The organism is Streptomyces sp. B21-105 (genome assembly GCF_036898465.1).
In the GTDB taxonomy this organism is placed as follows: domain Bacteria; phylum Actinomycetota; class Actinomycetes; order Streptomycetales; family Streptomycetaceae; genus Streptomyces.
Window position 1 is genome coordinate 8192536 of sequence record NZ_JARUMJ010000001.1, and the last position, 57671, is coordinate 8250206.

Annotated in this window: 42 protein-coding genes and 1 pseudogene (1 of these 43 running past the window's edge); 19 read left to right on the top strand and 24 right to left on the bottom strand. The window is 73.6% G+C overall.

Features of this window, described 5'->3' with window-relative positions:
• Positions 1-95 precede the first annotated feature (95 nt).
• From QA802_RS36690 to QA802_RS36700, 3 genes are all read left to right on the top strand, one after another.
• The gene (locus tag QA802_RS36690) at positions 96-668 is read left to right on the top strand and encodes a TetR/AcrR family transcriptional regulator (protein ID WP_319170722.1); all 573 of its coding nucleotides are present in this window, start codon (positions 96-98) and stop codon (positions 666-668) included.
• Positions 669-852: 184 nt separating this feature from the next.
• Complete coding sequence (locus tag QA802_RS36695; protein ID WP_334532112.1) at positions 853-2031, top strand: acyl-CoA dehydrogenase family protein; 1179 nt, start codon at positions 853-855, stop codon at positions 2029-2031.
• A 2-nt stretch (positions 2032-2033) separates the two neighbouring features.
• Positions 2034-2792: an SDR family NAD(P)-dependent oxidoreductase gene (locus tag QA802_RS36700; RefSeq protein WP_334535108.1), complete on the top strand. Its 759-nt coding sequence runs from the start codon at positions 2034-2036 to the stop codon at positions 2790-2792.
• A 90-nt stretch (positions 2793-2882) separates the two neighbouring features.
• Here QA802_RS36700 and QA802_RS36705 read toward each other — a convergent pair whose 3' ends face one another.
• On the bottom strand, positions 2883-3614 hold the full coding sequence (locus QA802_RS36705) for a GntR family transcriptional regulator (protein ID WP_443042316.1): 732 nt from the start codon (positions 3612-3614) through the stop codon (positions 2883-2885).
• Positions 3615-4125: 511 nt separating this feature from the next.
• Here QA802_RS36705 and QA802_RS36710 point away from each other — a divergent pair.
• From QA802_RS36710 to QA802_RS36725, 4 genes are all read left to right on the top strand, one after another.
• The gene (locus QA802_RS36710) at positions 4126-5145 is read left to right on the top strand and encodes a sugar ABC transporter substrate-binding protein (RefSeq protein WP_334532118.1); all 1020 of its coding nucleotides are present in this window, start codon (positions 4126-4128) and stop codon (positions 5143-5145) included.
• Positions 5145-6221, top strand: coding sequence for an ABC transporter permease (locus QA802_RS36715; protein ID WP_334532121.1), 1077 nt, complete (start codon positions 5145-5147; stop codon positions 6219-6221). Before QA802_RS36710 ends, QA802_RS36715 begins: the two co-directional genes overlap by 1 nt.
• Positions 6222-6229: 8 nt before the next feature.
• A complete protein-coding gene (locus QA802_RS36720) occupies positions 6230-7195 on the top strand; it encodes an ATP-binding cassette domain-containing protein (RefSeq protein WP_334532124.1) in 966 nt (321 codons plus the stop codon).
• Positions 7196-7402: 207 nt separating this feature from the next.
• The gene (locus QA802_RS36725; protein ID WP_416070954.1) at positions 7403-7654 is read left to right on the top strand and encodes a hypothetical protein; all 252 of its coding nucleotides are present in this window, start codon (positions 7403-7405) and stop codon (positions 7652-7654) included.
• A 79-nt stretch (positions 7655-7733) separates the two neighbouring features.
• Here the strand turns inward: QA802_RS36725 and QA802_RS36730 are convergent, their stop codons facing one another.
• The 3 genes from QA802_RS36730 to QA802_RS36740 form a co-directional block, all read right to left on the bottom strand.
• Positions 7734-8738, bottom strand: a complete 1005-nt coding sequence (locus QA802_RS36730; protein WP_334532127.1) for a Gfo/Idh/MocA family protein — start codon at positions 8736-8738, stop codon at positions 7734-7736.
• Between the two features lie 86 nt (positions 8739-8824).
• Positions 8825-9601 carry an SDR family oxidoreductase gene (locus tag QA802_RS36735; protein WP_334532130.1) on the bottom strand — a complete coding sequence of 259 codons (777 nt, stop codon included), beginning with the start codon at positions 9599-9601 and terminating at the stop codon, positions 8825-8827.
• Positions 9602-9649: 48 nt separating this feature from the next.
• Entirely contained in the window at positions 9650-10930 is a 1281-nt protein-coding gene (locus tag QA802_RS36740) for a phytanoyl-CoA dioxygenase family protein (RefSeq protein ID WP_334532133.1), read from the bottom strand.
• Between the two features lie 117 nt (positions 10931-11047).
• Here QA802_RS36740 and QA802_RS36745 point away from each other — a divergent pair, with 117 nt between their 5' ends.
• Entirely contained in the window at positions 11048-12082 is a 1035-nt protein-coding gene (locus QA802_RS36745; protein ID WP_334532136.1) for a LacI family DNA-binding transcriptional regulator, read from the top strand.
• Between the two features lie 80 nt (positions 12083-12162).
• Here QA802_RS36745 and QA802_RS36750 read toward each other — a convergent pair whose 3' ends face one another.
• Together QA802_RS36750 and QA802_RS36755 are read right to left on the bottom strand one after the other, a co-directional pair.
• Positions 12163-12831 (bottom strand): hypothetical protein, encoded by a 669-nt coding sequence (locus QA802_RS36750; protein ID WP_334532139.1) that lies wholly within the window; start codon positions 12829-12831, stop codon positions 12163-12165.
• 151 nt (positions 12832-12982) lie between these two features.
• Positions 12983-14140: a Gfo/Idh/MocA family protein gene (locus QA802_RS36755; protein ID WP_334532142.1), complete on the bottom strand. Its 1158-nt coding sequence runs from the start codon at positions 14138-14140 to the stop codon at positions 12983-12985.
• Between the two features lie 225 nt (positions 14141-14365).
• On the opposite strand from QA802_RS36755, the gene QA802_RS36760 reads away from it, so the two are divergent.
• Together QA802_RS36760 and QA802_RS36765 are read left to right on the top strand one after the other, a co-directional pair.
• Positions 14366-15433 carry a LacI family DNA-binding transcriptional regulator gene (locus tag QA802_RS36760; protein WP_334532145.1) on the top strand — a complete coding sequence of 356 codons (1068 nt, stop codon included), beginning with the start codon at positions 14366-14368 and terminating at the stop codon, positions 15431-15433.
• A 112-nt stretch (positions 15434-15545) separates the two neighbouring features.
• Positions 15546-16334: an alpha/beta fold hydrolase gene (locus tag QA802_RS36765; RefSeq protein ID WP_334532148.1), complete on the top strand. Its 789-nt coding sequence runs from the start codon at positions 15546-15548 to the stop codon at positions 16332-16334.
• Between the two features lie 155 nt (positions 16335-16489).
• Here QA802_RS36765 and QA802_RS36770 read toward each other — a convergent pair whose 3' ends face one another.
• The 7 genes and pseudogenes from QA802_RS36770 to QA802_RS36800 all read right to left on the bottom strand — a co-directional run bounded on the left by QA802_RS36770 (position 16490) and on the right by QA802_RS36800 (position 32233).
• Positions 16490-16642, bottom strand: a complete 153-nt coding sequence (locus tag QA802_RS36770) for a hypothetical protein (RefSeq protein WP_334532151.1) — start codon at positions 16640-16642, stop codon at positions 16490-16492.
• Positions 16643-16791: 149 nt separating this feature from the next.
• Positions 16792-17828 (bottom strand): annotated as a pseudogene (locus QA802_RS36775) (class I SAM-dependent methyltransferase).
• Positions 17829-17926: 98 nt separating this feature from the next.
• On the bottom strand, positions 17927-19165 hold the full coding sequence (locus QA802_RS36780) for a glycosyltransferase (protein ID WP_334532154.1): 1239 nt from the start codon (positions 19163-19165) through the stop codon (positions 17927-17929).
• Positions 19162-19977, bottom strand: a complete 816-nt coding sequence (locus QA802_RS36785) for an alpha/beta fold hydrolase (protein ID WP_334532157.1) — start codon at positions 19975-19977, stop codon at positions 19162-19164. The genes QA802_RS36780 and QA802_RS36785 overlap by 4 nt, the downstream gene beginning before the upstream one ends.
• A 3-nt stretch (positions 19978-19980) precedes the next feature.
• Positions 19981-20355 carry an acyl carrier protein gene (locus QA802_RS36790; RefSeq protein ID WP_443042228.1) on the bottom strand — a complete coding sequence of 125 codons (375 nt, stop codon included), beginning with the start codon at positions 20353-20355 and terminating at the stop codon, positions 19981-19983.
• Entirely contained in the window at positions 20352-25097 is a 4746-nt protein-coding gene (locus QA802_RS36795) for a beta-ketoacyl synthase N-terminal-like domain-containing protein (RefSeq protein ID WP_334532160.1), read from the bottom strand. The genes QA802_RS36790 and QA802_RS36795 overlap by 4 nt, the downstream gene beginning before the upstream one ends.
• Before the next feature lie 62 nt (positions 25098-25159).
• A complete protein-coding gene (locus tag QA802_RS36800) occupies positions 25160-32233 on the bottom strand; it encodes an SDR family oxidoreductase (protein ID WP_334532163.1) in 7074 nt (2357 codons plus the stop codon).
• 841 nt (positions 32234-33074) lie between these two features.
• Here QA802_RS36800 and QA802_RS36805 point away from each other — a divergent pair.
• Entirely contained in the window at positions 33075-34283 is a 1209-nt protein-coding gene (locus QA802_RS36805) for a serine hydrolase domain-containing protein (protein WP_334532166.1), read from the top strand.
• A gap of 63 nt (positions 34284-34346) precedes the next feature.
• Here the strand turns inward: QA802_RS36805 and QA802_RS36810 are convergent, their stop codons facing one another.
• Positions 34347-34703 (bottom strand): hypothetical protein, encoded by a 357-nt coding sequence (locus QA802_RS36810; RefSeq protein ID WP_443042229.1) that lies wholly within the window; start codon positions 34701-34703, stop codon positions 34347-34349.
• Between the two features lie 163 nt (positions 34704-34866).
• Positions 34867-35517, bottom strand: coding sequence for a TetR/AcrR family transcriptional regulator (locus QA802_RS36815; RefSeq protein ID WP_334532169.1), 651 nt, complete (start codon positions 35515-35517; stop codon positions 34867-34869).
• 58 nt (positions 35518-35575) lie between these two features.
• Here QA802_RS36815 and QA802_RS36820 point away from each other — a divergent pair, with 58 nt between their 5' ends.
• Positions 35576-36262 (top strand): class II aldolase/adducin family protein, encoded by a 687-nt coding sequence (locus QA802_RS36820; protein WP_334532172.1) that lies wholly within the window; start codon positions 35576-35578, stop codon positions 36260-36262.
• Positions 36259-37188, top strand: a complete 930-nt coding sequence (locus tag QA802_RS36825) for a carbohydrate kinase family protein (RefSeq protein WP_334532175.1) — start codon at positions 36259-36261, stop codon at positions 37186-37188. Before QA802_RS36820 ends, QA802_RS36825 begins: the two co-directional genes overlap by 4 nt.
• A 105-nt stretch (positions 37189-37293) precedes the next feature.
• Here the strand turns inward: QA802_RS36825 and QA802_RS36830 are convergent, their stop codons facing one another.
• Positions 37294-39927, bottom strand: coding sequence for a CHAT domain-containing protein (locus QA802_RS36830; RefSeq protein ID WP_334532178.1), 2634 nt, complete (start codon positions 39925-39927; stop codon positions 37294-37296).
• Between the two features lie 226 nt (positions 39928-40153).
• Between QA802_RS36830 and QA802_RS36835 the strand changes: the two genes are divergently transcribed.
• From QA802_RS36835 to QA802_RS36845, 3 genes are read left to right on the top strand one after another with little or no spacing between them, the layout of a single operon-like run.
• A complete protein-coding gene (locus QA802_RS36835; protein WP_334532181.1) occupies positions 40154-41575 on the top strand; it encodes a S8/S53 family peptidase in 1422 nt (473 codons plus the stop codon).
• A 7-nt stretch (positions 41576-41582) separates the two neighbouring features.
• The gene (locus QA802_RS36840; RefSeq protein ID WP_319170749.1) at positions 41583-42221 is read left to right on the top strand and encodes an RNA polymerase sigma factor; all 639 of its coding nucleotides are present in this window, start codon (positions 41583-41585) and stop codon (positions 42219-42221) included.
• Between the two features lie 14 nt (positions 42222-42235).
• A complete protein-coding gene (locus tag QA802_RS36845; RefSeq protein ID WP_334535114.1) occupies positions 42236-42754 on the top strand; it encodes a hypothetical protein in 519 nt (172 codons plus the stop codon).
• 105 nt (positions 42755-42859) lie between these two features.
• Here QA802_RS36845 and QA802_RS36850 read toward each other — a convergent pair whose 3' ends face one another.
• Positions 42860-43657 carry an N-formylglutamate amidohydrolase gene (locus tag QA802_RS36850; protein WP_334532185.1) on the bottom strand — a complete coding sequence of 266 codons (798 nt, stop codon included), beginning with the start codon at positions 43655-43657 and terminating at the stop codon, positions 42860-42862.
• Between the two features lie 87 nt (positions 43658-43744).
• Between QA802_RS36850 and QA802_RS36855 the strand changes: the two genes are divergently transcribed.
• Positions 43745-44086 carry a DUF5713 family protein gene (locus QA802_RS36855; RefSeq protein ID WP_334532188.1) on the top strand — a complete coding sequence of 114 codons (342 nt, stop codon included), beginning with the start codon at positions 43745-43747 and terminating at the stop codon, positions 44084-44086.
• Positions 44087-44263: 177 nt separating this feature from the next.
• Here the strand turns inward: QA802_RS36855 and QA802_RS36860 are convergent, their stop codons facing one another.
• On the bottom strand, positions 44264-46483 hold the full coding sequence (locus QA802_RS36860) for an NADP-dependent isocitrate dehydrogenase (protein WP_334532191.1): 2220 nt from the start codon (positions 46481-46483) through the stop codon (positions 44264-44266).
• Between the two features lie 226 nt (positions 46484-46709).
• Here QA802_RS36860 and QA802_RS36865 point away from each other — a divergent pair, with 226 nt between their 5' ends.
• Positions 46710-48257, top strand: coding sequence for a M1 family metallopeptidase (locus QA802_RS36865; protein ID WP_443042230.1), 1548 nt, complete (start codon positions 46710-46712; stop codon positions 48255-48257).
• A gap of 14 nt (positions 48258-48271) precedes the next feature.
• On the opposite strand, the gene QA802_RS36870 is transcribed toward QA802_RS36865, so the two are convergent.
• Both QA802_RS36870 and QA802_RS36875 read right to left on the bottom strand, forming a co-directional pair.
• Complete coding sequence (locus QA802_RS36870; protein ID WP_334532197.1) at positions 48272-49369, bottom strand: mechanosensitive ion channel family protein; 1098 nt, start codon at positions 49367-49369, stop codon at positions 48272-48274.
• 502 nt (positions 49370-49871) lie between these two features.
• Positions 49872-50912 carry a lysylphosphatidylglycerol synthase transmembrane domain-containing protein gene (locus QA802_RS36875; protein ID WP_334532200.1) on the bottom strand — a complete coding sequence of 347 codons (1041 nt, stop codon included), beginning with the start codon at positions 50910-50912 and terminating at the stop codon, positions 49872-49874.
• A gap of 186 nt (positions 50913-51098) precedes the next feature.
• Between QA802_RS36875 and QA802_RS36880 the strand changes: the two genes are divergently transcribed.
• Positions 51099-52979 (top strand): ABC transporter ATP-binding protein, encoded by a 1881-nt coding sequence (locus QA802_RS36880; RefSeq protein ID WP_443042317.1) that lies wholly within the window; start codon positions 51099-51101, stop codon positions 52977-52979.
• Between the two features lie 353 nt (positions 52980-53332).
• Here the strand turns inward: QA802_RS36880 and QA802_RS36885 are convergent, their stop codons facing one another.
• The 4 genes from QA802_RS36885 to QA802_RS36900 all read right to left on the bottom strand — a co-directional run.
• Positions 53333-54070, bottom strand: a complete 738-nt coding sequence (locus QA802_RS36885) for a gamma-glutamyl-gamma-aminobutyrate hydrolase family protein (protein ID WP_334535116.1) — start codon at positions 54068-54070, stop codon at positions 53333-53335.
• Positions 54071-54132: 62 nt separating this feature from the next.
• The gene (locus QA802_RS36890; protein ID WP_334532206.1) at positions 54133-55623 is read right to left on the bottom strand and encodes an aldehyde dehydrogenase; all 1491 of its coding nucleotides are present in this window, start codon (positions 55621-55623) and stop codon (positions 54133-54135) included.
• A gap of 176 nt (positions 55624-55799) precedes the next feature.
• Positions 55800-57257, bottom strand: a complete 1458-nt coding sequence (locus QA802_RS36895; protein ID WP_334532209.1) for an APC family permease — start codon at positions 57255-57257, stop codon at positions 55800-55802.
• Between the two features lie 357 nt (positions 57258-57614).
• A protein-coding gene (locus tag QA802_RS36900; RefSeq protein ID WP_334532212.1) for a TetR/AcrR family transcriptional regulator crosses the window boundary here: on the bottom strand, positions 57615-57671 show its 3' end. 645 nt of this gene lie beyond the right edge of the window; 57 of the gene's 702 nt are visible here — the last part of the coding sequence; its start codon lies beyond the right edge, outside the window; the stop codon is at positions 57615-57617.

A 57671-nucleotide genomic window follows, 5' to 3' on the forward strand; every position in this document is an offset into this window, starting at 1 on the left:
GTGCGTCGGCGGGATCGGGTGCGTTGAAGAGACGCGGTGACGGGCACTGACCGGGGAGTAACCAGGGAGTAACCAGGGAGGCTACGCTGGGGATCATGCCGTCCTCCCGCCGCACCGCCAGACAGGCCGACCTGCTGGAACGACTCGTCGCACTGGTGACGGCGGAGGGGTTCGCCCATCTCACGCTCGACGATCTCGCCGAGCGGCTGCGCTGCTCCAAGACGACGCTGTACCAGCTCGCGCGCAGCAAGCAGGGGCTGGTCGTCGAGGCGGTCAAGCACTACTTCCGCGGGGCGACCGAGGCCGTCGAGAAGCGGGTGGCGCTGACGGCCGAGCCCTCGGACCGCGTGCGGGCCTACCTGACCGCCGTGGCCGAGCAGCTGCGCCCGCTCTCCCGCCGCTTCCTCGACGACGTGGCGGACTTCCCGCCCGCCCGCGAGGTGTACGAGGCCAACACGCGGATGGCCGCCGAGCGGGTGCGCCGGCTGATCGCGGAAGGCGTGTCGGACGGCGCCTTCCGCGAGGTGCACACCGCGTTCGTCGGCGAGGTCGCCGCCGCCACCATGCGGCAGATCCAGACGGGCGAGCTGCAGGCGCGCACGGGACTGACCGACGCGCAGGCCTACGAACAGCTCGCCTCACTGATCGTGCACGCCGTCTCCTCCTGACCCGCGCGCCCGGTATCCCGCCGCCGAACCGCTCGAGCGGCTCTCCGGCCTGGCCGTGCCCCGCCTCGATGGCGTACTGTGAATGATACGTTCGTACGCACGTCAGTATCATTCGCAGTACTCCGTACTTGCCGGCACTTGCCGGCACGTGCCGCACTTTCCGCACTTCTCCGTGGAGGTCACCATGCCTGCCACCCGCGCCCTGCCGACCGAGGAAGCCGTCGAGCTCATCCAGCTCACGCGTACCCTCGCCGCCAAGGAACTCGCACCCCGGGTCGCCGACGCGGAGGCGGACGGGGCGTTCCCCCGGGACGTCTTCCGCACCCTCGGCCGCAGCGGCCTGCTCGGGCTGCCCTTCGCCGAGGAGGACGGCGGGGCGGACCAGCCCTACGGCGTCTACCTCCAGGTCCTCGAGGAGGTCGCCGCGGTCTGGTCGAGCGTCGCCGTGGGGATCTCCGTGCACGCCCTGTCCTGCTTCCCGCTGGCCCGGTTCGGCAGCGCGGAGCAGCGGCGCAGGTGGCTGCCGGACATGCTGGCCGGTGACATGCTCGGCGCGTACTGCCTGTCCGAGCCGCACGCCGGCTCCGATCCGGCGGCCATGCTCACCCGCGCGGTCCGCGACGGCGACGCCTATGTGCTGAACGGCACCAAGGCGTGGACCACGCACGGCGGCTACGCCGACTTCTACACGGTCATGGCCCGCACCTCCGACGACCGGACGCACGGCATCTCCTGCTTCCTCGTCCCGGCCGACGCCCCCGGGCTCAGCGCCGACCCGCCGGAGCGCAAGATGGGCCTGACGGGCTCGGCGACCGCGACCATGCGGTTCGAGGACGTCCGGGTGCCCGTCGAACGCCGGATCGGGGAGGAGGGGCAGGGGCTGAAGATCGCGCTCGCCTCCCTCGACTGCGGCCGCCTGGGCATCGCCGCCGTCGCCACCGGTCTCGCCCAGGGCGCCTTGGACCACGCGGTGCGCTACGCGCGCGAACGGGAGACCTTCGGCAAGCCGATCATCGAGCACCAGGGCCTGGCCTTCGTGCTCGCCGACATGGGCGCCGCCATCGAGTCGGCGCGGGCCACCGCGCTGGCCGCCGCCCGGCTGAAGGACCTCGGCCTGCCCTTCACGCGGGAGGCGTCCATCGCCAAACTCGTGGCCACGGACAACGCCATGAAGGTGACCACGGACGCCGTGCAGGTCCTCGGGGGGTACGGATACACCCGTGACTTCCCGGTGGAGCGTTTCATGCGCGAGGCCAAGGTCATGCAGATCTTCGAAGGAACCAACCAGATCCAGCGCATGATCATCTCCCGTGCGCTGGACCGCGACGAGGGCGGTGTGCTCACCGTCCTCGGCAAGGAGTGATGATGCAGCTCGAGAACACCGCCGCCCTCGTCACCGGCGGTGCGTCCGGCCTCGGCGCGGCCACCGCGCAGGCCCTCGCCGGGCGCGGCGCGCGGGTCTTCGCCCTCGACCTCAAGGACGGCGTCGACAAGGCGCCCGAGGTCGACGGCGTCACCTATGTGCCCGCCGACGTCACCGACCCCGAGCAGGTCCGGGCCGCCGTCGCGACCGCGGCCGGGTCGGGCGTGCCGTTGCGGACGGTCGTCAACTGCGCCGGCATCGGCCCGTCGGCGCGGATCCTCGGCAAGAAGGGCGTCCACGACCTCGGCCTGTACGCCAAGGTGATCCAGATCAACCTGATCGGCACGTTCAACGTGCTCGCGCTCGCCTCGGAGGCCATCGCCGGGACGGAGGCCGACGAGGACGGCCAGCGGGGTGTCATCGTCAACACCGCCTCGATCGCCGCGTACGACGGCCAGATCGGCCAGGCCGCGTACGCGTCCTCCAAGGGCGGGGTCGTCGGGCTGACCCTGCCGGCCGCCCGCGACCTGGCCCAGTACGGCATCCGGGTGTGCACCATCGCGCCGGGGGTCGTGGAGACGCCGATGCTGGCGACCGTGTCGGAGGAGTTCCGCGCCTCGCTCGCGGCCGGCGTGCCCTTCCCGCGCCGGCTGGCCCGCCCCGAGGAGTACGCCCGGCTCGCGCTGACGATCGTCGATCACGACTACCTCAACGGCGAGACCATCAGGATGGACGGCGCCCTGCGGATGGCACCCCGCTGAGTCGGCCGGGGCGGCTGGGTCCGTCGAGTCCGTCGAGTCCGCTGGGCCGGCTGGGTCGGCTGGGCCCTCGTCGTGCCGGGGCGCACGGCCTCACGGTCTGACCAGCAGCTGGAAGTCGAACGCGTACCGGGACGCGCGGTAGATGTGCGTCCCGTACTCGACCGCCCGGCCGCTGTCGTCGTACGCGGTACGCCGCATGGTCAGCAGGGCCGCCCCCTCCGTCTCGTCGAGGAGGGCGGCCTCCTCGGCGGTGGCGGCGCGCGCGCCCACCGTCTGGCGGGCGCTGTGCAGGGTGACGCCCGCGGTGCGCAGCAGCCGGTACAGGCCCGTCGACTCCAGGCGCCCGGTGCCGAAGTCGGGCAGCGCCGAAGGCAGGTAGTTGGACAGGAACGCCACCGGCTGCCCGTGCGTGGCGCGCAGCCGCTCCAGGAGCGTGACCTCGCTGCCCTCCGCGACGGCCAGCGCGGCGGCGACGTCCGCGGTCGCCGGCACCCGCTCGTTGCGCACGACGCGCGTCGTCGGTCCCTGGCCGGCCGCCTCCAGGTCGTCGTACAGGCTGCTGAGCTCCAGCGGCCGCTTCACCTGGCTGTGCACCACCTGCGTGCCGACGCCGCGCCGGCGCACCAGCAGCCCCTTGTCGACGAGCGACTGGATCCCCTGGCGGACCGTCGGGCGGGACAGCCCGAGCCGGGTCGACAGGTCGATCTCGTTGCCCAGCAGATCGCCCGGGGCGAGCACCCCCCGCTCGATCGCCTTCTCCAACTGCCGGGCGAGCTGGTGGTAGAGCGGCACCGGGCTGGTGCGGTCGAGTGCGAAGTGCAGCGTCTCGAGCGCCGAACCGGACGCCGAACCGGACGCCGAACCGGACGCGGAGCCGGACGCCGAACCGGGCGCGGCACGGTTTCGGGCGCTGGTCTTCGCCATCCGGGCACCCCTTTCGGGTCGTCGGCGCAGCGCGGCGCGGACCGCGGAACCTGTCGCCCGCGTCAAGATCAGGTCCGGTTGTCCGGGTGATCGCGCCGTATGGGAGGCTCCTCACGGCAATCGGAACCCGGCACTCCCCAAGGTGTAGGTCCCGGGAGCTCGCACTGTCAAGGCTTTGTTCTTACATTCGGACCTGCTCGTGAAATGATGTCATAACAAAGTATTGACAGTGGGCCCGCCAAGGAATTGAATCCGGTCCCAGCAGTGCACAGGCCGGGTCCGGGACACCTGAACAGTCGCGGACCCGGCCCCCCGGCCCCAATCTGAAGAGAAAAGGGCACCGGGTCCTTCCGATCGCCGTCACCCGATCCCCGTCGTTTTCTCTGTCGCACAGTGAGGTGCAGGAAAGATGGAAAGCTCTTCTCCGTCCCGCTCACGCAGCATCGCTCCGGTCGTGGCCATGGCCGCGGCGGTGGCCCTGACTCTCGCGGGCTGCTCCAGCAGCTCCGGGGGGAAGAAGTCCGATGAGAGCGCGGACGGCGCCTCCGCCGGCAAGGCGAGCACCCCGCGGATGAAGGTGGCGCTGGTGACCCACCAGTCGCCCGGTGACACCTTCTGGGACATCGTCCGCAAGGGCGCCGAGGCGGCCGCCGCCAAGGACAACGTCGAGCTGGTCTACTCCGCCGACCCGAACGCCGGCACCCAGGCCAACCTGATCCAGAACGCGATCGACCAGAAGGTCGACGGCATCGCCGTCACCCTGGCCAAGCCGGACGCCCTCAAGGACGTCATAGCCAAGGCGAAGACCGCGAAGATACCCGTCGTGGGCCTCAACTCCGGTGTCAGCGAGTGGAAGAACCTCGGCCTGATGGAGTTCTTCGGCCAGGACGAGACCGTGGCCGGCGAGGCCCTCGGCAACCGGCTCAACACCGAGGGGGCCAAGAAGGCCGTCTGTGTCATCCAGGAGCAGGGCAACATCGGCCTCACCCAGCGCTGCGACGGCGTGAAGAAGACCTTCAAGGGCACCACGGAGGTCCTCAACGTCAACGGCACCGACATGCCGTCGGTGAAGTCGACGATCACCGCCAAGCTGAGCCAGGACAAGGCCATCGACTACGTGGTCACCCTCGGCGCCCCGTTCGCGCTGACGTCGGTGCAGTCGGTGGCCGACGCGGGCAGCAAGGCGAAGATCGCGACCTTCGACCTCAACAAGGACCTGACCGGCGCCATCAGCAAGGGCACGATCCAGTTCGCCGTCGACCAGCAGCCCTACCTCCAGGGCTACTTGGCGATCGACTCGCTGTGGCTCTACAAGAACAACGGCAACTACATGGGCGGCGGCGAGCAGCCCGTGCTGACCGGCCCGGCCTTCGTCGACAAGTCCAACGTCGACGCGGTCGCCGCGTACGCCGCGAAGGGCACTCGGTGATGAGCGGGACCCAGCATGCGGAGCCGGCGGTGGGGACACCGCCGGCCTCCGGCCCAGAGCAGGCCGACGGCCGGACCGCCCGGCGTCCGCTCGCGCTGAGGCTGCTGGCGCGTCCCGAGGTCGGGGTGTTCCTCGGCGCGGTCGCGGTGTACGTCTTCTTCCTGGTCGCGGCGCCTCCGGTGCGTGAGGGCGCGGCGATGGCGAACATCCTGTATCAGTCGTCGACCATCGGGATCATGGCGTTGCCGGTGGCGCTGCTGATGATCGGCGGGGAGTTCGATCTGTCGTCGGGTGTCGCGGTGATCACCTCGGCGCTCACCGCGAGCATGCTCAGCTACCAGCTGACCATGAACGTGTGGGTCGGTGTGGTGGTGGCACTGGCGGTGTCGCTGGGGATCGGGTTCCTCAACGGCTGGATGGTGGTGAGAACCGGCCTGCCGAGCTTCCTGATCACGTTGGGCACGTTCCTGATCCTGCAGGGCGTGAACCTGGCGGTGACGAAGCTGGTCACCACGAACGTGGCGACCGACGACATCAGTGACATGGACGGGTTCGGGCAGGCGCGGAAGGTCTTCGCGTCGTCGTTCCACATCGGCGACGTCCAGGTGAAGATCACAATCGTGTACTGGCTGGTGTTCGCGGCGCTGGCGACGTGGGTGCTGCTGCGCACCCGGTACGGCAACTGGATCTTCGCGGTGGGCGGGAACAAGGAGTCGGCGCGGGCGGTCGGCGTGCCGGTGACGTTCACGAAGATCTCGCTGTTCATGCTGGTCGGCCTGGGCGCCTGGTTCGTCGGGATGCATCAGCTGTTCACGTTCAACACCGTGCAGTCGGGTGAGGGCGTGGGCCAGGAGTTGATCTACATCTCCGCGGCGGTGATCGGCGGCTGTCTGCTGACCGGCGGCGCGGGCTCGGCGATCGGTCCGGTGTTCGGTGCGTTCATGTTCGGCATGGTGCAGCAGGGCATCGTCTACGCCAACTGGAACCCGGACTGGTTCAAGGCCTTCCTCGGCGTGATGCTCCTCGGCGCCGTCCTGATCAATCTGTGGGTCAGCCGCGCGGCGACCCGGAGGTGACCCACCCCATGACATCCACCGACAGCAACGACAACACCGACAGCAACGACAACACCGGCAGCGACGGCAGCACCGGTGTCCACGGGGCCGTCCTCGCGGACAGTGTTCCCGAGCCGGGGGGCGACGCGGCGATCGTCGAACTGCGCGGCGCGGGCAAGTCGTACGGCAACGTCCGTGCCCTGCACGGCGTGAGTCTGGCCGTCCACCCGGGCCGGGTGACGTGTGTGCTGGGCGACAACGGCGCCGGCAAGTCCACCCTCATCAAGATTGTGTCGGGGCTGCACCAGCACACCGAGGGCGAGTTCCTCGTCGACGGCGGCCCGGTGCGGTTCACCAGCCCGCGCGAGGCCCTCGACCGCGGCATCGCCACCGTCTACCAGGACCTGGCCACCGTGCCGCTGATGCCGGTGTGGCGCAACTTCTTCCTCGGCTCCGAGATGACCAAGGGCCCCTGGCCCGTGCGCCGTCTCGACATCGACGCCATGAAGCAGACCGCCGACCGCGAACTGCGCAACATGGGCATCGTCCTGGACGACATGGAACAGCCCATCGGCACCCTCTCCGGCGGGCAGCGCCAGTGCGTGGCGATCGCGCGCGCCGTCTACTTCGGCGCCCGGGTGCTGATCCTGGACGAGCCCACCGCCGCCCTGGGCGTCAAGCAGTCCGGCGTGGTGCTGAAGTACATCGCCGCCGCCCGCGACCGCGGCCTCGGCGTCATCTTCATCACCCACAACCCCCACCACGCCTACATGGTCGGCGACCACTTCAGCGTCCTGCGTCTGGGCACCATGGAACTCACCGCCTCCCGCGACCAGGTCAGCCTCGAAGAGCTCACCAACCACATGGCCGGGGGCGCCGAACTCGCCGCCCTCAAGCACGAGTTGTCGCAGGTCCGCGGCGTCGACGTCGACGAACTCCCCGAGGCGAAGGACCTCACCGCCCCCGTGGCGGCCTCGGGCGAGGGCAAGTCGTGAGACGTCCGTAGGACTTTCCCCGGCTTTCCCCGGGCAAGTCCCAAGACGCGCGCAGTACCGGACGGGAGCGGCCGTCGCCGACAGGCGGCGCCGCTCCCGCGCTCGTATGCGGGTCCGGTACCGGAACCGATGGCGTGGCGTGGACGTTCCAGAAGACAGAAGGCGCGGACGGGACGGGAAACGTGCCGAGCGGGCGGGGAGGGTGACATGCGGGAAGAGCAGCACACGGGGCGACCGGAAGAACAGCGGGCGGACGCGACGGACGTGTCGCACACGACGGACGCGGCGCAAGGGGCGCACACGACGGACGCGGCGGAGGTCGGGCGTCGGGCCCGGTTCGGTGCGCTGCCGGAACGGGTGAACCCGCAGGACCTGGTGGAGGAGCGGCCGGCGACCCCACGTGACCCCGCGCGGGACGCCTACGACCCGGATCAGGTCGCCATCCGCTACGGCCTGTGAACACGGCGAGGGCGCCCGGGGGCCGGGGCGTGGCACGCCCTCGTCCCCGGCCGCCCTCGCCCGGCCGCTTCGGGAGCCGTCAGGAGCCGCGCACCTCCGCGATCGTCACCGGCCGGTGCTCGTGCAGGGACAGCGTGCACGCCTCGGCGATCCAGCCCGCCTCCAGGGCGTCCTCGATCGTGCAGGGCGAGGGGCGGGCGCCGGACACGACCTCGGTGAACGCGGTGAGTTCGGCGCGGTAGGCGGCGGTGAAGCGGTCCATGAAGAAGTCGTGCGGGGTGCCGGCCGGGAAGGTGACCCCGGGCTCCACCGAGCGCAGCGGCAGCTTGTCCTCCAGACCCACGGCGATCGAGTCGGTGAAGCCGTGGATCTCCATCCGCACGTCGTAACCCCGGGCGTTGTGGCGGGAGTTGGACACCACCGCGATCGTGTCGTCGTCCAGGGTGAGGATCGCGCCGGTGGTGTCGGCGTCGCCCGCCGCCTTGATGTAGTCGGCGCCCCGGTTGCCGCCGACCGCGTACACCTCGCTCACCTCGCGGCCGGTGACCCAGCGGATGATGTCGAAGTCGTGCACGGAGCAGTCCCGGAAGATGCCGCCGGACGCGGCCACGTACGCGGCGGGCGGCGGGGCCGGGTCCAGCGTGGTCGAGCGGACCGTGTGCAGTGTGCCCAGCTCACCGGCCTGCACCGCGGCCCGCGCGGCGACGAAGCCCGCGTCGAAACGGCGGTTGTAGCCGATCTGGATCGGCACCCGACTGCCCTGGACGGCCTTGAGCACCTCGACCCCCTCGGCCATCGTCCGCGCGACGGGCTTCTCGCAGAAGACGGGGATGCCCGCCTCGACGGCGGCGAGGATCAGGCCCGGGTGGGCGTCGGTCGCCGCGGCGATCACGACGCCGTCCACCCCGGCGGCCAGCACGGCCTCGGGGGAGTCCGCCACCTCGGCGCCGAACCGCTCGGCGGCGGTCTTGGCAGCTTCGGCGAACGGATCGGCCACGACGAGCGACTCGACGGCGTCGAGTCCGGAGAGGGTCTCGGCGTGGAAGGCGCCGATGCGGCCGAGGCCGAGGATTCCGATGCGCATGAGGGTGCAGCTCCTTGAGGGTCTTGCGGGGACGGGGAGGTTGAGGTTGACGGGGACGGTGCGGGGGACGGGCGGCGGGTGGGCGTCTAGTCCAGTCCGCCGAGGACGTTCTGGTCCCAGTCGATCACCGAACCGGTGACCACGCCGGAGCGGTCCGACAGCAGCAGGACGACGAAGTCGGCGATCTCGTCGGGTTGGCCCAGCTTGCCCATCGGCAACCTTGTGGCGGCCTGATCAAGCCAGTCGTCGCCGGCGCCGTGGAAGGCCCGCTGCGTGGCGTCCTCGCCCTCGGTGGCCGTCCAGCCGATGTTGAGGCCGTTGATCCGGATCCGGTCGAAGCGGTGGGCGTGCGCGGCGTTGCGGGTGAGGCCCATGAGCCCGGCCTTGGCGGCGACGTACGGCGCGAGGAAGGGCTGCCCGCCGTGCGCCGATGAGGTGATGACGTTGACGATCGTGCCGGGGGCGTTGCGGGACAGCATGTCCGCGACCGCCGCCTGCATGGCGAAGAACGGCGCCCGCAGATTGATCGCGATGTGCTGGTCGAACAGCTCGGGCGAGGTATCCAGCAGTGTGCCCCGGGACGTCAGTCCCGCCGAGTTCACCAGACAGTCGACCCGTCCGTAGGCCGCCACCGTCTCGGCGACCGACGCCCGCGCCTGTTCGGCGTCCGCCAGGTCGGCCTGGACGAACACGGCCTTGCCGCCCGCGGCGGCCAGTTCCGCGACGAGGGCTTCGCCCGGCTCCCGCCGCCGTCCGGTGACGGCCACGACGGCGCCCGCACCGACCGCGGCCCGCGCGACCGCCGCGCCCACGCCCTGGCTGCCGCCGTTGACGAGGACGACCTTGTCGTCGAGAGGTCCCATGTAGGGGGTTCCTTTCAGCTGGTGCGCCGTGTCAACCGGTGTTCCGTGTCAACTGGTGCGCCGTGCGGCGCCGGCCCACAGCGCGTTCCGGAGGGCCTGTGGGGTCCACTCCTCGCGCAGCGCCTGCCGCACGAGGTCCGCCTGCGAGGGCGGGGCCAGTCCGCCGACCGGCGGGTCGGCGTCCAGGTTGGTGGGGAAGGGGTAGCCCTCGGCGCTCGCGGCGACGACCCGCTCCAGCCATTCCGCGCCGGCCCCCCGCGACCGGCGGCTCAGCAGCACGGGGAAGACCGCGTTCACCACCGCCTCCCGGTCCACGGTCTCCATGGCGCGTCCGAAGGCCGAGGACACCTGGAGCAGGTTGGCCGTCCTGCGCACGCCGGCCGTGCGGTTCGCGCCGGCGGCGTGGAAGACGGCGGGATTGAAGAACGCGGCGTCGCCCTTGGCGAGCGGCAGCTGCACGTGCCGTTCGGCGAAGTAGGCCTGGAACTCCGGCCGCCGCCAGGCGAGATAGCCCGGCTCATAGGTCTGCGAGTACGGCAGATACAGCGTGGGCCCGGACTCCACCGGCATGTCGCAGTGCGCGACCGCGCCCTGCAGCGTGAGCACGGGGGAGAGGCGGTGGACGTGCGCCGGGTAGGCGGCGGCCGCCTCGTCGGAGAGGAACCCGAGGTGGTAGTCGCGGTGCGGGCTCTGGGCCGCGCCGCCCGGGTTGACCACGTTGACCTGCGAGGTCACCTGGTAGCCGGGACCGAGCCAGGAGTCGGCGACCAGGGCGAGGACGTCGTTGGCGTAGTAGTCGGCGAACGCCTCCGGGTCGTGGAGGGCGGCCTTCTCCAGGGCGTTCCAGACGCGGTCGTTGGCACCGGGCTTCGCGAAGTGGTCCCCGGCGGTCGCCCCCGAGGCGTGCTGCGCGGCGATGAGCGCGTCGAAGACGGCGGTGAGCCGGTCGACGACCGCCGCGTCGGGGAAGGCGCCGCGCAGCACGACCACGCCGGGGCCGTCGGAGAAGGCCCGCACCAGCTCGGCCCGCACCACGTCGGCCCGCACCAGGTCGGCCCGCACCAGGTCGGCCCGCACCAGGTCGGCCCGCACCAGGTCGGCCGGCGCCGGCTCGGCCCGCACCAGGTCGGTGCGCACCGTACGGCCGCCGTCAACGGTCGCCCGCAGGCGCGCGCTGTCGTAGACGAGGACGTTCCCCTCGACGGCCGCGGCGTGCGGGTAGTCGGCGAGGTCGGTCGTGCGCTCGACGAGCGAGCGGAACACGTCCAGGTCGCAGTCCTGCCCGGTCAGCCGGGCGGCACTGCGACCCGGCACGGAGGTGAAGGACATCGGCGTCCCTTCGGTGACAACGGCGGCTCAGCCCTGCCATTCTTGTCATGACAAACCCGTCGAACAACCAGCAGGCAGCCGTCAAAAACCCCTCAAGCCGATGCCGAGGAGCCTTCCGTGGGCCATCCCTTCCCCCTCCGCGAGATCGCACGTCAGGCCGGTCTCAGCGAGGCGACCGTCGACCGGGTGCTCAACGGCAGGGGCGGCGTGCGGGAGTCCACCGCGCAGGAGGTGCGCCGGGCCATCGCCGACCTCGACCGCCAGCGCACCCAGGTCCGGCTCGTCGGCCGCACCTTCATGGTCGACATCGTGATGCAGGCGCCGGAACGGTTCACCACCGCCGTTCGCTCCGCCCTGGAGGCCGAGCTGCCGTCGCTGCACCCGGCCGTGCTGCGTTCGCGCTTCCACTTCCGCGAGACCGGACCGGCCGGCGAGCTGGTGGCGACCCTGGACCGGATAGCCAGGCGCGGCTCGCAGGGCGTGATCCTCAAGGCGCCGGACGTTCCCGAGGTCACCGCGGCCGTCGGCCGGCTGGTGGCCGCCGGCGTCCCCGTCGTCACGTTGGTCACGGACCTGCCCGCCAGTGCCCGGCTCGCCTACGTCGGCATCGACGACCGCGCGGCCGGCGCGACCGCCGCCTATCTCATGGGCCAGTGGCTGGGTGACCGGCCCGGCAACGTCCTCACCAGCCTGAGCAGCGGGTTCTTCCGCAACGAGGAAGAGCGCGAGATGGGATTCCGGGGCGTGATGCGGGCCCGGCACCCGGAGCGGGCGCTCGTGGAGACCGTCGGCGGGCAGGGCCTGGACGCCACCCAGTACGACCTGGTGCGCGGCGCCCTGGAACGGGACCCGCAGATCCGCGCCGTCTACTCCATCGGCGGCGCCAACATCGCCGCCCTGCGCGCCTTCGCCGACCTCGGCCGGACCTGCGCGGTGTTCGTCGCCCACGACCTCGACCAGGACAACACCCGGCTGCTGCGCGAGCACAGGCTGTCCGCCGTCCTCCATCACGACCTGCGCCACGATGTGCGCGAGGCCTGCCACACCGTGATGCGGGCGCACGGCGCGCTGCCGCCGGCCGGGCCCCGGCCGCCGTCGGCGATCCAGGTCGTCACCCCGTACAACATGCCGCCCCGGGCGGCGGCCGGCTGACGCGGGCCGCCGCCCGGGGCGTGCGCTCTCCTGGTCTCCCGGGCGTCCGGGCCGGGTGTTCCGGACGCCCGTCCCGCGCCTCAGGCCCGCAGGAGGGGGGCGTCGGCCGGCGGGGCGACGCGGGCCGCGCTGCGGTACGTCGAGATCCCCACCGCCAGCAGCCAGTAGCTGAGGACGAAGCCCATCAGCGCGGTCGTGGCCCAGCCGTTCGCCGCGTAGAAGAACGCGGGGTCGTTGCCGAAGAACAGCGACGGCACGAACCCGAGGTTGACGCCGGCCAGGACCTGGGCGGAGCGGCCGGTCCAGCGCGGCAGCAGCCCGGTGCGGACGACGGCCTGGCCGAACGCGGTCAGGAACAGCGCCAGCATGAGGCGCGAGATCGACCCGTACAGGATGTAGGTGCCGCTGACGTCGATCGTCGGGTCGATCGGATGGTCGACGGCGATGACCGCGCCTGCCTCCAGACCCATCGAGACGAGGGTGACCGTGGCGTACACGAGCCCGGTCGCGAAGGCGATCGAGCCGATCCACTCGTGGTCGGGACGGACGCGCCGGACCAGTTCCCGGAACGCGGTCACGAACACGACGAGGCACGCCAGGGCGACGATCCCGACCAGCAGCCGGGACAGGACGTTGACGTCCGGCGGCGGCCCCGCGTAGAGGAAGTACAGCGGCACCTGGACGATGAGGGCGACGGCGGCGACGACGGCGGCGAGGCCGGTCAGGCGCCGGGCGATGGCTTCGGACATGGGGTCCCCCGAGTTCTCGGCGTGGCGGATACGGCGCCGGCCTCTCGGATCGCGCGAGGCCCCGTCCGGACCGGCCCCTGAAGACTGCCGCCTCGCGCGGGCCAGGTCGCGGGGCCTGGGCGCCGGATCGGGGGTGGTCCTGACGCCACCCCTACGGGTGCACGTCGACCCAGGAGCGGCTCTCGGCGGAGCGCGACATCGCCTCCAGCACGGTCGCGCTGTGCACCGCGTCCGCGAGCGTCGCCCCGTGGGGGCCGCCCTCGGCGACCGAGCGCAGGAAGCGGTGGGCCTCCACGACCTTGAGGTCGTCGTAGCCCATCGCGTTCGCGGCGCCCGGCTGGAAGGCGCCGAACTCGCCGTCGCCCGGGCCCACGTACACCGTGCTGACCGGCTGGTCCTGGTACGTCGTGCCGCGGCTGACGCCCAGCTCGTTCATCCTCCGGAAGTCCCAGAACACCGCGCCCTCGGTGCCGTGCACCTCGAAGCCGTAGTCGTTCTGCGCGCCGACCGAGACCCGGCAGGCCTCGAGCACGCCCCGCGCGCCGGAGGCGAAGCGCAGCAGACAGTTGACGTAGTCCTCGTTCTCGACCGGGCCGAGTTCGCCGCCCGCCGCGAGGCTGTGGCCGGCCGTCGCGCCCGTCGGGCGGGCCCGCTCCGGGACGAAGACCGCGGTGTCGGCCGCCAGCGACGTGATGTCGCCGAGCAGGAAGCGGGCCAGGTCGACGCCGTGCGAGGCCAGGTCGCCGAGCACTCCGCTGCCGCCGCGCTCCCGTTCGTACCGCCAGGTCAGCGCGCCGTCGGGGTGGGCCGCGTAGTCGCTGAGGAGACGAATGCGGACATGGGTGACGGCGCCCAGCTCGCCGGCGGCGATCAGCGCGCGGGCGGTCTCCACAGCCGGCGCGTTGCGGTAGTTGAAGCCGACGGCGCCCTGGACCCCGGCCCGGGCCACCGCGTCCGCCACGGCGACGGCGTCCGCACGCGTGAGGCCCACCGGCTTCTCGATCCAGATGTGCTTGCCGGCCTCGGCCATCGCGACGCCGATCTCGCGGTGCAGGAAGTTCGGTGCGGTGATGCTGACGGCCTGGACGCGGGGGTCGGCGGCCACCTCATGCCAGTTGCGGGTGGTGGCGGTGAAGCCGAACTGCGCGGCGGCCTCCTCCGCCCGGCCGGGGACCTCCTCGGCGACGACCACCAGCTCCGGACGCAGGGCGAGCTGCGGGTAGTGGTGCCGGACGCGGGCGTACGCCTGGGTGTGCACCCGCCCCATCCAGCCGAACCCGACGACGGCGACACCGAGCGCGTCCACCATGACGGCCCCTCTCAGCCTTCAGCCGGCCCTCGATGGACCGGTCCATGTCCTGTCCAAGTCACCCTGAGGGCGGCCTGCCGAGGGTGTCAAGCCTTTCGGGGACCCATGCAACGAGGGACGACGAGGGGCGGTGAGGGGGGTGAGGGGGGTGAGGGGGGGGGCGGGAGCGGTGAAGACACACGGAACCCTTTGACAGCCGCGCGGCGACATGGAACGGTCCATGTCATGAGACCACCGACCATCCGTGACGTCGCCGACCGCGCGGGCGTGTCCAAATCCCTGGTCTCCCTGGTGCTGCGGGGCACCGGGCAGGTGCGCGCGGAGAAGCGGGAGGCCGTCCTGCGCGCGGCCGGCGAACTGGGCTACCGGCCGAACACGGCCGCGCGCAGCCTCAGCGAGCAGCGCGCCCTCCCCGACACCCCGGCACGTCCGGGCGGGCGGACCCCCATGGTCGGCGTCCTCCTGCACGACCTGCGCAACCCCTGGTACGTGGACCTCCTGGACGGTCTCAACTCCCTGCTGCACGCGCACGGTCTGCACATGCTGCTCGCCGACGCCCGTCTCCACCGCCGCGTCGGACAGGACCCGGCCGGCCCGTTCCTGGACCTCGGGGCGGACGGGCTGGTGATCGTCGGGACGCTGCCCGACCCGGCGGCGCTCGGCGAGGTGGCGCAGCGGATCCCGGTCGTCGTGGCCGGCGCCCGGGAACCCGTCCCGCCGGGGGTCGACGTGGTCGCGGGCGACGACGAACAGGGCGCGCGCCTGGTCACCGAGCACCTGCTGGCGCTCGGCCACCGCCGTATCGCGCACATCGCGGGGTACGGCGCGGTCGGCGAGCTGCGGCGGCGCAGCTTCGAGGCGGTGATGCGCGAGCACGGTGTGGAGCGGCCCGCCGTGGAGGCCAGCGACATGACCGAGGAGGGCGGCCACCGCGCCGCCGTGCGGCTGCTGGGCCGTCCCGACCGGCCGACGGCCGTGTTCGCCGTGAACGACATGGCCGGTGTCGGCGCGCTGTCGGCCGCCGAGGAACTGGGCCTCGGCGTTCCCGGGGACCTGTCCGTGGTCGGTTACGACAACACCAGTACGTCGCGGCTGCGGCACCTGTGGCTGACCACCGTCGACAACGCAGGCCACGAGGTCGGCCGCCGGGCCGCCCGCTGCCTCCTGGACCGGTTCGAGGGGAGCGGGGGGCCTGGCGGCGGGGGAGCGGGGGGCGGGGGTGCCGGGCGGTTGCAGCTTGCCGCGCCGCTGCTGGAGATCCGGGGGACGACGGCGGCCCCGCTCAGCGGTTGATCGCGCGGGTCTTCCGCGGCGTCTCGTGGACGGTCCATGTCGTGCGGTCGCCCTCGGCCTCTTGTCCGGCGTTGCGGATGCGGCCTCGCGGGGGCGGGGGCAGGCTCGGGGTATGGGCGAACGGTGGCAGATCCGGCGAGCGGGCGCGGCGGACGCCCCGCACCGGGTGCTGATGATTCCGGGCGGGATGTGCACGACGGAGTTCTACGCGGACGTGATGGCCGAGCCCACGGTGGCGGGGCTTCAGACGGTCGCGGTGACCCAGCCGGGCTTCGGCCCCACCGAGGCGCCGGTGGACGTCTCCATGGAGCACTACGCCCGGCTTATGGCGGAGTTCGCCGCCGAGGACGGCTGCGACACCGTCGTCGGCCACAGCCTGGGCGCGAACGTGGCGCTGGAGATGGCCGCGATGGGCCTGTTCCACGGCCCGCTGGTCCTGCTGTCCCCGACCTTCTCGCGCGGCGACGAGGAGACGTTCCTGACCGTCCTGAACGCCCTGGGCCGGGTGCCGGTGCTGGGCCCGGCGGCCTGGACGGCCATGATCCGGCTGCTGCCCAAGGCGCTGAAACGCGAGCTGCCGCCGCACCGTGCCGACGCGCTGGCGGCGGTCATGAGCGGCAACGACCCGGCGGCCTGCCGCCGGATCGTACGCGCCTACTACGCCTACCTCGACCGGTATCCGTCCCTGGTCCCGCGGTTGTGCGAGGCCGACGTCCCCGCCTGGGTGGTGCGCGGGGACCGCGACGGGATCGGCCTGACGGACGGGGAGCGGCGCGGCCTCGACGCCTGCCCACGGGTCCGCACGGTCACGGTGGCGGACGCGGGACACCTCGCCCTCGTCGAGCAGCCGGCCGCCGTCGCCGCGGTCGTCGCGGAGGCGGTCACGGCAGCGGTGCGCTGAGGGCCGGGGCGGGCGGGGCGGGGTGCGGGCGGCGGATCGCGGCGTGCAGCGCGCGGGGCGGTGGGGGAGCGGCGGGCGCGCCCGTTCGGCGCGCTCCTTCTGCACAGCCCTTCAGCGCACTCGTTCAGCACGCCTCTTCAGCGCACTCGGACCGCTCAGGCGCCGGACGATGTGGCCTGCCGTATGTGGCGGGCGATCAGCGCGTAGGAGGCGCGGGCCGCCTCCTCGTTCTCGTCCTCGCCGTCGTACCCGTGGTCGACGTCCGGCACGTCGTGATGCTCCACGAGCGCGCCGGCCGAAGCTAACACGCCACGCGCATCCCGCCCAGTCTTGGCCTCACCGGGCCGCGGGCAGTCGCCGGCCCGTCGCCGTCCGCCCTCCGCCCGCTCCCCTCGTCGCTGCCCTCGCCGTCCGCCAGCCCGCCGGTCCGGTCGGTCAGTCGCGGCGGACCTGCCCGTCAGTCGCGGCGGGCCACCAGCCGGTAGGCGTTGGACACTCCGAGCCGGTGCGACAGCGGACGCACCGCGAACCGGTCCAGCAGGGTGGCGGCGACCAGCGCCGGGATCCCGGCGATCAGCAGCGTCCCGCGCAGCGTGCGGCGCAGCGCGCTCGGCGGTTCGGGCAGCCACGGCGCGTCCTCACGCGGGGCGGCGTGGTCCAGCGCGAGCCAGACACCCGCCAGCAGGTCGACCGGGTCGTGCGGCTCCGCGTGCTGCTCCGCCACCACCGTGAAGCCCAGGCTCGTGAGCCGCTCCCGCAGATTGGCCACCGGCACGAGGTGCAGGTGCTGCGGCTGGAGCCAGGGCAGCCACCAGCGGCCCAGTAGCCGCGCGTAGCGGCTCTCGGGGTCCGGCACCTCGATGAGGAGGTGTCCGCCGGGCCGGACCGCCTCCCACGCGGCGCGCAGCTCACGGTCGGGGTCCGTGCTGTGCTCCAGGTAGTGGAACATGCTCACCACGTCGTAACGGGCGGCCAGTTCGGGCGCGAGGCGCGGGAAGTCACCCCGGTAGCCGCGCTCCACGCGGCCCTCCCGCTCGGCGAGTTCGACGCCGTCCGTGAAGTCGAGCCCGTCGAACACCGTGCCGGGCAGCACCTCCCGGGCGGCGGCGCAGAAGTGACCGTGCCCGGTGCCGACGTCCAGCCAGGTCTTCGGTGCGGGGTCGTGCGGCAGCATCGACTCGGCCCGCCCCCGGTACATCTTCGTCCGGCCCCCGAAGGTGTCGCCGAGCTTCTTCTCGCCCAGTCCGTCGTAGAAGTCCCGGTAGTAGAACTCCAGGCCCTGCGCGCTGAGCCGGGATTCTGGAAGGTGTGTCCGCAGTTCCCGCACCGGTCCAGGACGAACCGGCCCGGCTTGTGCTGGAGCAGGTCGGTGGTGCGCAGGCGGGTGGTCAGCTGCTGGCCGCCGCACCACGGGCAGTCGGAGCGGCGGGGCTCGAAGAAGCGCTCCAGCCCGGCGGCGAGGTCCGCCTGGTAGGCGGGCCGCAGCTCGGCGATCCGCTCGGCGGGCTTGACGAGAGCGGCGGGTTCGGCGGACTTGGTGGGTTCGGCGGGCTTGACGGGTTCGGCGGGCGTGCCGGACGTGGTCTGATCGGTCATGTGAACTCCCGTGCCAGTTCGTCGAGTCGGGCCGCCGCGGCGGATGCGCCGCCCGCGGTGCGGAACGCGGTGCGGATCCGGTCGGCCGCCGCGGGGTGTCCGGGGTCGTCCAGGACGGAGTCGAGTGCCGCGCCGAACCGCTGCGCGGTGACCCGGCCGAAGCGCACCCGCACCCCGGCCCCCGCGTCCACGACCTGAGCGGCCACCACCGGCTGGTCGTCGCGGATCGGGGCCACGACGAGCGGCACGCCGTGCCAGAGCGCCTCGCACACGGTGTTGTGGCCCGCGTGACAGACCACCGCGCCGACTCCTCTTTCCAGCAGGGCGAGTTGCGGCACGAACGGCACGACCAGCACGTCCTTGTCCGGCTCCCGCGCCGTCAGCGTGCCGCCGGGGTCGACGATCACGCCCTGCACCCGGTCGGCCCGTTCCCGCAGCGCGCTCCGGCACACGTCGAGGAACCGTCCGCCGACGTCGGCGTTCGCGGTGCCCAGCGTGACCAGCACGGTGGCGCGCCCGGCGTCGAGCCACTCCCACGGGAAGCCGGCGGCCGACGGCCGGGCCGAGACCGACGGGCCGACCCAGCAGACCCTCCGGCCGTTCCCGCCGCTTCCGGCGACCCCGTTGCTCCCGGCAGTCCCGCCGCTCCCGGGGACGCCGAGAACGCCGGGTGTCTCACCCGCCAACTCCGGTGTGCTGTAAGCGAGAACGAGGTGCGGGGAGAAGCGGGGGTCGCCGGCTGCGGCCGGGTCGCCGACGGCGGCCCGCAGCGCGGTCAGCCGCTCGTCCAGCCACTGGCGGACCTTGGGCAGCCCGGCCAGCGGGTCGGTGAACTCGGCGGACGTGGTCGCCGAGGTCGCCCAGGGCAGACCCAGCCGCTCGGCGACCAGCGCGCCGGCGAAGGCCTGCTGGTCGGCGACGACCACATCGGGCCGGAACGCCTCGACGGCCGCCCGCACCCCCGGCGCCATCGCCTCGGCCAGCGGCAGCAGGTACCACTCCCACAGGAACTTCAGCGCCTCGGGCCCGCGCAGCTCCGCGGGCCGCTCACCCGCGGGTGCCCCGCCGCAGCCGAAGACCGGGCCGGCTGCGCGCCCCGCCAGCCGGCCGACCAGTTCGGGGTCGGGACAGACCCAGGCCACCCGATGGCCCCGCGCGACGAGCTCGGCGGCGACGCCGACGGTCGGGTTGACGTGCCCGGTCAACGGCGGGACGACGAACAGGAACCGGCTCATCCGGCGGCCTTCGCCGCAGTCCGTCCGGCATCCTCGACGAGCGACAGGATGTGCCCGCCGACGGCGGCCGCCGCCTCCACCAGCACCGAGTGCTCGTGTCCAGGGATCACCACGGTCCGGCAGTCCGGCAGCACCGACTCCAGCCACGGCGCGAGCGCGGCGAGGTCGGAGTCGCCGCCGTACACGGCGAGCACCGGGCAGCGCACCGCCGCGATGCGGTCCTCCGTCAGCACCCGGCTGGCCGGGATGTCCCGGCCGAGGGTGGTGTCGCGGGCGAGCCGGGCCGCGCCCTTGGCCAGGCGGGCGGTGTTGTGTCCGCGGTGGGCGGTGATCCAGGCGATCGCGTCGGGCTCGTTGTGGGCGAGCTGGGTCACGACCCGGTCCAGGATGCCGCCGAGCTTCACCGCCCAGGCGGCGGTGGCCGGTTCGGACTCGACGAGGGTCACGCTCGCCGCCCGCCCGGGGTGCCGAGCCGCGTAGGCGAACGCGATCGTGCCGCCGTAGGAGTTGCCGACCAGGTGCACCGGACCGGTCACCCCCAGCCGGTCGAGCAGTGCCTCGAGGTCGTCCACGTTGTGGTCCAGCGTGTAGCCCTCGGCGGGGCGCGCGCTGCGGCCGTGGCCGCGCAGGTCGTACATGACGACGTCGAGTCCCGCGGCGGCGAACGCGGGCGCGACGGTGAAGTAGTAGCTGGCCAGGCTGTCGGTGAGCAGACCGTGCACCAGCACCACGGTGGCGGTGGCCGGCCGGCCCTCCCGGGGGCCGAGCCGCTGTACGTGCAGCCGGACGGCGCCGGCGTCGACCATCGCCATGGCTCAGCCCGCCTCCGCCGCGGCTTTCAGACTCGTCACGACGTACTCGACGAGCCGTCCCACGGTGAGTTCGATGATCTCGTCGAACTCCATGCCGGCCAGGAACTCGGCGAAGTTGACCCGGTCGCCGTACCGCTCCTGGAGCAGCCCGGCGAGGGTGACCAGGTCGATGCTCTCCAGCTCGAGATCGCGGTTGAAGGTGGTGTGCATGCCGATCTCTACGTCGTCGAGGCCGTACTCGTCCTCCAGGAGCCGCGTGAGCATCCCGGTGAGGTCGGCGAGGACGGACTCCTCCTCGGGCGTGACGGCCGTGACAGCCGGGACAGCCGTGGCGGCAGTGACGGCCGTGGCGGGGGAGTGGGGGGTGGGGGATGTCATCGGGTGTCGTTCTCCTTCGCGGTCGGGGGTCCCGTCGTCCATGCCACCGCGTACGCTCGCTCCGGCAGCCGGGGCGGGTTGGCGGCCGGTGCGCAGTGCACGGTGTAGGCGCGTTCCAGGCGGCCCGCGACGGTCAGCCGGTCGCCGGCCGGCGTCGCGTCGAGCACCCTGAAGTCCCGTGGCCTGCCGTCGAATCCGGTGCCCTCCGCCTTCGCGACGGCCTCTTTCGCCGCCCAGAAGCGGGTGAACCACAGGGCCTCGGAGCCGCCACCGGCGGACAGGGCGCGCAGCAGGCGCAGTTCGTCCCCGCCGAGGGCGGCGGCGAGGGTCTGCGGGGTGCGCTCGACGACCTCCTCGATGTCGATCCCCGGGCCCGGGCCCGGCCGGTGCGGGCGGACGATCGCCACGCCCGCCTCCGCGCAGTGGGCCAGCGAGACGTCCAGCGCCGGCAGGACGCGGCCGTTCTCGCCGGTGACGTACGGGCGGCCGGCCGCGTCGTTGCGCACCCGCAGCTCCGCCGGGAACACCGGTCCCTCCCCGTGGTCCCACAGCCACTGCCGTACCGCGTCCTTGACCGCGATCCGGCCCAGCAGCCACTGCCGTCTGCCCCGCGGCGGGTGCTTCGCGTACTGCGAACGCTCCGAGCCGCCCAGCGAGTTGCGCATGATCAGTTCTCGGGAGGCCAGGTCCGGCCATCGCTCGTGCAACAACTGCCAGCCGCCCGGGCGGGTCTCGGACAGGGTGTGGCGCTCGGGGAACCGCTCGACGGGCCGGGTGCTGGGGTCGTTGTCGAAGCGCCGGTCCTGCCAGCCGCGCAGCTCCGCCCAGACCGTGCCGTCGACCGTCAGCTGGACGTCGGCCTCCAGGAACGCGTCGGTGAGCGAGGTGATCCGCACCAGGCATCCCACCCGCGTCCCGGGCGTCGGATGCGGCCCGTGGAAGCGCATCTCCCGCATCCCCACCGGGAACACCACGGTCCGCTCGGAGCGGGTCGCCATGATCCAGTAGCCGAGGATCTGGCCCACGTTGTCCAGCAGCGCACCGGGCGCGGCCGGGGTGGTGATGACCCCGCGCACATGACGGTCGCCGATCGCCGTGAGTTCGCTGACGCCGCGGAACGCCGGGCCGTGGAACATCCAGCGCTCGTCGTAGAGCTGGGCGGCGGTGTGGTCGGGGGTGCGCTCGGGTCCGGGGCGGGCGGGCCAGGGGGCGGGCGGCGGCGTGGGATAGGTTCCGGCGAGTTCCACGGTGGCCCGGGCCCGCGGGCCGAAGGAGACGGCCAAGCGGTCCGCGCCCTCGGGTGTCAGGGTGACCGGCACGTCGACGGCGGGGGCGGCGGTGAGCCACTCCTCGAAGCGCGCCCCGTGCACGGCGACGGGCGCCGCGGGACCGGCGTCGGCGGTCCGTGCGGCGTTCGCCGCAGCGTCCATGATGTGCTGCACGATCGTCGTGGCCGGGACGACCGGCCAACGGTCGGCGAGGTCCGGCCAGCCGGGGCGCTGCGGGAAGAAGCAGTGGTCCAGGAGGTACGGCATGGCGTCCGTGGACACGCGGACCGTCTTGCGTCCGGGTGCCGTGACCGGGTGGTGCGGCACGGGTGCCGTGACCGGGTGGTGCGGCACGGGTGCCGTGACCGGGTGGTGCGGCGCGGGTGCCATGACCGGGTGGTGCGGCACGGGTGCCGTGACCGGGTGGTGCGGCGCGGGTTTCGGGGCGTGCGCGGTCATCAGGGCGGCGGCGGTGTCCGCCGTGTCGCGGAGCAGCGCGCTCAGCTCGGCGGCGATCGGGGAGCGTGCGACGAGGGCGTCCAGCGGCGACGGATCGCCGGGTCCGACCGTGGGAACGGGTGCCATGTGGGCGGGGGTTGCGGGAGCCGCGGGGGAGGAGGCGGGCGGCCCCGCGCGCAGTGCTTCCAGCGTTTCCGCCCGCGTTTGGCTTCGCAGCTTCTCCCGCAGTTCCTCTCGCAGTTCGGCGAGTTGCTGCGGGGCGAGCGAGACCAGGGCGCCGCCCAGGTCCAGCCGTGTCGGCGGGAGCCGGCGTGCGTCCCGGGGCCGAGCGGCGGCGGACGAGGGCGGCAGGGAGGGGGCGACGGAAGCGCCCGCCGTCCACAGCGCGGTGGCGACCCGGCGCAGTTGGGCGAGGCCCGTGCGGTGGGGCGAGTTGGCGGCGACCACCAGGTGATCGCGGCCGCCCAGGGTGTCGCCGACGAGGGAGCCGAGCTGACCGGGCCCGACCTGGACGTACGCCGTGTGACCGGCCGCGTGCAGGGCCTCGGTGAGCTGCCGGAACCGCACGGGCTCCAGCAGATGCCGCACGAACAGGGAGCGGATGCCGTGCTCGTCCGCGGGGAACGGCGCGGCGGTCGTCCCCGACCAGAGCGGGGTGTGCGGCGGATGCAGCCGGAACCGGCCGGCCGCCGCCTCGATCGGACCGATGTGGGGCTCCAGCATCGGCGTGTGGAAACCGGACCGGAACGGAAGCACCTGGCTGAGCACCCCCCGGGCGCGGAACGCCCGTACGAAGTCCTCCACGGCCGCCTGCGGACCGCACACCATGGACTGGCCGGGGGCGTTGTCGTGGGACAGCACCAGACCGGCCCGCGCGCCGCCCTCGTCGCTCAGGGCGGCCCCCACGCGCTCCGCGGACGCGCCGATCGCGCCGAACGCCAGCCCGGGGACCGCGACGCTGTCCGGGTCGAACTCCGCCATGAACGCGTCGACCTCGTCCCCGGCGTAGAGCCCGGCCGCCGCCATCGCCGTCCACTCACCCACGCTGTGGCCGGCGACCGCGTTCGGCACGATGCCGCTGCGGCGCAGCGCGGCGTCGAGTAGGCGGCCGACGGCGACGACGCCGAAGCCGTGCCGGCCCACGTCTTGGGTCCGGCCCACGTCGCCGCTCCGGCCACTGTCGACGGCGGGGGAGGGCAGACCGAAGTGCGCGGCCACGTCGTCGACCTGCGGGGTGAAGTCGCCCTCCAGTCCGGGGAACAGGAACGCCAGCCGGCCCCGGCCGGCGCCCAGCAGCGGACTCGGCCGGAACCAGACGTCGCTGCGGCCGTGCCAGGCACGCTCCTTGGCGACGGCGCGCCGGGCCAGCGCGAGGCGTTTCGCGGTCGGTTCGACGATGCCCAGGCGGGTCCCTCCGGCGTCCGGGTGTGGTCGGGAGGGGTCGAGCCCGGCGGCCCGTACGGTGTCGTCGGCGCCGTCCAGGAGGGCGGCGAGCCGGGCGGGGGAGTCGGCGGCGAGCAGCAGGACGCGCTCGGGCTCGGCGACGTCCAGGCTCGCGCGGGGCGCGGCCGCGGCGCGCGGCCCGCGGGCGGCGGGCGCCTCCTCCAGCACCACGTGCGCGTTGATCCCGCCGAACCCGAAGGCGTTGACGGCGGCCCGCCGCACGGGCTGCCCGGCGGTGGTCTCCCAGTCGGCGGCCTTGTCCAGGGTGCGGAACCGGGTGCGGGCCAGCGCCGGGTGGGGGTCGTCGCAGTGCAGCGTCGGCAGCAGCGTGCGGTGGTGCACGGCGAGGGCGGCCTTGACCAGGCCGGCCACCCCGGCGGCGGGCATGGTGTGCCCGATCATCGACTTGACCGACCCGAGGACCGCTTCACCGTCCCCGGGCCCGAACACCTCTGCCAGCGTGGCGAGTTCGGCGCCGTCCCCGGCCGGGGTGGCGGTGCCGTGCGCCTCCAGCAGACCCACCGAGCCGGGCGCGGCCGGATCGAGTCCGGCGGCCCGCCACGCCTGCCGCACGGCCAGCGCCTGACCGCCCGGATCGGGGTTGACCAGCCCGGCCGCCCGGCCGTCGCTGGCCACCCCGGTGCCCCGGATCACGGCGTACACCCGGTCGCCGTCCCGTTCGGCGTCGGACAGCCGCTTGAGGACGACGACACCGGTGCCCTCGCCGATCAGGATGCCGTCGGCCTCCCGGTGGAAGGGGCGGATGCGCTGGCTGGGGGAGAGGGCGCGCAGCTGCGAGAAGACGCTCCACAGGGTGATGTCGTGGCAGTGGTGCACCCCGCCGGCGAGCATCAGGTCGCACCGGCCGGAGGCGAGTTCACCCACCGCCTGGTCCACGGCGACCAGCGACGAGGCGCACGCCGCGTCCACGGTGTACGCCGGCCCGCGCAGGTCGAGCCGGTTCGCGACCCGGGAGGCGGCCAGATTGGGCACCAGGCCGATCGCGGACTCGGGACTGTCCGGACCGAGCCGCTCGGTGAACGCGGCCCGCACCCGGTCGAGTTGTCGGTCCGTCAGATCGGGCAGCAGCTCGCCCAGGGTGCGCACGAGCTGACCGGCGGTGCGCACCCGCTGGTCGAGCCGGACCAGTCCGGGCGTGAGGTAGCCGCCCCGGCCGAGGACGACGCCGACGCGCTCCCGCTCGGGGACACGGTCCACGCCGCCCGCGTCGTCGAGGGCGGCCGCGGCCACGTGCAGGGCGATGAGCTGGTCGGGCTCGGTCCCGGCCACCGAGTTCGGCATGATTCCGAACCGGGTGACCTCAACCTCCGCGAGCCCGTCCACGAAGCCGCCGCGCCGTGTGTACACCCGGTCCGCGACGGCCGGGTCGGCGGCGGTGCCGGGTCGGTAGAACGAGGCGTCCCAGCGTCCGTCGGGGGCCTCGCCGATCGCGTCGACGCCGTCCCGCAGGTTGCGCCAGTACGCGTCGAGCCCTGCCGCACCCGGCAGCAGCACCGACATCCCGACGATCGCCACCGGTACTTGACGTCCCGTCATATGAGGATCCGTCATGTGAGGATCCCTCATCACGGGCGGTCCCGCGTCGGCCGGCCCGGACGACGTCACCGCGGCGGTCACCAGCCCGAGGCGGTGTAGACGACGGCGGTCGCCGACTCCTCGCCCCAGGCCAGCTCCCGCAGCAGCGCCGCGGTCCCCTCCTCGGGGTCGATCAGCCGGATGCCGCGCCGGGCGTACTCGCGGGCCAACTCGGCCCCGACCATGCCGGCGTGCCCGGCGGCGGGCGCCCACGGACCCCAGTGCACGGTCACGGCGCGGCGGCCGGTGCGGGCGGCGAACGCCGCGCCCAGGGTCTCCAGGGCGTCGTTGGCGGCCGCGTAGTCGACCTGGCCCCGGTTGCCCAGGACGGCCGAGACCGAGCCGAACAGCACGGTGAACGCGGGCGCGGAGGACAGCTCCTCCAGCGCGCTGAGCAGGGCGTGTGCGCCGGTCGCCTTCGTGCCGAAGACCCGCTGGAACGACTCGGCGCTCTTCTCGCCGATCAGCCGGTCCTCGATGACACCGGCCGCGTGGACGACGCCGTCGAGCCTGCCGTGCTCGGCGTGGATCTCCTTCACGGCCTGGCGCACCGCGTCCGGCTCCCGGAAGTCGACGGTGCGGTAGCGGGCCCGGCTGCCGAGGGCGTCGAGTTCGGCCAGCGTGGCCGTGATCTCCCGTTGGGCGAGCAGGAGTTCGGCGGCGCGGTTGATCTCGGCGGGCTTCAGACCGCCGCGTGCGGCGAGCGCGGCGCGCAGGGCGGCCGGGGTGTGCGCGGCCGCGGTGTCCGCGTCCTCGGGACCGTCCGGCGCGGGGGTGCGGCCGAGCAGCTCCAGACGGCAACGGGCGGCCCCGGCGAGCGCGACGGCGAACTGTGCGGTGATGCCTCGCGCGCCGCCCGCCAGCAGCACCACCGAGTCCCGGTCCAGGCCGAGCGCGGCCACCTCCGCGACGCCGTCCCCGGCCGGTCCGGCGCCCGTGCTGCCGAGCGCGCCGAGCGGCGTCTCCACCAGCTCGAACCCGTGCCGTCCGGCCGTCGTCCGCAGCACGACGGGCGTGCGGTCGGCGGCGACGGCCTCCGCGACCACCGCGTCCGCGACGGCGGACGCCGACACGTCCGTCAGGTCGACGACCCGCGCGAGCGTGTCCGGGCACTCCCGCGCCACGCTCCGGAACAGACCGCGCAGCCCCGCCGTCCGTGCGTCGGGCGTGTCACCGTCGGAGCGCCGGACGGCCAGCAGCCACCGCGGGCCGCCCGCGAGGGCCGCCTTCAGCACCGGGAAGGCGTCCGGCAGCACCGGCGTACCGTCGTCGGCGCCCGTGAGAGCCCCGAGGTACAGCACCCCGTCCACCGTCCCGTCGTCCGGCGACAGGACGTGGTCCCGGCCGCGGACGGTGACGTCGGCGCCGTGCGAGGCCAGCCGGGCGGCGACCTCGGGGGTGACCTCCGGGGCGTCCCCGAGGACGGTCCAGCGGGTGCCGGAGAACACCGCGGACGGGTCGGCGGGGGCCTGCGCCACGGCGGCGTCGAGCAGCACCGGCCGCAGGACGTGCCGCCGGGGAGCTTCGGCGCCCACCTCGCCGGCGTCCGGCGCCTCGGGTGCGGCGGGCGCGGTGGGCGTCGTGGGGGTGGATGTGGCAGAGGAGACGGGTGAGGGGGATGAGACGGGTGTGGCTTCGTCGGCCGGGGCGCCGCCGCCCAGTCGGGCCGTGAGCCAGTCGGTCACCGCGGCGGCGGTGCGCGCCTTCGCGAGCTCCTCCAGCTCGGTGTCGTCCATCGCGGTCAGGTCCGCGCCGGCGCCCGCGCCCAGCCGGCGGGCCAGCTCACCGGCGATCTCCGCCCGCTTGATGGAGTCGATGCTGAGGTCCGCCTCCAGATCGAGGTCGGGCTCGATCATGTCGACGGGGTACCCGGTGCGCTCACTGATGATCTCCAGGACGACCTGCTGGACGTCCGGCGGCCCGCCGACCGGCGTCACCGCCCGGGCCGCCGCTCCCGGGTCCGCCGCGCCTGTTTCCGCCGCCAGCGCCCCCGACGCCATTGTTCCCGGCGTCGCCCGCTGCGGCGCGGTGAGTTCGGCCGGCGTCCGGTTCGGCTGCGGGTGCGGGACGACCACGGGAGCGGCGATCGCGGCCCCCGGCGTGGCGCCGAAGTAGGTGAGCAGCACGTCCCGTTGGGCGGCGATCATCTCGCGGCTGGTGCGCAGGAACTCGGAGATGAGCGCGTCCCGGTCGGACGGGACGCCGGGCGGGGGGTTCGTCGTCACAGTCGTCTCCAGGGTGTCCGCGACTCGTCGGGCCGGTGCGAGCGCACCGGGGAGAAGGGCGCCGGCGGCGGTGCGGACCAACTGTCCGTCGACCGTCCAGCCGGGCCGCTTCGGCACGGGGGTGCGTACCGCGTCCACCGCGTCCCGGCCGCGTAGCAGCCATCCCGCGCGCACCGGCAGCCCCGCGACGGCGAGCGCGGCCAGGGCGTCGAGCCAGCCGGCGAGTCCGCTGCCGGGCCGGGGCTCGCAGGCCATCGTGCGGTGCGGGCGGTCGCCGAGGATCTGCCCGACCAGCCGGGTGAGCACCGACCCCGGCCCCGCCTCGACGAAGACGCGCGCCCCGGCCGCGTACATCGCCTCGATCTGCTCGGCGAAGGCGACCGGCGCGCCGATCTGGGCGGCGAGTCCGGCCCGCACTGCGTCCGCGTCGGCGGGGTAGGGGGCAGCCGTGCGGTTGGACCACACGGGGAACTCGGGGGCGTGCACCGGGCGTTCGGCGAGGGCTCCGGCGAACCGGTCGGCGGCGCCGGCCACCAGCGGACTGTGGAAGGCGCAGGCGACCGGGATGCGCTGGGCCCCGAGTCCGGCCTCGCGCAGCAGCCGGACGGCCTCGGCGACGGCGTCCGTCGGTCCCGAGATCACCGTCTGCCGGGGCGAGTTGCGGTTGGCTACGACGACGGAGCCGGGTGCGGACCGGGCCTTCAGCGTCTCGCTCACCTCGTCGGGTCCGGCGGTGACGGCGGCCATCGTCCCGGGGTCGCCGTCGGCGCGGTTCTCACCGCTCCCGCCGTCGGCGCGTCCGGCGGCCTCCAGGATCGCCGCCGCCCGCTCCGAGCTCAGCTCCAGCAGCGTCTCGGGGGCGAGGGCGCCGGCCGCGCAGAGGGCGACCAGCTCGCCGTAACTGTGCCCGGCCGCCATGTCGGGGCGCACCCCGGCCGCGGTGAGCACGGCGTGGGCGGCGAGACCCGCGAGGCCGAGGGCGGGCTGGGCCGCCCGGGTGTCGGTCAGCGCGGCCTGCTGCCGGGCGCGGCCCGCCTCGTCGAAGGCGGCCGGGGGGTACAGGGCGTCGGCGTGGACACGCCCGAGCTCCAGGTAGGGGCGCAGCTCGGGGAAGGCGACGAACAGGTCGGCGAGCATGCCGGTGCGCTGACTGCCCTGCCCCGGGAAGAGGAAGGCGACCTTGCCCACACCGGCGACGGTGTCAGCGTCGTCGCCAGGGCGTTCGTCGTGCTCCTCGTCCCGGTCGGCCCGGTGGACGCCGCGCGCCGACGCGGTCCCGGCGGGGTCGGACGTCAGCCGCCGCAGCTTTCCCACCAGGTCGTCGACGTCCGTCGCCACGACCGCGAACCACGTCGGGTCCGTGCTCGCGTCCGCCCGCCGCGCCGCGCTCAGCGCGAGGTCCCGCAGTCGCCACGGCCGTCCCTCGGTCTGCGCGGCGGCGAGGAGTTCGGCCACGACACGGCGCGCGGCCTCCTCGTCACGGCCCCGGAAGACGAACAGCTCGGCCGGCCAGACGTCCAGTCCGCGCACCGGCGGCACGCCCTCGGCGTGAGCGGCCAGCACCACATGGAAGTTGGTGCCGCCGAAACCGAACGCGCTGACCCCGGCGAGGCGTTCGCGCGGCGGGGCCGCCCACGGGCGGGCCTCGGCGTGGAAGGCGAAGGGGCTGGCGGCCGCGTCCCAGGCCGGGTTGGGGGACTCGACGTGCAGCGTGGGCGGCCTGACGCCGGTGTGCAGCGACAGCAGTGTCTTGATCAGTCCGGCGAGTCCCGCGGCGCATTTGGTGTGCCCGATCTGCGACTTCACCGAGCCGAGCACGCAGCCGCCCGGTTTTGCCCCGGCCTCGTCGAACACCTCGGTGAGGATGCGTAGTTCGGTGCGGTCGCCGACCACCGTGCCGGTGCCGTGCGCCTCGACGAGCCCGACGTCGGCCGGGGAGACACCCGCGTTGCGGTAGGCGCGCTCCAGGGCCGAGCGCTGCCCCTCGGGCCGCGGCGCGGTCAGCCCGAGCGAACGTCCGTCGCTGGAGGAGCCGAGTCCCTTGATGACGCCGTAGATCCGGTCGCCGTCGCGTTCGGCGTCCGCGAGACGTTTGAGGACCACGCAGGCCACGCCCTCGCCGAGGGCGATGCCGTCCGCCGAGCCGTCGAAGGCGCGGGAGCGGCCGGTCGGGGACAGGGCGTGCACGGAGGAGAAGAGGACGTAGTCGTTGATGCCGTTGTGCAGGTCGGCGCCGCCGCACAGCACCACGTCGGAGGTCCCGCCGACCAGCTCCTTGCAGGCGACGTCCACGGCGGCCAGCGAGGAGGCGCAGGCCGCGTCGACGGTGTAGTTGGCGCCGCCGAGGTCCAGCCGGTTGGCGATCCGCCCGGAGATGACGTTGGCGAGCATGCCGGGGAAGGAGTCCTCGGTGAGCTGCGGCAGCTGACCGTCGAGGCCGGCCGGGACCTCGCCGTAGTAGGAGGGCAGCACCGCCCGCAGGGTGGCCGCGTTCGACAGGTCGCTGCCCGCCTCCGCGCCGAAGACCACGGAGGTGCGGGAGCGGTCGAACCGCCGCCCCCCGTCGCCGTATCCGGCGTCCTCCAGGGCGCGCCGGGCGGCTTCCAGGGACAGCAGCTGCACCGGCTCGACGCTGCCGAGGGAGGCCGGCGGGATGCCGTAGCGCAGCGGGTCGAAGGGGATGCGGGGCAGGAAACCGCCCCACTTGGACGGGGTGGAGGTGCCGTGGTGGACGGCCGGGTCCCAGCGGTCCGCCGGGACCTCGCCCACCGCGTCCACGCCTCCCACGACGTTCGCCCAGAAGGCGGCCAGGTCGGGCGCCTCGGGGAACATGCAGGCCATGCCGACGACGGCGACGTCGAGCGGGGCCGGAGCCGCCGCCTCGGCGGGCTCCTCCGGCAGGCCGAACTCGGCCGCGCGCCGGGCGAGATGACCGAGCGCGCCCGTCGTCACCGACGTGTGCAGCGCGGCGAGGGTGGTCGGGGCCGAGCGCAGCACCGCCACCTCCCCGGCCATGAACATCCCCTCGGCGAGCTGGCGTTCCTCGTCGACGGGGGTGAGGACACCTTCGGCGTCCCGGGTCACGCCCTTGCTGGCGACGCGCAGCCGGCCCACGTTGAGCCGTTCCAGCTCCTCCCAGACCTGCCGCTCCGGCACGCCCCCGGCGCGCAGCGCGGCCGCCCGGTCGCGGTAACCTGCCGCGAACGGGCTCGGCACACACCGGGTGGCGTGACCCGGCGCCGACTCCAGGAGCGCGGTGCTCCCGGCGGCCATGACCTGCCGCTGGAAGAGCGGCCGGATCGCCCCGAGCGCCACCGCCTCCTCGGTGAGCAGGTACGCGGTGCCCATCAGCACGCCGACGGCCGCTCCGCGCGCGGTCAGCGGGACGGCGAGCGCGGCGACCATCGCCGCCGACCGCTCGTCGTGCACGCCGCCCGCGAAGAACACCTCGATGTCCGGTGCCTCACGGTCCGTCAAGAAGTCTTCGAGTACGGCCAGTTGGGCCTCCCAGAGCGGGAAGCTGGCGCGCGGTCCGACGTGCCCGCCGCACTCCGCGCCCTCGAAGACGAACCGGCGCGCCCCCGCCTCCAGGAACTGCCGCAGCAGTCCGGGGGACGGCACGTGCAGGAAGGTGCGCACGCCGTCCCGTTCCAGCGCCTGTGCCTGGGAGGGCCGTCCGCCCGCGATGATCGCGTGCGTCGGCCGCAGCTCCCGTACGGCCTCCAGCTGGGCGGCGCGCACCTCCTCCGGCGCGAAGCCGAGGACGCCCACGCCCCAGGGCCGGCCGGCCGCCGCCTCCCGCGTCTCGGCGAGCATCGCCCGGGTCCGCTCGCCGTCCGCCAGCGCCAGCGCGAGGAACGGCAGGGCGCCGTCCGCCGCCACCGCCGCGGCGAACGCCGCGCCGTCGCTCACCCGGGTCATGGGACCCTGCACGACCGGCAGCCGGGTGCCGAGCGCCCGGGCCATCGGCGAGCCCTCCCGCAGCGCCCGCCCGGCGGTGTCGTCGCGCAGGGAGTCCAGTACCGCGTCCCTGAGTGCGCGGACCGTCCGCCGTACGTCGACCCAGCGCTCGGCGAACCGGGCGGCGAGGAAGCCGTCCTGGCCCACCGGGAGCAGCTGGGTGCGCGGGTCCTGAGCGCCCAGCATCGAGGCGACCGCCTCGGCGGTGGCGTCCGGCGCGAGCCGTGGCGCGTCCGGGCCGCGCCGCAGCAGGACGCGGTGGCCGGCCAGGACGACGGTCTCCGAACCGTCCAGGGTGCGCAGCACCGCCGCGGCCGGCTCGGGCAGGGCCGACTCGGCGAGCAGCGCCAGCTGACTGTCCAGGACCACCCCGGCCGCCCCGCCGGCCACCGCGGCGGCCGCGGTGCGCGGGCCGATGCCGCCGCACGCCCAGACCGGCACACTCACCTCGGGCGCGGCGAGGAGCTGCTGGAGCAGGACGAAGGTGCTCAGTTCGCCGACCCGGCCTCCGCACTCGGCGCCCCGGGCGATCAGACCGTCCGCCCCGAGGCGTATCGCGTCCCGCGCGCCGGCCAGGTCGGCGACCTCCACCAGCACGTGGTGACGCCTCGTCAAAGTACTTATCTGCCAGGGGTGTTCGATGCCGTCGCCGACCGCATCCGCGGTGAGGATCACGGTGTGCGGGCCGTCCTCCCGGGCCAGGTCGGCGGGGCCGAGCGCGCAGTGCGCGCCGACCCGGACGCCGAACCCGCCGGGGGAGGCCCGGCACAGACGGGCGAGGGCCTCCCGGGATCTTCGGTCACCCGGCCCGAGGTCCAGCACGCCCAGGCCGCCGGCGCGGCAGACCGCCAGGGCGAGCCCCGCGTCGGGCTCACCGAACGGGGTGATGCCGATGATCATGTCCTCGGAACGCACAGCGGACGTCATGATTCTCCGAATCAAGGTGAGACTGCACGGTGGGGGGTTCGGGACAGCAAAGGCGGCTCACCGGGTTCCAGCGGGCAGAGGTTCACCGCGGAACGCCGTTCTACAGCGCGTGCTCGAAACGCGTTGAAAGGTAGTGCTCTTATTACTCACTGGTCAACGTTCGGACGATCGACCGGTATTCGGCCGCAACGATTCGGTCAGTCGCACGCACGGGGCGGGGTGCAGGAATGCGGATGAACCCCTTCTGCCGCCACCCGCGACCGCTGGCCGCGGGTGTGGTCCAAGTGTCAACTAGTATGGGAAATAGGCCCCTTGGGGCCGCAAGTCCGACATCGGGACGTCGGTTTCCGGCATCGTCCGCATGGCGGGTCACGATCCGTGTGTCGGCCCCTGAGCGGCGGGGAAGGCTTCGTGGTCATGACCACGCCCGCCCCCTCTCCGGTCGTGGATGTCCTGGAACAGCTCTTCGCGGACACCGCTCGCGGACGATCGGACACCGCTCGCGGGCGATCGGGCGGCGATGTCCGGGGGCGTCGTCCGGGCGGCCGGACGGCGGCACCCCTGGGGCCGACGGCGGTGCGGGCCGTCGGAGTCGCGTGCACTCCACGGTGAGATGGGTCTTGACGTGGGCCGGGCGGCTGCCAAGACTGGGCTGACTCCGCAGTCGAGCCGGTCCTCGGGAGGTCGTCGTCCGGCTTGGCTGCGTGGTCCCGGCGCGCGAGCCGGTGTAACCCCGGGGATCGGCAGCCGGGGGAGGTCTCGTCCGCCGTCCGGGTCCGTGACGCGGGCGTCCGGAGTGTTGACCGCCGGACTGTTGCGACAATCAGCCCATAGTGCGCGTATGACGCGTTCCCGTACGGCGCTGCTGTGCGCCGCCGCCCTCCTCGCCTCGACCCTGCAGACCGCGGTCGCCACCGCCCTCCCCGAACGCCACGACCGCGCCCACGACCGCGCCTGCGCCGCCACTCGCGACCCGCGGGGCCAGGCGCGCGCGGTCCTCGACATCGTCCGCAAGGCGAAGCAGGAGCTCGACCTCGAGGCCGCCCTCGTCAAGGTCACGGTCGGCGGCCGTGAACTCGTCACGACCGCCGTCGGCGAGTCCATGACGGGCGTCCCCGCCACCCCTGCCATGCACTTCCGGACCGGCTCGGTCGGCATCGCCTTCATGGGCACCGTGCTGCTTCAGCTCGTCGAGGAGGGCCGGGCGGACCTCGACGACCCGGTCTCCAGATGGCTGCCACGTCTGCCGCACGGCGACGAGATCACCCTGCGCATGCTCGGCGACTCCACCTCGGGCCTGCACGACTACGTCACCGACCCGGCCTTCCTCGAGAAGCTCTACGCCGACCCCTGGCAGCACTGGACCCCCGAGGAGGTCGTCGGGTTCTCCCTGAGCCGCCCCCTGTGGTACGCGCCGGGCACCAACTGGAGCTACTCGCACGCCAACTTCGTCCTCCTCGGCCGCGCCCTGGAGAAGATCTCCGGCACCCCGCTCGACCGCCTGCTGCGGCAACGCGTCTACCGGCCGCTCGGCCTGCGCAACACCCGCAGCAACGACACCGCGGTCATCCCGCAGCCCGTGCTGCACGCCTACGACGACGAGCGCGGCACCTACGAGGAGTCCACCTACTGGAACCCGTCCTGGACCACCGCCCCCGGCGCCGTCCTCACCCAGGACATCTGTGACCTCGCTCGCTCCGGACAGGCCGTCGGCTCGGGTGAGCTGCTCTCGCGGCAGTCCTTCCGCACCCAGCTGAACCCGGGCACGGTCGGCCTCGGCCACCCGACCGCCACCTGCCCGGCGACGGTCTGCCTGCCCATGACCGAGGACTTCCACTTCGGCCTCGGCGTCGTCGTCAAGAACGGCTGGGTGGTCCAGAACCCGTCCTTCTTCGGCTACGCGGCCGTGATGGCGTACGAACCGCACAAGCGGCTGTCCATCGCCGTGTCCACGACAGTGGGCCGCAACGCCCCCGGCGGCAACAACTCCCAGACGATCACCGAACGGATCGCGAAACTCCTGGACCCGCAACACCCCCTCGGCACCTGACCACCCGGCTCGAGCGGGCCGGAGCCCCGCCCTCCTCCACCTGGACGGGGCCCCCGGACCGCGTCACGAGAACGTGTGGACCAGCTGGATCTCGCCCACGATATGCGCGTTGAACTCGGCCAACTCCTCTGCCGGAACCCAAAGTTCGAGAATCGTCAGGCCGCCGGCCCGCTGCACCGGATACCTGCGCAGGAACTCCGTGTCGACCTCGAACCGGGTGACGTGCCCGGCGCCGTCGTGCTTGACGTTCCAGTCCCGGGCGATCCTGATCGCATAGTCCTCGTTGAGCACCGGATAGAAGATCGGCTGCTCCGGGAGCCGGGGCGGCCAGGCGCGCCACTCGAGCTCACGCACCAGCTCCAGTTCCCGGGGGCCGGTGGGACGCCAAAGGGTCGTGGTGTCTCGGTGCTTCCTGGTCACGGGAATCGCTTCGCTTCCTGGTGCGGCGACCGCCGGTGCGGTCTGCTGACGCCCGACGGTATCCGCCGTCGCGCCACGCAGGCCGGCGACTTCGCCCGCTGTCGGCGCGGGACCGCCCGGCACCGGCCACGCGTGCCTGCGCCGCGCCCCGCCCCCGCCGCCCTCACGCCCCGTCGTGCCGTGTCGTGATCTCTGTGAGGTAGGAGCGCAGCATCGTCTTCGCCTCGTCGAGCAGGAGCGCGTCCCCTTCCGGGGCGCGGCGGAACGCCTCCTGGGCGAGGGCGTCGGCGGCGAGAATCGCGGCGTGGCCCGCCCTGGCCAGTGCCTCGTCGTCGCCGGCCACGCCCAGGGCGCGCAGGACCCGGCGGATCCCGTCGGCCATCCGCCCCTTGTGCTCGCGGTCGGCGGCCCGGGTCCGCTCGGTCAGCCCGCTGCCGAACCACAGGGCGCGGAAGCCGTGTTCGGTCCGGTACACCTCGGCGTACGTGTCGATCAGGACGCCCACCGGATCGTCCCACCGCTCCTGTGCCGCGGCCAGGACCAGATCGTCCATGACGCCTTCCAGGCGGGCGAAGTACCCCGTGGCGAGGGCGTCGATGATCGCGTTCCGGTCGGGGAGGTACTGGTACAGCGAGCCGACCGACACCTTCGCCTCGGCCGCGACCCGGGTCGTGGTGAGCGCCTCGACGCCCTCGTCCACCAGGATGCGCTCGGCGGCCTCCAGCATCAGCGCCAGACGTGCCCTGCTGCGCGCCTGCCGGGGAGTGCGGCGCAGGGGAGTGCCGCCGTCGGGACCCACGGTCGCCTGGACCAAGGAACTGCCTCCAAATCTGAACGTGACTTTGTTTCACGTTTACGCTACCTTCGCGCCCATGACCGCCTCAAGCGCGACGCCGGACCGGGAGCGGACCGCCGTCGCGGACGCCTGCCGGCGTCTGGGGGCCGAAGGCCTCCTCATCGGCACGGCAGGAAACGTGAGCGTACGCGTCGAGGACCGGGTCGCCATCACCGCGACCGGCGCCGTCCTCGCCGACCTCACCCCGGACCAGGTGACCGTGGTCGACCTGGACGGCAAGGTCGTGACCGGCGACCTGCAGCCGACCTCGGAGCTGGAACTGCACCTCGGCGTCTACCGCCGCTACGGAGCCGGCGCGGTCGTCCACACGCACGCCCCGATGGCCACCGCCGTCTCCTGCGTGCTCGACGAACTGCCGTGCATCCACTACCAGTTGCTCGCACTCGGCGGCACGGTCCGGGTCGCGCCGTACGCCACGTTCGGCACGCCCGAACTCGCCGAGTCCGTACTCGCCGCGCTGGACGGCCGCAGCGCCGCGCTGATGGCCAACCACGGCGCGCTCACCCACGCCCCGACCCTCGACAAGGCGGTCGAGAACGCCCTGCTCCTCGAATGGGCCTGCGGCGTCTACCAGCGGGCGGCCGCCATGGGCCGGCCGCGCGCCCTCGACGAACAGCAGCAGCTCGCGGTCGTCGAGGCCGCGATCGCCCGGAACTACGGCGCCACCCAACCCGTTCCACCCGCGCAGGAGGAAGTCCGATGAAGGTCGTCACGATGGGCGTGCACGTACTCGACGTACTGGTGCGGCCGGTGCAGGAGATACCCGAGGGCCAGGGCGCGACCCTGGTGGACGACATCCGGATGACCGCCGCCGGAACCGCCGGCGGCACCGCGCTCACCCTCGCCAAGCTGGGCGCCGAGGTGCGCACGGCGGGCGCCGTCGGCTCCGACCCGACCGGCGACATGCTGATCCAGCTGCTGGACAGGGGCGGCGTCGACACCGGTTTCCTGGTCCGCCGCACCGACACCGCCACCTCGGCGAGCGTCCTGCCGATCCGGCCCAACGGTGACCGTCCCTCGCTGCACCTGCTCGGCGCGAACATCACGTACAGCCCCGACGACGTCCCCTGGGACGCCCTCGCCGAGGCGACCCATCTGCACCTAGGCGGCCCGGAGCTGATCGGCGTCGACGCGGCGGCGCGCATCCTGTCGTACGCCAGGGAACACGGCGTCGTGACCTCCGTGGACCTGCTCGCCCCCGGCGTCCTCGGCAGCTTCGAGCAGATCGAGGCGGCCCTGCCGTACATCGACCATCTGCTGCCCAACGAGGACCAGGTCCTCGGCTTCACCGGCGAGGGCGACCTGCTCACCGGCGCCCGGAAGCTGCTGGCCGCCGGCGTGGGCGTCGTCGCCGTCACGCGCGGCGGGGACGGCGCGCTCGTGGTGACGGCGGACGGCGCGGAGCCGGTGCCCGCCTTCGAGATCGACGTCGTCGACACCACCGGATGCGGCGACGCGTTCTCCGCGGGCTACCTCAGGGGCGTCAGCCTGGGCCGTACGCCGGGCGACGCCGCCGTCCTCGGCAGCGCGGCCGCCGCTCTCGTCGCCCAGGGACTCGGCAGCGATCACGGCGACTTCGACCTCGCCGCCGCCGACGAGTTCGCCGCGACGCACAAGCCCCGCCAGTGAGCTGACCGGGCGGGGGCGGGTCCCGTCAGCAACCGGTCTGTCCCGGGGCCCGGTCTGTCCCGGGGCCCGGTCTGCCCCGGAGCCCGGTCTGTCCCGGGGGCGCGTTCAGGCCGCGCCGAACGCCGTGAACGCCCAGCCCGTCGCCTGGTGCAGGGCGTCTCCCGGGAGCGCGGCCCGTGCGTCCCGCAGGGCTTCGGCCAGGGACAGACCGCGACCCAGGCCTTCGTGCAGCGCCAGCATCAGGGGAACGACCGCCGCGTCGTTGACCGGTGCGCTGCTCGCGACCACGCCCGCCGTGCCCAGCGGCAGTAACGCCGTGACGAGACCGAGGAGTTCGTCCGCGCCGACCGACGCGAGCCGGGCGGTGTCGCAGCTGGAGAGGATGATCCGGTACGGGCTGCGGGCCAGCCGCTCGAAGTCGTGAACGATCAGCGGGCCGTCCGCCATGCGCAGCGAGGAGAACATGGGGCTGTCGGCGCGGAACGTGCCGTGCGCGGCGATGTGCGCCAGCGCCGCCCCGTCCAGCTCCGCCAGGACGCGCGGCACATGGGCGTCCTCCTGCTCCAGCACGACGGGGGCGCCGTACCGTCCGGCGACCTCCGGGACCTCGGCCCCGCAGGTCGCCAGCCCGGGCCCGCGCACCAGGACCTGACGTCCGCCCGGCGGTGGCTCCGTCTCCCGGGCCCGCAGCCAGCCGCTCGCCGACGGCGACACACTGACCACCCGCTCCCGCAGCGCCGGCAGCAGCGCCCACGGCACCCGGTGCAACCGGGCCGGCGGCACCACCACGACCGGGCCCGGCCCCAGCCGCCCGGCCGCCTCGCCGAGCAGCAGGTCCTCCAGCCGCCGTCCCATCGCCTCCACCACCGGCAGCCGTCCCTCCGCGCCGGGATGGGCCAGCCGCCGCAGCCCGGCCTGGACGTGTTCGGCCTCCCGCTCGGCGTCGGCCAGCAGCCCGCCCGCGAACCGGCGCACCCGGCCCGCCCCGCACAGCAGCACCTGCACCCGGCCGTCCAGCACGGCCAGTTCGACCAGCCGCGCCGCGCCGAGCCGGTCCAGCAGCCGCTTGGCATCGAACCGTTCCCCGCCGAACCCCCCGGCCCCGAACCGGTCGCCGCTCCAGGGCGTGACCCCGCCCATGTGCAGGGTCCGTGAGCGGATCTCCCGCTCCAGGCGCCGCTGTTCGCGTTCCAGCGCCGGTACCGGCCGGCCGTCCCTGCGGGCGGCCTCCGCACGCGAGGCGATCACCCGGAACGCGGTGAGCCCGCCCAGCAGCGCCGGGTCGGCGGGCGGCCGGGTCGGCGGCGTGGACAGCGCCGTGGCCCGCCAGCGCTCGCTCCACGTCAGCAGTTGCCGCGGCCCGCCCCTCTCCAGACTGACCTGCTGGGCCAGTGCGGCCAGTTCCGCGCCGCGCGCGCTCGCGCGGGCCCGCAGCTCCGAGGCCCCCAGCGTCGTGCGGTGCTCGTCGAGGACGTCGAGGCCGCGGCGGCAGGCCTCCAGCACGCCCCGTCCGGAGCCGGCGGCCCGCGCCCACAGCGCCTGGGCCGCCCAACCCGTCACCCGGGCCAGCGGCGGACCGCTGCGCCGGCTGCGCGCCGCGATCCGCAGATACCGCTCGGCATCCGAGGACCAGCCGAGATCCAGCGCGATCCGGCCCGCGAGCAGCCAGGCCTCCGGCGCCGCGGGCGCCTGGAAGGCCGCCAGCCGCTCGGCGAGCCGGGCCGCGTCCGCGACCAGGCGGCCCGAGCCCCGCCCGCCGGCGACCCGGGCCTCGATCAGCACGAGCCGCGCGTGCGCCTCCCACCAGGTGCGCCGCTGTCCCGCGAAGAGCCGCTCGGCCACTGCCGCGCGGGCGCTCGCGGTCGCCGGGTCGTCCGCCAGCCGGGCCGCCCGCGCCGCCGTCAGCAGCAGCTCCGCCTTGCGGGTGGACTGTCCGCCGATCCCGTCGAGCACGCCGATCGCGGCGTCCGCCCCGGCCAGCGCCTCCGGGGCGAGACCGGCCGCCATCAGGACCTCGCACCGCCGGATGGCCAGCATGAACGTCGGCGTGCCGAGCTTGTCGTACCGCTCCTGTGCCTCGTCGAGGAGCCGCAGCGCGGCGGGCACGTCCCCGGAGTGGAACGCGGCCAGCCCCCGGCTCTCCACCACGTCCGCCTTGTCGTGTTCCTGGCCGGTGGTGTCCCACAGCGCCTCGGCCGCCGCGAAGTCCGCCTCGGCCCGCTCCACCGCCCCGAGAGCCAGGTGCACGGTGGCGCGCAGGGTGCGGGCGCGCGCCGTCCAGATGACGTCGTCCGCCTGACGCAGCACGGGTATCGCCCGGCGGACGTCCTCCAGAGCCTCGCGATGACGGCCGAGCACCCACAGCGAGTAGGCCCGCCGGTAGAGCACCCGCGCGCGGGTGTGCCCCGTGCCGCGGGCGACGCCCCGCTCGAACGCGGCCAGCCCCTGCCGGGTGCGGCCCGCGTGTACCAGCGCCACGCCGAGCGTGCCGAGGACGTCCGCCTCACGCTCGGCCGAGTCGGAGCGGGCCGCGAGGTCCCGGGCGCGGCGCAGATGGTCGAGGGCGAGCCGGACGTCCCCCCAGTCCCGCTGCCAGATGCCGATCACCTGATGGGCGACCGAGGCGTGCAACGGCGTCGGATCGGTGTCGAGCACCTCCTCCGCCCGCGACAACGCGTCGCCCGGGGCGGCGAAGACCATCGGCAGCAGTTCGAGAACCGAGTCGTTTCCCGCTGTCACCCCAGGGATGGTAGTGCTCAGGGCCGCCGACCACACCGGTGCGCGACAAAGGCACGCGCGGCCGCAACCGCACCACCCTCATCCGCCGTCGCACCACCTGTACCCGCCGTCGCACCACCCGTATCCGCGGTCGCACCACCTGTATCCGCCGTCGCACCACCTGTATCAGACGACCGCCTCGCGGCTCACTCTGACGACCACCGGCCTGCACAGGGGAGGACACGCCATGGCACCGCAGCGTTTCCACGAGCAGTTCGACCAGATCCAGCGTTCGCTGCCCGACGTCCCGTTGGCGATGGGCCCGGACGACTCCGCCGAGTTCATCTACGAGAAGGGCGTCGTCCTGGCCCGTGACGGCGAGGAGGCCCAGGTCGTCGAGGACGCCGTCCGCACGCACTTCACCGCGACCGAGGGCCTGGTCGCGGACCACGTGCGCCGCGCGGGCCCGCAGGCCAACCGGTCGGGCATCACCCGTATCCGGGTCGGCGACCCGGGCGAGGGCGGCCGCGCCGCCGACCACGCCGTGGCGGGGGCGTTGCGCGCGCTGCGGGAGACGGAGGGCCGCGCGGGCCGCCGGCTGGTCAGCCGCAACCACGTGGTGTCGATCGCGGTGAACGCCTGCCCCGGCGACGAGCCGGTGCCCGCGCCCCGCACCGGGCCGCCCAACCCCGGCGCCGCGGCGACGCCGTACGACCCGGCGCGCGCCGTCGGCGTCCTCGTCGTCGACACCGGCCTCACGCACGACTACCGCTCCTACCCGCTGCTGGCGCACACCGACGGCGACCTCCAGGTCAGGGAGACCGACGAGGCCGGCGTCCTGCGGCAGTACGTCGGCCACGGCACGTTCATCGCCGGGATCGTCGCGGCCGTCGCGCCGAACACCGACGTCACCGTGCGCGGCACGCTCAACGACGCGGGCGCGATCCTGGAGTCCGAGTTCGGCGAGCGACTCTTCGACGCCGTCGAGGACGGCTGGCCCGACATCCTCAGCCTGTCCGCGGGCACCTCCAACGGCCGCGTCGACGGTCTGCTCGGCGTCGCCGCCTTCATGGACGAACTCCGCTCGCACCACACCCTGTTGGTCGCCGCCGCCGGCAACAACGCGAGCGCGGCGCCGTTCTGGCCGGCCGCCTACGCCGCCCTGCCCGAACACGCCGACGCGGTCCTGTCGGTGGGCGCGCTGCGCGGCGACGGCACGTTCGGCGCGTGCTTCAGCAACCACGGCCCCTGGGTGACGGCGTACGCCCCCGGCGAGCGGCTGGTCAGCGCCTTCACCGGCTTCGGCACGCCCGTCCCGTACGTCTACCAGCACTCCACCTACGACGCCTGCCGCTACGGCTTCTCCTACTCCTGCACCTGCCGGTCCCCGCGCCACACCGGGGTGTTGAGCGAGGAGCGGCAGGCCGCCCCGGGCAAGCCGGACCAGGTGATGTTCGAAGGCCTCGCGTCCTGGAGCGGCACGTCGTTCGCGACCCCGGTGGCCGCGGGCCTCGTCGCCGCGCACATGACCACGAACCAGCTGACCGACCCCCGGGCCGCCGCCCGCCAACTGCTGGCGGGCAACGCCGAGTTCGCCGAGGTGCGGGGCGTCCATGTGCCGGCCCTGCTGCCGCCCACCTGGCGGCCGGTCCCGGTCGGTGCCGCGTGAGGGCCTCATGACGTCCGGCACGGACCCCGCCACGGCGTACGATGACAGGCCGTACACGAGGGGTGGGACGGTGGACCGTACTGAGGTCGGCGCGCTCGTCCAGTCCGCCGTCGACGGCGATGCGGCGGCCTGGAAGGGCCTGGTGGACGGGCTGAGCCCACTGGTGTGGTCGGTGGTGCGCGCCCACCGGCTCTCGGACGCCGACGGTCACGAGGTGTACCAGACCGTCTGGTTCCGCTTCGCCCAGCACCTCGGGCGGATCCGTGAGCCCCACAAGGCGGGGTCATGGCTCGCGAGTACCGCGCGCAACGAGTGCCTGAAAGTGATCAAGGGCTTGCGGCGGCTGACTCCGACCGACGATCCCCGACTGCTCGACCGGGCCAGTGAGGACCGCACGCCCGAGCAGTCGGTGCTGGACTCGGAGGAGGCGGCCGCCCAGGGCGAGCGCGTGCGGTTCCTGTGGCAGGAGTTCGAGGCGCTCGGCGAGCGCTGCCGGCAACTGCTGCGGGTGCTGATCGCCTCGCCGCCGCCCAGCTACCAGGAGGTGTCGGCCGCCCTGGGCATCGCCGTGGGCAGCATCGGCCCGATGCGCCAGCGGTGTCTGCGCCGGCTGCGCGCCCGACTCGACGCACGGGGAGCTCTGTGAACGCCATGAGCGAGATGGACGGTATGAACGGCACGGACCGTGTGGACGACGACGGCGATCCGGACGACTTCTTCGATGACGTCCCCTTCGTCGACGCAGAGTTCGACCACGACCCGATGGAGGAGGAACTCCGGGGAGCCGCCGCCGTCCTGGACCCGGTGCCGGCCGAGCTGCGGCAGGCCGCCGTCGAGGCCTACGCGCTGCACGACCTGGACGCGCGGATCGCCGAGCTGACCTTCGACTCGCTGGTCGACGCCGTCCCGGTGCGGGGGGCGGTGGACGTGCCGCGGATGCTGACGTTCCACTCGGACGGGCTCACTGTCGACGTCGAGGTGACCGAGGACGGGCTGCTGGGACAACTGCTGCCGCCGCAGCCCGCGTCGATCGAGGTCCTGCACGGCCCCCGGGCCGGCGCCGCGCTCACCGCCGACGACCTGGGCCGTTTCACCTCCGCCGCACCGCCCGCCGGCCCGTTCGCCCTGCGGCTGCGGACCGGCGGAGACGTGGTCGTCACGGAGTGGCTGCGCGCCTGAGGCCCTTCGCCCCGCAGGACGGATCGCGCGGGACACGCGCGGGACGGATCGCGCGGGACGGATCGTGGGCGACGGCCGGCCGGTGACGGTCTCGGACCGAGACGCTCAGCCGGTGACCGCGTCCACGAGAGCCGCCAGCGCGGAGGCGAGCCGGGTGAGTCCCGGGCCGGCCGGGCCGCCCGGCTCGCTCATGTAGGTGTCCCGGCGGATCTCCACCATCAGCGCGCTCACCCGGGCGTCCTTCCCGTAGTACTCGAGGGGTACGTACGTCCCCGCGAACGGGCTGTCGAAGCCCGTGTCGCCGATCTCCCCGAACGCCGTCCGCGCGGCCGCCGCCAGCTCCGGCGGAGTGTGGAAGCCGTCCGCGCCCAGGCACACCGCCGGCCGCGGCCCGTCGCCGTGCAGCTCGTAGGGGAGCGGCGCGGCGGGATACGAGTGCACGTCGATGACGACGACCCGGCCGACGACCGCGAGCCGTTCGCCGACGGCGGCGGCCATCGCCCGGGCGTACGGCCGGAAGTAGCGGGCCAGCAACGGCTCGGGGTCGGTGTCCTCGGGCCGCAGCGGTTCGCGGTGCGTGGTCCGGGTGTAGACGGCGCCCATGCCGACGGCCCGCATCTCCTCCCGCTCGTCCGGGAACCGCTCCGGGTCGACGACCAGGCGCGACAGCCGGTTCACGAAACGCCAGGGCGTAGCACCCGCCAGCCGGGCCGCCTCCTCGGCGATCCGCGCGGTGTGCGCGTCCGTGATGTGGTCCAGCTCCCGCTCCAGCGCCCCGTCGTCCAGCACGATGCCCGCCCGCACCTCGGCCGGTATCTCCCGCGCCGAGTGCGGCACATGGAGGATCACCGGAGAGCCGGCGTCGCCGGGAAGGAACGTGAAGGACGGTGCGTCAGGGGTCATGGGGCTGCTCCGGGGGCGTTGTCAGTGGCGTGGTGCATGATCGGAGACGTCATCACAGCACGACGGCGCAGAGGGCGGGACAGCGGCATGGCACCGACGAACGAGCAGGTCACGGGGCACACCTTCCTGAAGGCGCTGTACCGGGACGACTACTACCCGGATCACCTGGTGGACCGGGGCACGGAGATCCTGCTGCGGCTGTGCGAGCGGGTCGAGGCCGAGTCGCCCGCCGGTCTCGACGCGCTGTACGCCCTCACCCACGCCGCCACCGAGGAGTTCAACGCCTTGCAGGACGCCTTCTGGGAGGCCGACAGCGAGATCGAGACCGTGGCCCGGGAGGAGATAGCCGGGGACTTCTGGTTCGTCGCCCGGGCCTACGGCTTCGCGGACGCGGACGTGGAGAAGCTGATCGCCCCCCGGGACTGGTGAGCACGGGGCCGCGCAGTGGCCGACGTGGGGCACCCGGCGGACGTGCCGCGCACGGCGCTCACCGCCGGAACGGCGGACATGCCGCGCCCGGGGCGACGTGCCGCGCCCCGGCCGGGTGGTGCCGGTCGGGGCGCGGAGGGTGCCGTACGGACGCGTGCGGCGCTCGGCCGCGTCGCGTCAGCTCAGCGAGGCGAGGGCCTCGTTCCAGGTGGCCGACGGGCGCATGACCGCCGCCGCCTTGGCCGGGTCGGGCTGGTAGTAGCCGCCGATGTCGGCCGGCTTGCCCTGCGCGGCGATCAGCTCGTCGACGATCGTCTGCTCGGCGGCGGCGAGCGTCTCGGCGAGCGGCGCGAACGCCTTCGCCAGGTCCGCGTCGTCGGTCTGCGCGGCGAGCTCCTGCGCCCAGTACAGGGACAGGAAGAAGTGGCTGCCGCGGTTGTCGATGCCGCCGACGCGACGGGTCGGGGACTTGTCCTCGTTGAGGAAGGTCGCCGTGGCGCGGTCGAGGGCGTCGGCGAGGACCTTGGCGCGGGTGTTGCCGGTGGCCGTGGCGAACTGCTCGAGCGAGGGCACGAGCGCGAAGAACTCACCGAGGGAGTCCCAGCGCAGGTAGTTCTCCTTGACCAGCTGCTGCACGTGCTTGGGCGCGGAACCGCCGGCGCCCGTCTCGAACAGGCCGCCGCCCGCCATCAGCGGGACGACCGACAGCATCTTGGCGCTGGTGCCCAGTTCCAGGATGGGGAAGAGGTCGGTCAGGTAGTCGCGCAGCACGTTGCCGGTCACCGAGATGGTGTCCTCGCCGCGGCGGATGCGCTCCACCGACAGCTTGGTGGCGTCGACCGGGGCGAGGACGCGGATGTCCAGACCCTCGGTGTCGTGGTCCGCCAGGTAGGCGTTGACCTTGGCGATGAGGTTGGCGTCGTGCGCGCGGGTCTCGTCCAGCCAGAACACGGCCGGGTTGCCGGTGGCGCGGGCGCGGGTGACGGCCAGCTTCACCCAGTCCCGGATCGGCGCGTCCTTGGTCTGGCAGGCGCGGAAGACGTCGCCCGCGGCGACCGGCTGCTCGATGAGGACGTTGCCGGCCGCGTCGACCAGCCGGACCGTGCCGGCGGTCTTGATCTCGAAGGTCTTGTCGTGGGAGCCGTACTCCTCGGCCTTCTGCGCCATGAGGCCGACGTTCGGGACGGAGCCCATGGTCGAGGGATCGTACGCGCCGTGCGCGCGGCAGTCGTCGAGCACGGCCTGGTAGACGCCGGAGTAGGAGGAGTCCGGCAGGACCGCGAGGGTGTCGGCCTCCTGGCCGTCCGGGCCCCACATGTGGCCGGAGGTGCGGATCATGGCCGGCATCGACGCGTCGACGATGACGTCGGACGGCACGTGCAGGTTGGTGATGCCCTTGTCGGAGTCGACCATCGCCAGGGCCGGGCCCTCGGCGAGCTCGGCCTCGAAGGACGCCTTGACCGCGTCGCCCTCGGGCAGGGCCTGAAGGCCCTTGAGGATGCCGCCGAGGCCGTCGTTGGGGGAGAGGCCGGCGGCGGCGAGCGTCGCGCCGTACTGCTCGAAGGTCTTCGGGAAGAACGCGCGCACCACGTGACCGAAGATGATCGGGTCGGAGACCTTCATCATCGTGGCCTTCAGGTGCACCGAGAACAGCACGCCGTCGGTCTTGGCGCGGGCGATCTGCGCGGTGAGGAACTCGCGCAGCGCGGCCACGCGCATCACGGACGCGTCGACGACCTCGCCCTCGAGGACCGGTACCGACTCGCGCAGGACCGTGGTGGATCCGTCCTCGGCGACCAGCTCGATCCGCACCGAACCGGCCTCGGAGATCACCACGGACTTCTCGGTGGAGCGGAAGTCGTTCTCGCCCATGGTCGCGACGTCGGTCTTGGACTCCGACGACCAGGCGCCCATGCGGTGCGGGTGGGTCTTCGCGTAGTTCTTGACCGACGCGGGGGCGCGGCGGTCGGAGTTGCCCTCGCGCAGGACCGGGTTCACGGCGGAGCCCTTGACCTTGTCGTAGCGGGCCTGGACGTCCCGCTCCTCGTCGGTCTTCGGGTCGTCCGGGTAGGCCGGCAGCGCGTAGCCCTGGGCCTGCAGCTCGGCGACCGCCGCCTTGAGCTGCGGGATCGACGCCGAGATGTTCGGCAGCTTGATGATGTTGGCCTCGGGCGTCTTCGCCAGCTCACCGAGCTCGGTCAGCGCGTCCGGGATCCGCTGGTCCTCGGTCAGGTACTCCGGGAACTGGGCGATGATGCGTCCGGCCAGCGAGATGTCCCGCGTCTGGACCGCGACACCCGCCTGCGAGGCGTACGCCTGGACCACCGGCAGGAACGAATACGTCGCCAGGGCCGGGGCCTCGTCAGTGTGCGTGTAGATGATGGTCGAGTCAGTCACCGGGTGCTCCGCTCCACGTCTGCAACATTGCTCGACATCAAGATATCTCGTACTCGGGTCCGGCTCGACAGCGGTCTCCTCACCTCCGGGACGGACCGGGTGTCCGCCGGATGCAACCGAAGCAACCGTTTCCGCGGTCAAGCAGGTAGATCCTCGAACCTGTCCGACGGCCGGACCGACCACCCGGCCGCCCGAGCGAAAGCGGACCATGAGATATCGCAGCAGAGTGACGGCCCCGGCGGCCGCCCTGATCGGCACGGCGGCAGTCCTGGCCGGGGGAACCACGGCCCACGCGGACGGGAGGCCCGGCGACGCCCCGGCCCCCGCCGCGGGCCCGGCCCCCGCCCCCGAGACGCTCGCCGACCCCGTCTTCCCGAACCTGGGCAACGGCGGCTACCGCGTCGACGCCTACCACCTCGACCTCTCCTACGACGCGACGACCACCCTCGTCGACGCCACGGCCACCCTGGACCTGCGCACCACCGAGGCCCTCACCCGGCTCTCCCTTGACTCCCTCGGCCTCGACATACGCACCGTCCGCGTCGACGGCCGCACCGCCGCCTTCGAGCAGGGGGACGAGAAGCTGCGGATCACGCCCGCCCGGCCGCTGCGCGCCCGGCAGCGCGTCACGGTGTGCGTGACGTACACGGTTGACCCGCGGCGCGCCCTCGCGCACACCGCCTGGGTCCCCACCCCGGACGGGTTCGCGATCTGTCCGCAGCCGGACTCGGCGCACACCGTGTTCCCCTGCAACGACCACCCGTCGGACAAGGCGGACTTCACCTTCCGCGTCACCGTGCCCGCCGCGCTGCGCGCCGTCGCGAGCGGCTCGCTGGTATGCACCGAGAACCTGGCCGGCGACCGGACCGCGTACACCTACCGCTCCCGCTCGCCGATCGCCACCGAGCTGGTGCAGATCACGGTCGGCGACTACGTCGTCAAGGAGCGCCGGGGGTCGCACGGGCTGTCCCTGCGCGACGTCGTGCCGGCCGCGCGGGCCGAGGCCCTGGAGCCCGCTCTCGCCCTCACCCCGGGCCTGGTCGAGTGGCTCGAGGCACGGCTCGGCGCCTACCCGTTCGAGACGTACGGACTGCTGCCCTGCAACACCGACGACCCGAACGCCTTCGACTTCACCGGCCTCGAGACGCAGACCCTCACCCTCTACAAGCCGAACTTCCTGCTCCAGGCGGAGCCGAAGATCGGCTCGCACATGATGCACGAGCTGGTCCACTCCTACTTCGGCAACAGCGTCAGCCCCGCCACCTGGGCCGACCTGTGGATCAACGAGGGCCACGCCGACTTCTACGGGCTGCTCTACCGCTACGAGCGCGGCTGGGCGGACTCCCTGGGCCTGACCACCTTCGAGGCCCGGATGAAGGACACGTACGCGCGCGGCGACCAGTGGCGCAAGTCCTCCGGCCCGGTCGCCGCGCCGAACGCGGCCAACCTCTTCGACAGCCAGCGCTACCTGGGCGGCGTCCTCGTCCTGTACGCGCTGCGCCAGCTCATCGGCGAGGACGCCTTCCACGCCGTCGAGCGGGCCTTCCTGGCCCGCCACCGCAACTCCTCGGCGTCGACGGAGGACTACATCGCCGTCGCCTCGCACGTCGGCGGGCAGGACGTCTCCGGCTTCCTGCGCGACTGGCTGTACGGCACGACGACGCCGAGGATGCCCGGTCATCCCGACTGGACCGTCACCCCGGTGCCGCCGTCCCTCACCGCGCCGCGTCGCCGCTCGGACGCGCGGTGGCACGAGAACTCGGCCACGCTCTGACCCTGGTGACTCCGTCAGTCGTGCAGGGCGGACATCTCGCCCTGCACGACCCCCTCGGCGGTGCGCTGCTGCGGAATGACGACGGCGCCCGACTGCAACGCCACCGTGCGGGCGGGCGCCGGGATCCGGATGCCCTCCTCGCGGTAGCGGCGGTGCAGCCGCTTGATGAACTCGTGCTTGATCCGGTACTGGTCGCTGAACTCGCCGACGCCCAGGATCACGGTGAAGCCGATCCGCGAGTCGCCGAAGGTGTGGAAGCGGATCGCGGGCTCGTGGTCCGGCAGGGCGCCGTCCACGCCCTCCATGACCTCCGCGATGACCTCCGAGGTCACCTGCTCCACGTGCTCCAGGTCGCTGTCGTAGGCCACGCCCACCTGCACCAGGATCGTCAACTGCTGCTCGGGACGCATGTAGTTGGTCATGTTCGTCTTCGCGAGCTGCCCGTTGGGGATGACGACCAGGTTGTTGGAGAGCGCGCGCACGGTCGTCTGACGCCAGTTGATGTCCTCGACGTATCCTTCCTCGCCGCTGCTCAGCTTGATGTAGTCACCGCGCTGGACGGTCTTGGAGGCGAGGATGTGGATGCCGGCGAAGAGGTTCGCCAGGGTGTCCTGGAGGGCGAGGGCGACCGCGAGACCACCGACGCCCAGGGCGGTGAGCAGCGGGGCTATGGAGATGCCCAGCGTCTGCAGCATCACCAGGAAGCCGATCGCCAGGACCAGGATCCGGGTGATGTTGACGAAGATGGTGGCCGACCCTGCGACGCCGGAGCGCGACGTCGTCAGCGTCTGCACCAGTCCGGCGACGACCCGCGCCGCCGACACCGTCACCACGAAGATCAGCAGCACCGTCAGACACTGGTTGACGGTGTGCTGGACCGCTTTCGTCAGCGGCAGCACCGCGGCGGCGGCCGCCGCGCCGCCCGCGATCGCCGCCCACGGCACGACGGTGCGCAGCGCGTCCACGACGACGTCGTCGCCGCTCCACTTCGTGCGCTTGGCGTGCTTGGCCAGCCAGCGCAGCACGGTGCGCGACAGGAAGGCCGTCAACAGACCGGTGGCCAGGGCGATTCCGGCGATGACGCCGTCGTCGAGGGTCAGTACGCGGTTCACCGGTCACCTCCGGGAAGTCGATCCGCGGCCGACGCGGCCGCCGACGGCCGGATGTGAAGTCTCGTCACGATGTCACCTGTTCGGTTCCGGGATGTGCGATGGCGCCCCCGCCCGGTTCGGGCACCGGGAGGCACGACCGCTCATCCTGCCGTATCCGGCACGGCAGTTCGTACCGCGGGATCCGGCCGCGGCGGCCGAATCGCGCGGCCCCCGGCGAGGCGCGCGACCAGAGCCGACCAGGGCCGACCGGAACTGTCCGAAGCTGACCAGAGCTGTCCGGGAGCCGTCCGAAGTCGGCCGGATGTGCGGTCGTCGGGCGGCCGACGACGCCTCGGCGCACCGACGCGTCGGCGCAGCCAGGGTGTGCGCGGGCGTGCGGGCGTGCGTGCCTACGGGTGTGCGGGCCTGCGGGCCCAGGGGTGCGCGGGCGTGCGGTCGGCCGACGTCGTCGAGGTGAAGCGGGGCGATGCGCGGCGCAGCGCGGAGAGGCGCGGCGAGCGGGTCAGATGATCTTCATGCGCACCAGTGCCGCGAGTGTCAGCGCGCCCGGCACCAGCGGCAGCCACACGGTGATGATGCGGTAGCCGAGCACCACGGCGGTGGCGACCGCCACCGGCCCGCCCGCCGCGACCAGCGCCACCACCAGCGCCGCCTCCACCGACCCGATCCCGCCCGGCGTCGGCACCAGCGCGACCGCCACGGTGGCCGCCACATACGCGACCACCATGTGCGCCGCGGGCACCGGCAGCCGCAACGCCTGCCCCACGGCGGTGAACCCGGCCGCCTGCAGCAGCGGGAACGCCAGCGAACCGCCCCACAGCGCGAGCGCCCGCGCGGGCCGGGAGTGCACCGAGCGCGCCTCGCCGAGCGCGGTCCGCAGGAACGAGCACACCGCCGACCGCAGCCGCCGTACGCAGACGAGCGCGCCCGCAGCGACCAGCGCCACCGTCGCGAGGGCGGCGAGCAGCGGGCCGAACGACCCGCCGGGCAGCAGCGGGCCGAGCCGCAGCGCGTCCGGGAAGGCGAGCAGCAGCGCGGTCAGCAGGCCCACCCGGGCCACGCCCTCCGCCAGCAGATACAGCGCGAGGGCCGCCGAGGAGCGGGCCAGCGGCACCCCGCACACCGACATGAACCGCAGATTGACCGCGCTCGCGCCCAGCCCCGTCGGCAGCAGGTGGTTGGCCGCGCCCGCCGCGAACTGCGCCGCCAGCAGCCGCCGTCCGGGCAGCCGCTCCACGACCGCGCCCTGCCGGGTGACGGCCGCCGCCACCCAGGTCAGACAGGTCGCGCCGACCGCGGCCAGCAGCCAGGGCCACTCGGCGCCGCGCAACTGCGCCACACCGTCGGCGAGAACGGACCGGTGCCGCACCGCGACCACGATGACCAGCAACAGCGGAAGCAGGCACAGGAGCTGACGCACCGGCAGCCGTCGGGCCCGCTGGCCGCCGGGGGCGGGAGGAACCGCTGTGACAGCCGCCGAGGGTTCCCGCACGGGGACGGCCGCCGGTTTCACCAGCGTGGACGGAACATTGCTCACGGTCATCGGGGCCTTCGTGTTCGGGGGCGTCGTGCGCGGAGGTGTCGTGCGCGGGGCGCCGGTGCCGGGGGCCTTCGGACGGGCGGCTCTCGAGTCGGCGCCCCCGACGCTGTCGGAGGCGTTCGTACGGGTGGACGTCGGAAAGGACTTGACCTCAATAATGCTTGAGGTTCTACGGTCGGTCCCATGAGCATGGACGCGATCGCCATGACGCAGCTGTACAGCGTCATGAACAGCCAACAGGAACGCCGCCCCTTCGACCGCGCGACACTGCGCCGCATCGGCGTGTTCGCCCGCCCGCACCGCCGCCGCATCGCGCTGTTCGTCGTGCTGGGGGTGCTGACCGCACTGCTGGCCGTCGCGACCCCCGTCCTCGCCGGGAAGGTCGTCGACGCGATCGTGTCGCACGGCGACCCGGGCACGGTGGTGCGGCTGGCGTTGCTCATCGCGGGCATCGCGGTGCTGGAGGCGGCGCTCGGCATCCTGGGCAGGAGGCTGTCGGCGACGCTCGGGGAGGGACTCATCCTCGATCTGCGCACGGCTGTGTTCGATCATGTGCAGCGGATGCCGGTGGCGTTCTTCACACGTACCCGTACGGGAGCGCTCGTCTCCCGACTCAACAACGACGTCATCGGAGCGCAGCGCGCGTTCAGCAACACGCTCTCCGGAGTGGTGTCCAACCTGGTCACCCTGGTGCTCACGCTCGCCGTCATGCTCACCCTCTCCTGGCAGGTCACCCTGCTCGCGCTGGTCCTGCTGCCGGTGTTCGTGATCCCGGCGCGGCGGATGGGCAGGCGGATGGCCGGCATGCAGCGGGAGGCGGCCGCGCTCAACGCGTCGATGGGCACCCGGATGACCGAGCGGTTCTCCGCTCCCGGCGCCACGCTGATCAAGCTGTTCGGCCGCCCCGAGGAGGAGTCTTCCGAGTTCGCGGCCCGCGCGGCCCGGGTGCGGGACATCGGCGTGCGCACGGCTACCGCCCAGTCGGTGTTCATGACCGCCCTGACCCTCGTCTCCGCGCTGGCCCTCGCCCTGGTCTACGGTCTCGGCGGCCACCTCGCGCTGAAGGGCTCCCTCGAACCGGGCGCCGTCGTCGCCCTCGCCCTGCTGCTGACCCGCCTCTACGCCCCGCTCACCTCGCTCGCCGGGGCCCGCGTCGAGGCGATGAGCGCGCTGGTCAGCTTCGAGCGGGTCTTCGAGGTGCTCGACCTGAAGCCGCTGATCGAGGAGAAGCCGGACGCCCGCGAGGTGCCCGACGGCCCGGTCTCCGTCGAGTTCGACGACGTCCGCTTCGGCTACCCGTCCGCCGACAAGGTCTCCCTGGCCTCCCTGGAGGAGGTCGCCGTCCTGGACTCCCGCGGCGGCGACGAGGTCCTGCACGGCGTCTCCTTCCGCGCCGACCCGGGGCAGACCGTCGCCCTCGTCGGCTCCTCCGGCGCCGGCAAGTCGACGATCGCCCAACTCCTGCCGCGCCTCTACGACGTCGACGGGGGCGCCGTCCGCATCGGCGGGGTGGACGTCCGCGACCTGAGCGCGAGTTCCCTGCGGGGCACCCTCGGCATGGTCACCCAGGACGGCCACCTCTTCCACGACACCGTCCGGGCCAACCTGCTGCTCGCCCGCCCGTCGGCCGCCGAGGACGACCTGTGGGAGGCGCTGCGGCGCTCCCGCCTCGACGACCTCGTGCGCTCCCTGCCCGACGGTCTCGACACCGTCGTCGGCGAACGCGGCTACCGGCTCTCCGGCGGAGAACGCCAGCGGATGACCATCGCCCGGCTGCTGCTGGCCGGTCAGCGCATCGTGATCCTCGACGAGGCCACGGCCCACCTCGACAACACCTCCGAGGCGGCCGTCCAGGAGGCCCTCGCGGAGGCGCTCGCGGACCGTACGGCCGTCGTCATCGCCCACCGGCTCTCCACCGTCCGCGCCGCCGACCTGATTCTCGTGGTCGAGGCCGGCCGGGTCGTGGAGCGCGGCGACCACGAGCAGCTGCTGGCGGCCGGCGGACGGTACGCGGAGCTGTACCGCACCCAGTTCGACGAGCCCACCGCGACCGAGGCGGCCGTCCTGTGAGCCGCGGGTGAGCCGCATGTGAGCCACCGGTGAGCCGTCGCTGACCGCCGGTGAGCCGACGGTGCGCACCAGTCCGCCCCGGGCCCGCCCCGTCGCTGACCGCCGGTGAGCCGACGGTGCGCACCCGTCCGGCCCCGGGCCCGCCCTCAGCCGCGCGGCCCCGCCCAGGGCAGCCCCCGCCCCCACGGGCCCGTCTGCGGCGGGCGTGCCGCCTGGGCGGGCCGCCGCTCGGGCCTGCTGGCGGGCGGTGAACAGCACGCCGGGGGCGGCGAGGACGGCGGGTGGCGGCGAGGGCGGCGGGTGGCGGCGAGGGCGGCGAACTGGTGGGGTCGGCGGGCCGGCCCGCGTCGGCGTCAGCGTCCGTCGCGGGCGGCCCGGACGAGGGCGTCGAAGAGGCCCTGTTGCGCGGGATCCTCGTGAGCGGTGTCCTCGGGGTGCCACTGGACGGCCGTGAACCAGCCCTTTCCCGACGGGAGTTCGAGGCCCTCCACGGTGCCGTCGGCGGCGCGCGCGGTGACCGTGAGGCCTGCGCCGAGGCGGTCCACCCGCTGGTGGTGATAGCAGGAGGCCTCGACCTTCCCGGCGCCGGCGGCCCGCTCCAGCAGCGAGCCGCTCCGCACCGCCACAGGGTGCACGACGTGCCGGTGTTCGCGGTCCGGGCCGCCCATGTCCTGCTCCAGGGAGCCGCCGAGGGCGACGTTGACGACTTGCAGGCCCCGGCAGACCGCCAGCAGCGGCAGACCGAGGTCCAGTGCGGCGCGGGCGGCCCGCAGATCGAAGGCGTCCTGCGTCTCGTCGACGTCGTAGACGCTGTGGTGGGCGTCGGCGGCGCCGTAGCGGTGCGGGGCGAGGTCGCCGCCGCCGGGGAGCAGGACGCCGTCGAAGCGGGCGAGGCGGGCGGCGACGTCCCGCTCGCCCTGGTCGGCGGGATGCAGGCCGGCCGGTTCGCCGCCGGCCCGCCAGACCGCCTCGACGAGGGCACGGGCGTTGACCTCGGCGGCGTAGCGCAGCGCGGACGTGGTCGCGGAGAAGCGGGCGGGGATCGCGATCAGGGGGCGCGGGGCGGCGACAGGGGCGCGCGGGGCCGCGATCTGGGGGTGCGGCGTCGCGGTCGGGGGGCGGGGGGCCGCGACCGGGGGGCGTGGGGCCGCCGTCAAAGCTGGATCCAGGTGGTCTTGAGTTCGGTGTACTTCTCCAGCGCGTGCGCGGACTTGTCGCGGCCGTTGCCGGACTGCTTCATGCCGCCGAAGGGGACGGTCAGGTCGCCCTCCTCGTAGCAGTTGACCCACACCGTCCCGGCCTTGAGCGCCCGCGAGACCCGGTGGGCGGTGGACAGGTCGGAGGTCCACAGGCCGGCGGCGAGGCCGTACTCGGTGGCGTTGGCGAGCCGCACCGCCTCCTCCACGTCGTCGAAGGTCAGCACCGACAGCACCGGGCCGAAGATCTCCTCGCGGGCCAGGCGCATGCCCGGGTCCACCTGGTCGAAGACGGTGGGGTGAAGGTAGCTGCCGCCGGTGCCGGTCAGGGTGCGGGCGCCGCCGGCCCGCAGCCGCGCGCCCTGCCCGACCCCGGCGCCGATGTGGTCGAGGACGCGCTCCAGGTGCCCCTCGCCCACCAGCGCGCCCATCTCGGTCGCCGGGTCCAGGGGGTCGCCGACCCGCAGGTCACGGGCCCGGGCGACGATCGCCTCGGTGACGCGTTCGGCGACGGAGGAGTGCACCAGCAGCCGGGAGGGGGCGGTGCACATCTCGCCCTGGTTGAAGAAGATGCCCCAGGCGGCGGTGGCGGCGGCCTTCTCCAGGTCGGGGGCGTCGGGAAGGATGATGTTCGGCGACTTGCCGCCGAGTTCCAGCCAGACGCGCTTGAGGTTGGAGTCGGCGGCGTAGCGCAGGAAGTGCCGGCCGACCGAGGTGGAGCCGGTGAACGCCAGCACGTCCACGTCGGGGTGCAGGCCCAGCGCTCGGCCGGCCGTCGGACCGTCCCCGGCGACGACGTTGAGCACACCCGGCGGCAGGCCGGCCTCGGTGGCGATCCGCCCCAGCGTCAGCGCGGACAGCGGTGAGTTCTCCGACGGCTTCAGCACGACCGTGCAGCCCGCCGCCAGCGCCGGCGCGATCTTCCAACTTGCCAGCGTCAGCGGGAAGTTCCACGGTACGACGGCGCCCACGACGCCCGTCGGCTCCCGGGTGACCAGCGCCAGCGCGTCCGGGGCGGCGTGCGGCGACTCGTCGGTCACCTTGTCCGCCAACTGCCCGTACCAGCGGAAGGTGTTGATCGCCGCGCGCAGCTCGATCCCGTACGCGTCGGTGAACGGCTTGCCCATCTCCAGGCTCACCGTCAGGGCGAGCGTCTCCCGCTGTTCCTCGAGCAGTTCGGCCACGCGCAGCAGGACCCGGCCCCGCTCGGCGGGCGCGAGCCGCGGCCAGGGCCCGGAGTCGAAGGCCCGCCGGGCGGCGGCCACGGCCAGGTCGACCTCGGCGCCGTGCGCGTCGGCGACCTCTGCGAGGACCTGTCCGTCCCGGGGCGAGACGACGGTGAACGCGGCGCCCGAACCCGGCTCGTCGGCCCCGTCGATGTGGTGCTGGACCGGCGGCCGCAGTTTCTCGGCGCGGCGCAGCAGATCGTCATGGGTGAGGGCCGGCATGTCGGCTCTCCTGTTCTCTTCTTGTCGGTCTGTGGTGGTGTGCGCGGGGTGGCCCGTGGGCCGCGGCCGATCCCCGGCCGGTGTTCCCCGGTCGGCGATCCCCGGTCGGCGATCCGGGGCCGGCGGCGGCGTCCGGGGAGTGACGCCGCCGCCGGCCGTTCACGGGAAGGGCGGGGTCAGTCGGTGACGGCGGGTCTGCCGCGGGTCAGCCGTGCCACGCACAGCCCGAGGACCAGCACCGCCGGGACGGTCAGCTGGAGCCAGACGGCCGTGGTCCGGTCGCCTCCGATGAGCGTGGTGAAGTTCTCGATGATCAGCCAGATGGCGCCGGCGATGCCGAGCGCGCCCAGCACCGGTGCGACCAGCGTGTTCCACAGCCGGGTGTCGGCGCGGGAGCGGCGGAAGAAGACGACCACGGAGACGGACGTCAGGAAGTACAGGAGCATCATCGCCAGTACGGCGACGCCGCTGAACCAGGAGAACAGCGTCAGCACCGGGTCCTTGCCGAGCAGTGCGAACGGGACGACCAGCGCCGCCGCGATCACCGTCTGCACGGTGCCCGCCGCCCAGGGCGAGTGGCGCCGGTTGAGCCTGGTCAGCCGGTGCGGCAGCAGCCCCTCACGGCCGAGGGAGAACAGATAGCGGTTGGCGGAGTTGTGGAACGCCAGGATGCCGGCGAACAGCGAGGTGGCCAGCAGGACGGGCAGCACGTCACCGGCCCAGGAGCCGAACAGGGCGGTGATCGGCGCGAACACCCACTGCGTCGCGTCGCCCGACTCCAGTGCCTTGCCCGCCTCGGCCGTCGCCGCGGACGCGCCGTGCGCCGAGACCAGCATCCACGAGGTGAAGGCGAAGAAGCCGGTGACCACCGCGACCGACAGATAGGTGGCGCGCGGCACGGTCCTGCGGGGCTCCCGCGCCTCCTCGCCGTAGATGGCGGTGGCCTCGAAGCCGAACATCGACGCCACGGCGAACATCAGCGCCACGCCGGGAGCGCCCTGGAGCGCGGCGTGCGGTGAGAAGCTGTCGCCGAAGCCGAGGCCCTCGGGGCCGCCGCCCTTGAAGAAGGTCACGAGGGCGAACACGATCAGGATGCTGAACTCCGCGAGGACGAACACGGCCAGCAGCTTGGCGCCCATCTCGATGCCGGCCGCGCCGAGCACCTGGACGACCGCCATGGTGAGCAGCGTCCAGACCCACCACGCGAGGTGCACGTCGGTGTAGTACGCGACGAGGCCGCCGACCGTCGCGCCGTAGAGCCCGTACATGGCGGCCTGGATGGCGCAGTAGGCGAAGAGGGCGACGGCGGCGCTGCCGGAGCCGGCCGAGCGGCCGAGGCCTTTGCCGATGTACGTGTAGAAGGCGCCGGCGTCCACGACGTGGCGGCCCATGGCGACGAAGCCGATGGAGAACAGCAGGACCATGACGCCGGCGGCGAGGTACGCGGCGGGCGCGCCCGCCCCGTTGCCGATGGCGACGGCGATGGGGACGGCCCCGGCGATGCCGGTCAGCGGGGCCTGGGCGGAGAGGACGAAGAACAGGATGCCCAGGACGCCGAGGGAATCGGGCTTGAGCCTGCCTGTGGTGCTTGTGTCGTGCGGGGAGTGCGGGGCGACCGCCGTCTGACTGTCCACTCGGATCACCTGTCGGGGACGGGAAGGGATGGGAGTTTGTTTTGAGCCAAACGAGTTGCCTCATGGTGGTCGCGAACTATCCGTTTGGCAAGGCTCTGCGGAAACATTTCCGCCCCGGCGCCGGACGCTCCCGCGCCCACGCCGAAACGTCCCCGGGCCCGGCCGGGCGGACCTCGGCGTCAGGCGGGACGTGGTCGGCGTCAGGCGTGCGCGGGCGACCGCTGTCGCGGAATGCCCGACGCCGGTCGTGCGGCGACGGAACGGAGGAACCTGCAGGTCGGACGAGCGCGCGCGGTCAGAGGGATACGCGCGGTCGGCGGGTTGTGCGCGGTCAAAGGAACATGCGCGGCCGCAGTGCTATGCGCGGTCAGAGGCCTCTGTGCGGGCCTGGCTGAGGTCACCGGGGTCACCGCG

Bases quoted from the DNA above. Each gene is read 5' to 3' on its own strand.
- QA802_RS36755 (WP_334532142.1), bottom strand. From the start codon at position 14,140: ATGGTGGACGCGCTCGGTGTCGCCGTCGTCGGGTTCGGCTGGATGGGG.
- QA802_RS36760 (WP_334532145.1), top strand. From the start codon at position 14,366: ATGAGACCACCGACCATCCGTGACGTCGCCGACCGCGCGGGCGTGTCC.
- QA802_RS36780 (WP_334532154.1), bottom strand. From the start codon at position 19,165: ATGAGCCGGTTCCTGTTCGTCGTCCCGCCGTTGACCGGGCACGTCAAC.
- QA802_RS36735 (WP_334532130.1), bottom strand. From the start codon at position 9,601: ATGGGACCTCTCGACGACAAGGTCGTCCTCGTCAACGGCGGCAGCCAG.
- QA802_RS36690 (WP_319170722.1), top strand. From the start codon at position 96: ATGCCGTCCTCCCGCCGCACCGCCAGACAGGCCGACCTGCTGGAACGA.
- QA802_RS36890 (WP_334532206.1), bottom strand. From the start codon at position 55,623: ATGCCGGCCCTCACCCATGACGATCTGCTGCGCCGCGCCGAGAAACTG.
- QA802_RS36725 (WP_416070954.1), top strand. From the start codon at position 7,403: ATGCGGGAAGAGCAGCACACGGGGCGACCGGAAGAACAGCGGGCGGAC.
- QA802_RS36720 (WP_334532124.1), top strand. From the start codon at position 6,230: ATGACATCCACCGACAGCAACGACAACACCGACAGCAACGACAACACC.
- QA802_RS36700 (WP_334535108.1), top strand. From the start codon at position 2,034: ATGCAGCTCGAGAACACCGCCGCCCTCGTCACCGGCGGTGCGTCCGGC.
- QA802_RS36695 (WP_334532112.1), top strand. From the start codon at position 853: ATGCCTGCCACCCGCGCCCTGCCGACCGAGGAAGCCGTCGAGCTCATC.
- QA802_RS36875 (WP_334532200.1), bottom strand. From the start codon at position 50,912: ATGACCGTGAGCAATGTTCCGTCCACGCTGGTGAAACCGGCGGCCGTC.
- QA802_RS36795 (WP_334532160.1), bottom strand. From the start codon at position 25,097: ATGACGGATCCTCATATGACGGGACGTCAAGTACCGGTGGCGATCGTC.
- QA802_RS36850 (WP_334532185.1), bottom strand. From the start codon at position 43,657: ATGACCCCTGACGCACCGTCCTTCACGTTCCTTCCCGGCGACGCCGGC.
- QA802_RS36855 (WP_334532188.1), top strand. From the start codon at position 43,745: ATGGCACCGACGAACGAGCAGGTCACGGGGCACACCTTCCTGAAGGCG.
- QA802_RS36765 (WP_334532148.1), top strand. From the start codon at position 15,546: ATGGGCGAACGGTGGCAGATCCGGCGAGCGGGCGCGGCGGACGCCCCG.
- QA802_RS36840 (WP_319170749.1), top strand. From the start codon at position 41,583: ATGACGTCCGGCACGGACCCCGCCACGGCGTACGATGACAGGCCGTAC.
- QA802_RS36730 (WP_334532127.1), bottom strand. From the start codon at position 8,738: ATGCGCATCGGAATCCTCGGCCTCGGCCGCATCGGCGCCTTCCACGCC.
- QA802_RS36740 (WP_334532133.1), bottom strand. From the start codon at position 10,930: ATGTCCTTCACCTCCGTGCCGGGTCGCAGTGCCGCCCGGCTGACCGGG.
- QA802_RS36710 (WP_334532118.1), top strand. From the start codon at position 4,126: ATGGAAAGCTCTTCTCCGTCCCGCTCACGCAGCATCGCTCCGGTCGTG.
- QA802_RS36805 (WP_334532166.1), top strand. From the start codon at position 33,075: ATGACGCGTTCCCGTACGGCGCTGCTGTGCGCCGCCGCCCTCCTCGCC.
- QA802_RS36820 (WP_334532172.1), top strand. From the start codon at position 35,576: ATGACCGCCTCAAGCGCGACGCCGGACCGGGAGCGGACCGCCGTCGCG.
- QA802_RS36825 (WP_334532175.1), top strand. From the start codon at position 36,259: ATGAAGGTCGTCACGATGGGCGTGCACGTACTCGACGTACTGGTGCGG.
- QA802_RS36750 (WP_334532139.1), bottom strand. From the start codon at position 12,831: ATGTCCGAAGCCATCGCCCGGCGCCTGACCGGCCTCGCCGCCGTCGTC.
- QA802_RS36790 (WP_443042228.1), bottom strand. From the start codon at position 20,355: ATGACATCCCCCACCCCCCACTCCCCCGCCACGGCCGTCACTGCCGCC.
- QA802_RS36880 (WP_443042317.1), top strand. From the start codon at position 51,099: ATGGACGCGATCGCCATGACGCAGCTGTACAGCGTCATGAACAGCCAA.
- QA802_RS36785 (WP_334532157.1), bottom strand. From the start codon at position 19,977: ATGGCGATGGTCGACGCCGGCGCCGTCCGGCTGCACGTACAGCGGCTC.
- QA802_RS36845 (WP_334535114.1), top strand. From the start codon at position 42,236: ATGGACGGTATGAACGGCACGGACCGTGTGGACGACGACGGCGATCCG.
- QA802_RS36835 (WP_334532181.1), top strand. From the start codon at position 40,154: ATGGCACCGCAGCGTTTCCACGAGCAGTTCGACCAGATCCAGCGTTCG.
- QA802_RS36715 (WP_334532121.1), top strand. From the start codon at position 5,145: ATGAGCGGGACCCAGCATGCGGAGCCGGCGGTGGGGACACCGCCGGCC.
- QA802_RS36800 (WP_334532163.1), bottom strand. From the start codon at position 32,233: ATGACGTCCGCTGTGCGTTCCGAGGACATGATCATCGGCATCACCCCG.